Genomic DNA, 55,234 nt, shown 5'->3' on the forward strand with positions numbered 1-55,234 from the left:
CTCGATCGCCGACGCGGGCCTCACATCCCGGATGCTGCTGCAGGTGCACGACGAGCTCGTGCTCGAGGTGGCTGCAGGCGAGAGTGAGCAGCTCGAGGCGCTGGTCCGGGACACGATGGGCAGCGCCGCGGATCTGTCCGTGCCGCTGGAGGTGTCCGTGGGCTACGGCCGCACCTGGGACGAAGCCGCGCACTGAGGCTGTCCGATCTGTGGCAGCATGAAGGCATGCGACGTCGCTCGGGTGAGGTGGGATCCTTGCGATCCGTCCCAGCGGTAACCGCTGGGGGCTCTGCACAGTTACACCCCGCGTCCCACGCCGGACGGTGCGCTCCGCGCACGCATCGGCGCTCCGGGCGATCGTTTCAGGTCACCCGAGCGGCGTTCGCATCCCCGTCATGACGGCCGTCGAGGTCGCTCGGCGCCTGCCGCGCGGAACGCGGTACGCGATCGTTGATCGCGTGGGGTTCTTCCCCGCGGACCTCTGGACGGTCGAGGCCGTCACCGGCGCGATCCGTGGAATCGTGCCCGACGGATTGGCCGAATCGATCGCCCACGTCCTGCTCGCCGGGCACCCGCGGCCGCCGCTCGCCATCGTGGACGACCACGTGATCCGGCCGCCGAAAGCCGCGCTCCTTGCGGCGCTCGACGGGTTCCGCACCGTCGAACTGCTCGATGCGCCGGCGGTGCTCGACGTTCCCGGGCTCGCCCTGCCCGATGTCGCCTCGGTGGCGCGGATGCTCGATCTCACTGCGCCGGAACTGGAATGGTTCGCCGATCACGGGCAGTGGCTGCGGCATTCGGCGGCGCCACTGCGGCACTACCGAGTGCGTCGGATGGACAAGCCCGCCGGAGGGGTCCGCGTGATCGAGGCGCCGAAACCCCGGCTGGCCGAGGCGCAGCGCCGAATCCTGCGCCATGTCGTGAATCCGGCGGGCGCGCATCCGGCGGCGCGGGGCTTCCGGCCCGGCGGGTCCGTCCACGCGTACGCGGCACCGCATGTCGGTGCTCGGTCGGTGGTCCGCCTGGACCTGCGGGACTGCTTCTCGACGGTGGCGGCGCCCCGCGTACGGGCCGTCTTCCGCCGGCTCGGGTACTCGGCACCGGTTGCCCGGGTCCTCGCAGATGTCTGTACGACGGCGACGCCGGGGGACGAGCTCCGCGATCTGGACCCGTGGCAGGCGGCGGTCCTGCGTGCGCGGCACCTGCCGCAGGGCGCACCGACCTCGCCCGCGCTGATGAACCTGGTCCTGCGCCGGTTGGACGCACGCCTGACCGGACTGGCGCGCGCGAACGGCGCCGTGTACACGAGATACGGCGACGATCTCGCCTTCTCGGGCGCCCCGGATCCGATGCTGATCGCCGGGGTCGTGCCGAAGATCGTGGCGGCGGAGGGCTTCTCGGTGAATCCGGCGAAGACACGGGTGATGCGAGCCGGGACGCGGCAGGAGCTCGCGGGGGTGGTGGTCAACAACCGCGCGCAAGTGCCGCGCGCCGAGTACGACGATCTTCGTGCACTCCTGCACAGTGCCGCCCGGTTCGGCGCCGAGAGCCAGAATCGTGAGGCGCGCGCGGACTTCCGGGCCTACGTGTACGGCCGGATCGCGTGGGTGGGGCAGGGGAACGAGCGGAGACGCGAACGTCTCCTCGCCATGGCTGCGGCTGTGCGGTGGTGAGAGGGAGCGCTATGTGTCACGGCCTCGGCCGAGCGGCGCGGAAATCGTCAGTGCCCTGTGCGAGATTGTCCGACATGAACAGCGGAGCGATCACCCTCCTCGGCGTACGGATACCGCGCCTCCCGAGGCCGGACCCGATGCGAGTCGCCTGGTACGCGCAGGTTCCGGTGGCGGCGGTGCTGCTGGCGGGAGCGCTCTCGCCGGTGCGCCTGCCGTTCGTCGCCCTCGGCGTCGGGGTGGCCGCCTGCGTTCTGGGCGCGGGCGCCGTGATCGTCGCGTGGCGCCTCAGGCAGATCTCCGGATTCGCCGTGCGCGCCGCCGTTGGCACGTTCGCTCAGGCGATGCTGAACGGCTGGGTGCTCACTTCGATGGCCCTGCGCGATGGGGGACCCTCACCGGATACCCGGATCCTCTGGGGAGTGCTCGGCGTGATGCTGGTGATCAACAGTGCCATCACCTTGAACACGTGGCGCAGGTAGCGTCAGAGGGCGTGTTCACCATCGGCTTCGACCTCGATCTCACGCTCATCGACTCCCGGCAGCGGATCCTCACGGCGTCGCAGCGCTCGTTCACGGATCTGGGTCACTCCGTGGACGACGCTGCGCTGCTGCCGCACATGGGCGTGCCGATCGACGACGTCGCGCGCGAGGTGGTCCCCGGGATCGACGCGGAGTTGTTCCTGCGTCGCTACCGGCACCACTACGACACCGATGTCACGACGCCGGTGCCGGTCCTGCCCGGTGCGCGCGAGTTGCTAACCGCGATCGGGGCGGCCGGCGGGCGCTCGATCGTGGTCTCCGCCAAGCAGCACGCCGCCGCCGAGCGCGCCGTCGCCGATGCCGGGCTGAAGGTCCACGAGGTGGTGGGCGGACACTTCGGTGCCGCCAAGGGGGAGGCATTACGGCGGTACCCGAACGTTCGCGGATACCTCGGCGATCACGTCGAGGACGCCGCGGCGGCCCGTGTCGCGGGGTGTGCGTTCATCGGCGTCACCACCGGGGAGTTCGACGGTGCCGCCCTCGCTGAAGCCGGGGCGTGGCGCACCGTCGACCACCTCGCTGAGGTGATCGCGCTGCTGCCCGAGCTGGTCGGATCGCCAGAGCCCTAGTTCGTCTCCGCCGTCGGTGGAATCGGGCCGATGCCGCGGTGGTCTTGGTCCAGTGGATGTGGTTCGACCTGCGAGTATTCGCGAGTTAACGTGATGCACAACTTGTAGGGCAGACAATATCTTGTGCATCCACCACCGTGGATCGGGTGAGCGGGCCGGACATCGAGTGGGACACCTATGGTGACTCGTTGGGCCGTCGGCTGAGCACGCTGCGCAAGGCGCGCGGACTGTCCCAGGAGAAGCTCGGCGAGCTCGCTGGGCTGCATCGCAACCAGATCTCCAACATCGAGCGGAACGTCAGCTCCAACGAGCGGTTCTCCGATCCGCACATGTCCACCGTCTACCGGCTCGCGGCGGCGCTGGACGTGCCGCCCGGTTGGCTGTTGCCCGATATCGAGGTCCGTGTGCTGCCGCGTTCCGCTGAGCAGGCGAGCGCCGATGCGGTGTCGGCCGTCGAGAACGCCCTGCTCGCGGCGATCGAGAGCATGTCCTGATCCGTACTTCACTCGGCAGCCGGCCGATGCAGACGCCGACGGCGCCGCCCCCCTCGGGGAGCGGCGCCGTCGGCGTAGGTCGTTACTTCTTGGCCGGAGCCGAGCAGGACGTGTACGCGCTCGAGAGCGCGTTCTGAATGTTCTGCTGCTCCGAGAAGATGCCGAAGCCGGCCGCCGAACCGACGAACGCGGCGCTGGCCAGCTTGAACTGGCGGGTCGCCGGGTCGGACGTGGCGATATCGGCGAACTGCTTCGGGCCGCCGGACGCCTGCTCGAGCTTCGCGCTGAGGCCGGGCGACTGCTTGTCCAGGGCCACCTTCAGCTGGCCGACGGTGCACGAGGTGCCCGGGATGGAGCGCGACAGGTTCGGGTCCCCGGGCTTCGGCGACGGGGTGGGCGCGGCGGCCGCGAGGGGGGCGCCGGCCAGGGCGATCGCGCCGAGAACGGCGGCGGTGGCGGCGGTACGACGGTAGGTCATGCAGGGCCTTTCCATGGCGAACGGGGTGAGGGTCAGTACTGGTCGCAGGTCGCGATGACCTTGGCGATCTTCGCGTCGATGTCGGCGCGGTTCGCCTTGTAGTACGACGCGGCCGCCGGGTTGTTCTTGGACAGCCGGTCGATGATCGCCTGGCGGTCCTCGGGCTTGGCGGTGAGCAGCTCCGTGGCCTGCGCCCGGCCGCCGGGGGTGGCGTCCATGACGGCGATGGCCTCGGGCGCGACCACCTGGGTGGCGCGCTCGACCTGCGCGACGGTGCACTTGGTGCCGGGGACCTTGTCGTTGGGCGCGGCCGAGGCGACGGCGGGAGCGAGGGCGAGAGCGCCCGCGAGGGCTGCGACCGCGGCGGCGAAGCGGATCCGGTTCATGACTTCTCCTGTTCGGGGCGGTGACGACTGCTCAGCGAGACTACCGGTTCGGCATGAACGGCGAAAGGACGGCGCCGGGCAAGAACAACCCGGTGCCGTCCGATCGATACCCGCGTACTAGCTGGTGGTGCAGGTCGCCTTGATCGTCGCGATCTTCTGCTCGACCTGGGCCTTCGTCAGCTTCGGCTTGCCCGTGCCGTGGTCCTTGTCGTGCTGGTGCGCGGGCGGGGTCTGTCCGGGATGTGTCTTCTGCCATTCGGCCTTGCGCGCCTCGCGGGCCTTCTTGGCGGCTGCGCGGTCCGCCGTGCGCTGCGCCTGGGTCTTGACGAGCATCTGCTCGAACCGGTCCTTCGCCTTCGCGTTGGTGCTGACGTGCTGCCAGAACTCCGGCGCGACCTTCGCGGTGGCACGCTCTACCTGACCGACGTTGCACTGGGTGCCGGGAACGGGCGCCGTCGGGGACACGGGCGCGGCGTTCGCGGCGGCGGGGGCGAGCAGAGCCGCGCCGGACAGGGCGGCGACGGCCGCGGTCGCGGCAGCCAGCCGGGTGCGGGTGAATCGGTTCATAGAAATGGTTCTCCTCATGCAGCTGTGCGATCGCGATTCGGACCGCCCGCTCAGAGTGGACCCGATTTCCATGAACGCGGGGCCACGATCAGCTGTGAATCAGCTGGAGACCGGACATCGCGCCACGGACCCGGCTATCCGGGCTTTTCGCAGCAGAAGATCGCGGTGCCCGGGAAGATGGCGCCGCGCAACGGACTCCACTGGCCCCATTCCTGGGTGAATCCCTCCGGCCACTCGGGCTCGAGGACGTCGACCACGCGCAGGCCCGCGCCCACGATCTCGCGGATGCGGTCGCCCATGGTCCGGTGGTGCTCGACGTACGTGGGAGCACCGTCGTCGTCGGTCTCGACGTACGGCGACCGATCGAAGTAGGACAGGGTGGCGACGAGGCCGTCGGGTCCGGGATCGTCCAGGAACATCCACCGCATCGGGTGGTTCACGGAGAACACGAAGCGCCCGCCCGGGCGCAGCACGCGGAAGGCCTCGGCCATGACCCGTGCGGAGTCGGCGACGAAGGGAATGCCGCCGAAGGCCGAGCAGACGATGTCGGCGGCACCGTCGGCGACGGGCAGGTTCTCGGCTCCGGCCTGGACCAGGAGCGGGTTGCCGCCGCGCACGTGGGGGAGCCCGCGGCGCAGCATGCCGGCCGAGATGTCGATGCCCACCACCGCCGCGCCCTGCGCGGCGAGCCACCGGGAGCAGGGTGCGCTGCCGCAGCCGATCTCCACCGCCACGGTCCCGGGCCCGACGGTGCCGAGCAGCCCCGCCTCGGCCTCGCGCAGGCCCTCGGGGCACCAGACAAACTCACCGTCGGCGCTGTCGACGCCCAGGAAGGCGGCGTGCTCGGCGTGATAGGCATCCGCGTCGGCGTCCCACCAGGATCGGTTCGCGGCCTCCGAGCCGGAGCTGTCGCGACGCATGTCGGGTCTGGGGCGGTAGGTCACGGACTTCGAACCTCTCGATGGCGGGCGGTGAGAGGGCGCTGGGAGGGCGGTTTGCCCAGCTTGTACACGGTGGAGTAGCCTTGACCTCGCGTGTGCCCATGCGTGCGCGATCTCGACCACACTACTAGCACCCTGTCCGGAGCAACTTACCCAATGCCCACCACCACCGTTACGTCCCCGCAGGTCGCCGTCAACGACATCGGCACCGCGGAGGATTTCCTCGCAGCGATCGACGCCACGATCAAGTACTTCAACGATGGCGACATCGTCGAGGGCACCATCGTCAAGGTCGACCGTGACGAGGTCCTGCTCGACATCGGTTACAAGACCGAGGGTGTCATCCCCTCCCGCGAGCTGAGCATCAAGCACGACGTCGACCCCTCCGAGGTCGTCAACGTCGGCGATGCCGTCGAGGCTCTCGTCCTCACCAAGGAGGACAAGGAAGGCCGCCTGATCCTGTCCAAGAAGCGTGCGCAGTACGAGCGCGCCTGGGGCACGATCGAGGAGCTCAAGGAGAAGGACGAGGCCGTCAAGGGCACCGTCATCGAGGTGGTCAAGGGTGGTCTCATCCTGGACATCGGCCTCCGCGGCTTCCTCCCGGCCTCGCTGGTCGAGATGCGTCGTGTGCGCGACCTCCAGCCGTACATCGGCAAGGAGATCGAGGCGAAGATCATCGAGCTCGACAAGAACCGCAACAACGTGGTCCTGTCGCGCCGTGCATGGCTCGAGCAGACCCAGTCCGAGGTCCGCAGCGAGTTCCTGCACCAGCTGCAGAAGGGCCAGGTCCGCAAGGGTGTCGTGTCCTCGATCGTCAACTTCGGTGCCTTCGTGGACCTGGGCGGCGTCGACGGCCTCGTGCACGTCTCGGAGCTGTCCTGGAAGCACATCGATCACCCGTCCGAGGTGGTCACCGTGGGCGACGAGGTCACCGTCGAGGTCCTCGACGTCGACCTGGACCGCGAGCGCGTCTCGCTGTCGCTCAAGGCGACGCAGGAGGATCCGTGGCGTCAGTTCGCCCGGACCCACGCCATCGGCCAGATCGTGCCCGGCAAGGTCACCAAGCTCGTCCCGTTCGGCGCGTTCGTCCGCGTCGAGGAGGGCATCGAGGGCCTCGTCCACATCTCGGAGCTGGCCGAGCGCCACGTCGAGGTCCCGGACCAGGTGGTCTCGGTCGGCGACGACGCCATGGTGCGCGTCATCGACATCGACCTCGAGCGTCGTCGTATCTCGCTGAGCCTCAAGCAGGCCAACGAGGACTACACCGAGGAGTTCGACCCGTCGAAGTACGGCATGGCCGACAGCTACGACGAGAACGGCGAGTACATCTTCCCCGAGGGCTTCGATCCCGAGACCAACGAGTGGCTCGAGGGCTTCGAGAAGCAGCGCGAGGAGTGGGAGGGTCGCTACGCCGAGGCGGAGCGTCGCCACAAGATGCACACCGCGCAGATGGAGAAGTTCGCGGCCGACGAGGCCGCCGAGGCCGCTGCCGGTGGTCCGGCCGCGGGTGGCGCGAACTACTCGAGCGAGTCGTCCTCGAACGACCGTGGCGGCAACGACGCCCCGCAGAGCACCGGCGGTTCGCTGGCCAGCGATGCGCAGCTCGCTGCTCTCCGCGAGAAGCTGTCGGGCAACGCCTGATCCGCTTCACCGCACAGACGCGGAACGCCCCGCATCCTTTTTCGAGGATGCGGGGCGTTCCCCGTTTCACGGCCTGGTGAACCCGAACCCGCGGCGCCGATCGACGGCGAACCATTTCTTATCGCACCGAATTGCCGACTGAGAATTTCGTCTCGCATTCTCTGGAATCGGCTGTCGGCGGGGTCTAGCATCTGTTCATTGATCGTGACTGGACGGTCAACCGCGGAATGCTCTGTCCGTGATTCGGTAAGGAGTGCACACATGGTACGACTGTTCACCGCCTCGGGCGCGGTCGTCATCGCGCTCGGTTCGATCGCCGTGGCCGCACCGGTGCAGGCGGCCACGTACGGGGAAGCGAAGGTCTGTGCTCGGGTCACGGGTGGCGCAGACTACCGCTACGAGCAGTACGCCGTGAGCGATTCCGCTCGCGTCGGGCCGTTCAAGAGCATCGACGGTTGCCTGCACTGGCGGCTGCAGACCGGGAAGGATTGGAAGATCACGGCCTCGACTCGGGTGGGGAATCACTTCTGGGCGGGGCGCAGTGTGACCTTCCGTGTTCAGGCGGGAAAGGTGAAGAGTGTGGGTTCCTATCTGGTGAGCGAATCGGTCGCTTAGGGCGCAGTCGCCGGGGTTCCCCATTCGGAGTATGCGAATGTTGTGATACGTCGCTTTGACAATGAATTTGGTCGGCGATGACACTCTGCGTCATGTCTCATTACCTCCGCATGACCGTTCCTGTACTCATCGCCGCATTCGTCGCGGCGGGCTGCTCCGCGTCCACGTCGGGCCCGTCGCCGTCGTCGGCGGCGGCGGGTTCGGACGCCGACGCGCCCGGCGGAGCCACCGAACAACGCCGGGCCGCGCCGCGGCTCGCGATCACCTACGAGGGCGGTGTCGAGATCGTCGACGCCACCTCCCTGCAGAAGGTCGCCGACATCCCCGGCGAGGGCTATCTCCGGGCGAACCCCGCCGGGGACGGGCGGCACGTGTTCCTCTCCGAGGGCACGGAATTCCGGCTCCTCGACCTCGGAGCATGGTCCGTCCCGCACGGCGACCATCAGCACTTCTACACCGCTGCGCCGCGTCGTACGGACATCCGGATCGAGGCGCCCGAACCCGGCCACGTGGTGCGCCACGACGGCCGGACCGTGCTGTTCGCGGACGGCACCGGTGCGGTGACCTCCGTCCTGTCCGGTGCGGTGGCCGACCCGAACGCGCCCCGCGCGACCTACACGGCGCCGAAGCCGCACCACGGCGTCGCCGTGGAACGCGCGGACGGGTCGATGCTGGTCACCGTCGGCGATGAGAAGTCGCGCACGGGTGTCGCGATCCTCGACCACGAGCGGCGGACCGTCGCCCAGAGCGATCAGTGTCCGGGCGTGCACGGCGAGGGCGCGGCCGAGGGCGGTGTCGTGGTCTTCGGCTGCGAGGACGGCGTGCTCGTCGTGCGCGGAAACGAGATCACCAAGACGCCCGCGCCGACGCCGGGATACGCGCGGACCGGCAATGTGGCGGCCACCGAGGCGCACGCCGTGGTCCTGGGCGACTACAAGGTGGACAAGGCGGCGAAACCGGAGCGTCCGACCCGGATCAGCCTCATCGACACCCGCACCGGTGCCGTGAAGCTCGTCGACCTGCCCGCGTCCTACAGCTTCCGCTCCCTCGCGCGCGGTCAGTTCGGTGAGGCACTCGTGCTCGGCACAGACGGGATGCTCCGCATCCTCGACCCCGAGACGGGAACGGTGACACGAGAGGTGAGGGCCACGGCGCCGTGGACCGAGGACGCGAACTGGCAGGAGCCGCGGCCGGCGGTGTTCACGCTGGGGTCCACCGCGTTCGTCACGGAGCCCGCCACCAAGTCGATCGTCGCCATCGACATCCCGTCGGGCACGGAGCGGCGGCGCAACGTGCTCGAGCACACCCCCGACGAGGTGTCGGGCGTCACCGGGGTCGGCGTGACTCACTAGTCTGAGGGGCATGTTGCGGATCGGACTCACGGGTGGCATCGGCGCGGGCAAGTCGACGGTGGCGAAGGAACTCGCCGCCCTCGGCGCCGTGATCGTGGACGGCGACAAGATCGCCCGGGAGGTCGTCGAGCCGGGCACGCCGGGGCTCGCCGCACTCGTCGAGGCCTTCGGGGACGGGATCCTCGCCGAGGACGGCAGCCTCGACCGCCCCGCCCTCGCCGCGATCGCCTTCTCCGACGACGAGTCCCGCGAGAAGCTCAACGCGATCACCCACCCGCTGGTACGTGCTCGCGGGCAGGAGCTGATCGACGCGGCCGACCCCGACGCCGTGATCGTGCAGGACACTCCGCTGCTCGTCGAGATCAAGGTGGCGCCGATGTTCCACCTGGTGATCATCGTCTGGGTCGACGAGGAGGAGCGGGTCCGGCGGCTCGTCGGCTCGCGCGGGATGGACGAGGCCGACGCGCGCGCCCGCATCGCCGCGCAGGCCACCGACGAGCAGCGCCGGGCCGTCGCCGACGTGTGGCTGGAGAACACCGGCACCGAGGAGGAGACCCGCGCCGCGGTCCGCGCACTGTGGGCCGAGCGCATCGCGCCCTTCGCCGCGAACGTCGCGGCGCATCGTCCGGCCGACGGGGCCCCACGGCTCGACGACCCGGCGTACGCCGAGCGGCTCGTCGGGCGGCTGTGGGTCACCCTCGGCGCGGACGCGACCTCCGTCACCGCCGACGGTGCCGCCGCCACCGTGAAGCTCGCCGACGGTGTCGCCGTGGAGGCGGTCGCCGATCGGCTCGCCGACGCCGGCTTCGCTCCGGTCGGTGCGGGCCTGTTCGAGGGCTCCGACCCGGGCCGCGCGGTGACGGTGCGCGTCGAGGCGTAGCTCCCAGCGGGTACGGCCGCGTCCGGCGAAATGTCGGACTCCGCTGAGTCGTCGATGCTCGCGCCCGCGTGTCCGCGGCGATCGTCGCACGGGGTCGTTCGATCGGGTACACACTGAGGAATGCTTCGCATTTCCCGGTGCGAAGCCTTTCGACGAGACGAGGTGCAGATGTCCGAGACGCGATCCAGTGCCGCACCACCACCTCAGCCGGCGGCGATCTCCCGCGAGGACGAGGGCTACAACAAGGGCATCAAGCCGCGCCAGCTGCAGATGATCGCGATCGGCGGCGCGATCGGTACCGGCCTGTTCCTCGGCGCCGGCGGGCGCCTCCGGGACGCCGGGCCCGGACTGTTCCTGGTCTACGCGGTGTGCGGCGTCTTCGTCTTCCTCATCCTCCGCGCCATGGGCGAGCTGGTGCTGCACCGCCCCTCGTCGGGCTCCTTCGTCTCCTACGCACGCGAGTTCTACGGCGAGAAGGCGGCATTCGTCGCCGGGTGGATGTACTTCCTGAACTGGGCGATGACCGCGATCGTCGACACCACGGCGATCGCGACCTACTTCCACTTCTGGAAGGCCTTCGACCCTATTCCGCAGTGGCTGCTGGCGCTGATCGCGCTCGTCATCGTCCTCTCGGTGAACCTGGTGTCCGTCAAGCTGTTCGGTGAGATGGAGTTCTGGGCGGCGCTGATCAAGGTCGTCGCGCTGGTCGCGTTCCTCGTGGTCGGCACCGTCTTCCTCGCCGGCCGCTACGAGATCCAGGGCGCGAGCACCGGACTCGGCATGGTCTCGCATCACGGCGGCTGGTTCCCGACCGGCGTGCTGCCCCTGGTCGTCGTGACCTCGGGCGTGGTCTTCGCATACGCCGCAGTCGAACTCGTGGGCACCGCGGCCGGCGAGACCGAGAACCCCGAGAAGGTCATGCCGCGCGCGATCAACTCGGTGATCGCCCGCATCGCGATCTTCTACGTCGGGTCGATCGTGCTCCTGGCGCTGCTGCTGCCCTACACGGAGTACTCCGGCAAGGAGAGCCCGTTCGTCACCTTCTTCTCGAAGCTCGGCTTCGAGGGGGCCGGCGACCTGATGAACGTCGTGGTGCTCACGGCGGCCTTCTCGAGCCTCAACGCGGGCCTGTACTCGACCGGCCGGATCCTGCGATCGATGGCGATGAACGGCAGCGGCCCGAAGTTCACGGGCGTGATGTCCAAGCACGGCGTGCCCTACGGCGGCATCCTGCTGACCGCGGTGATCTGCCTGTTCGGCGTGGTGCTCAACGCGTTCAACCCCGGACAGGCGTTCGAGATCGTCCTCAACGTCTCGGCACTCGGCATCCTCTCCTCCTGGGCGACCATCGTGCTCTGCCAGATGAAGCTCAAGAGCGAGGCCGATGCCGGGCGCATGACCAGGCCGGCGTTCCGGATGCCCCTGGCGCCGTGGTCGGCGTACCTCACGCTCGCCTTCCTGTTCGCGGTCCTCGTGCTGATGGGCTTCGACCGGCCGATCGGGACGTGGACGGTGGCCAGCCTGGTCGTCATCGTCCCGATGCTCGTCGGCGGCTGGTACCTCGTGCGGGGCCGCGTGATCGAGGAGGCCCGCGCCCGCGAGGGTTACACCGGTGAGTTCCCCGTCGTTGCCAACGTGCCGGTCGACGGGGGCAGCGGAAAGCCGTCGTGGTTGCGTCGCTTCTACGACCGGTACCGCGACGCCTCACGACCGCCGCTGTACGGCATGGTGCTGGTCTTCGCCGGCATGGCCGTGGTCGCGGTCACCGCCTACTACCACCTCGGGTGGTGGTCGATCATCGGCTACGTCGTGGCCGCCGTGATGGCGATCGTCGGATTCGCGTTGGCCTTCCGAGACCTCTCGTAACTCCGGAATTCCTCAGCGCCACGTGATCGGCGCGCCCTCCGCGGCGAGCCACGCGTCCACGTCGTGCCCGTGCGCCGTGACCCCGGCGACGGCGCGAGTGGCGGCGCGGATCGCGCGTTCCGCATCCTGTGCGCTCACAAGGTCGGCGGAGGTCGCGGCCACGAGCTCGTCGACGTCGATCAGTTCGATCGGGCGGCCCGGGTGTTCGACCAGGTCGAGGTACCAGTCCTCGGTGCGCCACAGGTTCCCGTCGCGTCGTACCCGCGCGACGTCGAGGTAGACCCGCTGGTCCCGCTCGTTGCCGGGGGTGAAATGGAAGATGTTGGCCCGCAGGTCGAACGCCGGGAGCAGCCAGGACTCGAGCGCGTCGAACTTCGGATGGTCCGACCGGCGGTACATGTACAGGCCGAAGGTCGTCTCCCGGAACTCCTCGACCTCACGCACGAACCCCTTCGGGTCGGTGTTCGTCATCGCCGGCGGGTCCAACACCTCGCGCTTGGGCGGATGGATCGCGCCGTCGTCCACCGCGGGGTCGGCGGTGAGGCGGAGCACCAGGGTGACCTCGGTCCCGCCCCGCGGCCGGCCGACCACGGCGCCGGAGGGACGGAAGCCGTGGCGCCGCAGCAGTGCCGAGAGCGCCTCGTGGTGCGTGCGGACCAGGATCCCGTCCTGGCCCGTGGCGCGCTCCCGCGCGGCGTCGAGCAGCGCCGGTACCGCGTCCTCCGCGGCGTCGAGCATCGTCAGATCCAGCCACCCGCCGCCGATCGCACCGATCGCCGCGGCGCCGTCGACGGTGAGCTCGAAGGTCTCGTCCGCGTCCATTCGTCCACGATACGACGCCTCGCTAGGATTCCCGGGTGCCTCGCTACGCGCTTCTCCCCGCCCCCGCCGCCAACCGCGTCTACGCCGAGGCGGCTGCCTCCATGGTGCGCGCCGAGCTGACCGTGCTGAGCCGCGCCGCGCTCGACGGGCGGATCGGCACCGTCGGGACCGAGACGCTGGCCGGCGTGGAGTACCTCGCCTTCGAGGCCGACGAACTGACCCAGCAGGACCTGGGATTCCTCGGCCTGACCTCGGCGTTCTACGCGCTCTTCGAGGTCGACGGTGACCGGCTGCGGCCCGTCGCCGTGCCCTCGCCCGACAGGTACCCGTCGGACCTGCTGACCATCCTCAAGTACCAGGGCAAGACGAACGAGCAGTTCACGAGGCTCGTGCTCAACGCGACCGCGGCGTCGACGGCCAGGCCCGAGGGCGTGCTCGACGGGTCGCTGCACGTCCTCGACCCCGTGTGCGGCCGCGGCACCACCCTGAGTCAGGCCGTGATGTACGGGCTGCCGGTGACCGGCGTGGACATCGACACCAAGGACTTCGAGCTCTACAGCTCGTTCTTCACCACCTGGCTCAAGGACCACCGGTTCAAGCACGCCGCCTCGACCACCCCGGTGCGCCGCGAGAAGTCGGTGATCGCCAAGAAGTACGCGGTGGACTTCGCGGCCGACAAGGCCGACTACCTGGCGGGGCAGAAGCAACGCCTGACCTTCTACGCCGCCGACACACTGCTGACCTCCCAACTGGTCAAGCCCGGCACCGTCGACGTGCTGATCGGCGACCTGCCCTACGGCGTGCAGCACGGCAGCCGGGGGCCCCGCGGCCTCGTGCGGAACCCCCTCGAACTGCTGGAGGCCGCGCTCCCGGGGTGGGCGACCCGGTTGCGCACCGGTGGCGCGATGGGGCTGGCCTGGAACACCCGGGTCGCGCCGCGGGACCAGGTGGGCCGGGTGCTGGAGTCCGCCGGCCTGACGGTGCTGGACGGGCCCGGGTACGACGACCTGCGGCACCGCGTGGACCGGGTGATCACCCGCGACGTCATCGTGGCCCGCCGCGACTGATCGCCCCGGTCAGGTGCGCTCCGCACCGATCAGCACGCAGGCCACGACGCACGGTTCCGTGCCGGTGTTCCGCCAGGTGTGCCACGTGCCGCGCTGCACGACCGTGTCTCCGGGGCCCAGGTCGACCTGCCCGTCGTCCGTCTCGAGCGTCACCCGGCCCGAGACGACGTAGGCGTAGTCGACGGTGTCCGACCGGTGCCGCCCGGCGTCGGAGTCGTCCACGGTGTCCGCCAAGCCGACGAAGGTGTCGCCGTCGATCGCGGCGCGGCTCACGGACTGTCTCTCGTCGCTCTCCGGCATGAAGGTGAACAGGTAGAAGCGGTGGCCGCCGGGGCCGGGGAAGAAGGGAACCGTCGTCGATGGTAGGTCGTGATCCGGACCGACCCGATCGATGCCATCGGGTGTGCCCCAGAGGAAGGTGCCGGAGAACAGCACCTCACCGTCCGGCCCGCGGTTGATCGTCTGCTCGACCGTGAGGTCCTCCAGGCGGGACCCGCCCGACTCGGTCACCGAGGTCACGACGACCCGGGTGCGTTCGGGGCTCACAGGTCGTACTCCGGGCCGATGTACTCCTCGATGCTGGTCACCTTGCCGTTCTCGGCACGGATCACGGCGCAGATGTGGACCGTCTTGCCGCGCAGCGGCGCCGAGTACTGGACCACGAACCCGCCGTCCATCAGGGTGAACCGCTCGTTCGACTTGGGCGGGTGACCGCCGTGATCGGCGACGGCGGCGACGGCGGCCTGGAGCCCGATCGTCTTGTCGTCGAAGCTGTGCCAGATCGTGCAGTCCTCCGAGCAGAGCGCGGCGTGCGCCCGACTGTCCGACAGGGTGTCGAACCAGGCCTGGGCGAGCTCGGCGGTGGTGAGGGTGGGCATCATGCGTCCTTTCCGGAACGGGGATGGGCCGGGACGATCACGGCCACCATGACGGCGGGCTCGTTGCCGTGGACGTTCCAGGCGTGCCGCGCCCCGCGGTCGACCATGAGGTCGCCGGGGCCGAGGATCACCTCCTCGGTGTCGAGGGTGAGGCGGACGTGCCCGCTCAGGACGACCGCGAAGTCGACCGTGTCCGTCTGGTGCGTCGGGTGTTCGTCGCCCGGCTGCATCTCCATCAGGATGAACTTCGCGTTGTGCGCGTTCCACAGTTCGATGCTGGGAACGGCGGTGCACGTGTCGTCGGAGCCCTCGTTGCTCGCGACGAGTCCGTCGGTGACCCAGGCGAGGGCGACGGGCGGGTAGGGGAGGGGCAGTGCGTCCATCGTGCTGTCGAAGACGACGCAGGACGCGCCCTCCTCGTTGTGACCGGTGACGACGCGGCGGTTGGTCAGCATCTGTCGGGAATCTCCTTCGGGCTTTCTGGTGTACGGCGCCACGGTATGACTGGCATCACACCGTCGGCGGCGATTCTCGGTGACCGAGAACCTCGGCGGCGACAGAACTTGTCAGTGTCGCGGCATACGCTGGTCTCATGGCATTCGCGGCGGAACAACCGGTGGTGGCGCACTCCGAGCATCGGCCGATCGGGGAGATCGAGCGGTCGGCGGCGGAGTTCACGGTGGTCAGTGAGTACGAGCCGGCGGGGGATCAGCCCACGGCCATCGCGGACCTCGAACGGCGCCTGAAGGCGGGGGAGCGGGACGTGGTGCTGCTGGGTGCCACCGGCACAGGTAAGTCGGCCACCACCGCGTGGCTGATCGAGAAGGTGCAGCGGCCCACGCTCATCATGGCGCCGAACAAGACCCTGGCCGCGCAGCTCGCGAACGAACTGCGGGCGATGCTGCCGCACAACGCGGTCGAGTACTTCGTCTCGTACTACGACTACTACCAGCCCGAGGCGTACATCGCGCAGTCCGATACGTACATCGAGAAGGACTCGTCGATCAACGACGACGTCGAGCGGCTGCGGCACTCGGCCACGTCGTCGCTGCTGTCCCGGCGCGACGTGGTGGTGGTCGCGTCCGTCTCGTGCATCTACGGCCTCGGCACCCCGCAGAGCTATCTGGATCGCTCGGTGCAGCTCGAGGTCGGCATGGAGGTGGATCGGGACGCGCTGCTGCGGCTGCTGGTGGACGTGCAGTACAGCCGCAACGACACGGCGTTCACCCGCGGTTCGTTCCGCGTCCGGGGTGACACGGTCGAGATCATCCCCTCATACGAGGAGCTCGCGATCCGGATCGAGTTCTTCGGGGACGAGATCGAGGCGCTCTACTACCTGCACCCCCTCACGGGCGACATCGTGCGCGAGGTCGAGAACCTGCGGATCTTCCCCGCGACGCACTACGTCGCCGGCCCCGAGCGGATGGCCCGCGCGATCGACGGCATCGAGGCCGAGCTCGAGGAGCGGCTCGCGGAGTTCGAGCGGCAGGGCAAACTGCTCGAGGCACAGCGGCTGCGCATGCGCACCCAGTACGACGTGGAGATGATGCGCCAGGTCGGGTTCTGCTCCGGCATCGAGAACTACAGCCGCCACATCGACGGGCGCGAGGCCGGCTCGGCGCCGGCCACGTTGATCGACTACTTCCCGGAGGACTTCCTCCTGGTGATCGACGAATCGCACGTCACGGTCCCGCAGATCGGTGCGATGTTCGAGGGTGACGCCTCGCGCAAGCGCAATCTCGTGGACTTCGGCTTCCGTCTGCCCTCCGCCGTCGACAACCGGCCGCTCACCTGGGACGAATTCGAGAGTCGCGTCGGGCAAACGGTCTACCTCTCGGCCACACCGGGCCAGTACGAGCTCGGACAGACGGGCGGAGAATTCGTCGAGCAGGTGATCCGGCCCACCGGTTTGGTCGATCCCGAGGTGGTGATCAAGCCGACCAAGGGCCAGATCGACGACCTCATCCACGAGATCCGCGAGCGCACCGAGAAGGACGAGCGGGTACTGGTCACCACCCTCACCAAGAAGATGGCGGAGGATCTCACCGACTACCTGTTGGACGCGGGCATCCGGGTCCGGTACCTGCACAGCGACATCGACACGCTGCGCCGCGTGGAGCTGCTGCGGCAACTGCGGCTCGGCGAGTACGACGTACTCGTGGGCATCAACCTGCTCCGCGAGGGCCTCGATCTGCCCGAAGTGTCCCTGGTGGCGATTCTCGATGCCGACAAGGAGGGCTTCCTGCGCTCCACCACGTCGCTCATCCAGACTATCGGTCGCGCGGCCCGCAACGTGTCGGGCGAGGTGCACATGTACGCCGACAAGGTGACCGACTCGATGCGCGTGGCCATCGAGGAGACGGACCGCCGCCGCGAGAAGCAGATCGCGTACAACACGAAGATGGGCGTCGACCCGAAGCCGCTGCGCAAGAAGATCGCCGACATCCTCGACCAGGTGTACACGGAGGCGGAGGACACCGAGCAGGCCATCGGCGGGTCCGGCCGCAATGCCACCCGCGGGCGGCGCGCCCAGGGGGAGCTGCGGTCGGTGTCGGCGGTGAGCGCCGGGATGTACGAGGGGGAGGACGTGAAGTCGATGCCGCGCGCCGAGCTCGCCGACCTGATCGCCGAACTCACCGATCAGATGATGAATGCCGCGCGGGAACTGCAATTCGAGCTGGCCGGGCGCATTCGCGACGAGATCGCGGATCTGAAGAAGGAACTACGCGGAATGGACGCGGCAGGTTTGCAATGACCTGCGAATCCGGCTACATCGGGCGCTTCGGTGTGTTCCGCGCCGCAAACTGCCTGTTCCCGGGCCGGATGGGGCTATTGTGTCGGAGAAGTATGCCAGGCCATTCCAACCTGGTGGACGTCCGCTAGAGCAATCTAGAGAAAGAGGAGACTCGATGAGTGGCTACAGCACGATCGTCGTCGGTACCGACGGTTCGGAGTCGTCGCTGCGCGCAGTGGAGCGCGCCGCTGCGCTGTCCGCCGGCGCGAAGCTGGTGATCGCCTGCGCATTCCTGCCGAGCGAGGGCGCTGACCCGGCCGCCGCCGACGCCCTGGGCGCTGACGCGTACCAGCTGCAGGGTGCGAACCCCGTCAACGACATGCTGCGCACCGCCGAGGGGCGCGCGCTCAAGGCCGGCGCCGAGAACGTCGAGAAGCGGGCCATCAAGGGCCAGCCGGTCGACGCGCTGCTCGACCTGGTGAAGTCCCTGCCCGAGCCGGCCCTGCTGGTCGTGGGCAACAAGGGGATGAACTCCCTGACCGGTCGTCTGCTGGGCTCGGTGCCCTCCGACGCCGCCCGCAAGACCTCCGTGGACATCCTCATCGTCCACACCACGTAGCAACCCGCTGGGGGCTCAGCCCTCCAGAGCGCGCAGCGCGCGCGGCAGCGACCCGGACGCGACCACGGTCAGCGTCTGGGTCGCTCGCGTCACTGCCACGTACAGATCCCGCAGCCCTCGGTCGAACTCGACATCGGCGGGCTCGCCCACGATCAGTCCAGGCTCCACCACGATCACGTGGTCGAACTCGAGGCCCTTGGCGTCCCGGACCCCCATCACGCGCACGTTCGGCCCCGTCAGGCGGCGCAGGGGCGCCACCAGGTTCGACGGTGCCAGGACCGCCGTGAGCCGGTCGGGATCGTCCGGCAGCTCCGTCCGCACCGTCTCGACGAGCGCCTGCCGGCCGGCGGCACCGTCGACGCGGACGAGCCGCGGCGGCCTGGCACCGGACCGTACCGAGGTCGGCGGGGCCAGCGTCGGGTCGATCTCGGCCAGCACGTCCGCAGCGAGATCCATGATCTCCTTCGGCGTGCGGTAGTTCACGGTGAGTTCGGCGACCTTGAACCGGCCGGGAACGTACGGGTCCAGCGCCTGATTCCAGCTGGTCATTCCGGCGGCGTCGCCGGTCTGCGCGGTGTCGCCCACCAGCGTCATCCACCGGTTCGGGCTGCGCCGCATCAGCATTCGCCACGCCATCGCCGAGAGTTCCTGTGCCTCATCGACGATGATGTGACCGAAGGTCCAGGTGCGGTCGTCGCGGGCCCGATCGGCGGTGGTGTTGAACTCGCGCACCGTCTGTCGCTGCGCGAGCTGCTCGGCGTCGATGAGGTCGTAGGCCATGAGGATTTCGGCGTCGAACTCGTCGTCGAGATCCTGTGGCGCCGAGCCGGTGAGGATGTCGAGCGCCTCCTGCGCCTCCTCGAGGCGTTGCCGCCACTGCCGTTCGGCCTCGTCCGCGTCGACGTCGTCGTCGCCGAGGTACTCCGCGATCTCGTCGAGCAGCGGTGCGTCGGCGGGGGAGAAGGCGGGTTTGCCGCCGGCCCCCGTCGTCAGGTCCCGACGGAGCTCGGCGCGCTCGGCGTCCGTGAGGTCCGGCGCGGCCTCGGCCAGGCGGTCTTCGTCGCGGAGGAGCTCCGTCAACACGCGCTGCGGTGTCAGCGCGGGCCACAGTGCATCGAGTGCGCCGAGCACCTCGCGGTCCTGTGCGAGCTCGTCGCGGATGTCGCTGATGTCGGTGCGGGAGAGCAGCATCGTGTTGTCCACGACCGACGAACCGATGGTCGCCGCGTGCTGGGCGGCCAGCGCATCGAGCGCGGACTGCCGGAAGATCGCGCGAGCGGTGTTGTGCGGACGCCGCGAGCTGCGTGCGCGGCCGCGGGCGCGGGTCGCGATCTTCTTGTCGAGCGTGAGCGGGTACCCGTCGAACTTCAGGACGATCGGCTCCTCGGGCACCGTCTGCCAGCCGCGCACCGCCTGCTTGCAGACCTCCACCATGTCGGTCGAGCCCTTGAGCCGGGCCGCGGCCGCGGTGTCGTCGAGGACGGCGATCACCCCCGGGTACAGGTCGCCGATCGTGCTCAGGAGCACGCCCGTCTCGCCGAGGCTCGGCAGCACCTGGCTGATGTACGTGAGGAAGGTCTCGTTGGGTCCGACGATGAGAACGCCGGTGCGGGAGAGGTTCTGACGGTAGGTGTACAGAAGGTAGGCGGCGCGGTGCAGCGCGACCGCGGTCTTACCGGTGCCGGGCCCGCCCTGCACCACGAGGACACCGCGGTGCTCGGAGCGGATGATCGCGTCCTGCTCGCGCTGGATGGTCTCGACGATGTCGGCCATGTGTCCCGTGCGGGCCCGGTTCAGTGCCTCGACGAGCGCGGATTCTCCGGCGACGTTCGAGCCCAGGCCGTTCTCGGCACCGTCGGGCCCGGTTTCGAGAGGCTCGCCCGTGAGCGTGAGGCGCTCCGCGACGACGCCGGTGAGGTCGCGGCCCCGGGTGCGCACGTGGCGGCGGACGGCGACGCCGTCCGGCTGCGCGGGGGTCGCGAGGTAGAACGGGCGCGCGAGCGGTGCGCGCCAGTCGAGGAGGAGGGTGCTCAGATCCTCGTCGTCGTCGAGGACGCCGATGCGCCCGATGCGCCGGACGGCGTCCACGGAACCGTCCTGGTCGGCCATGTCGAGACGGCCGAAATACAGGTTCTGCTCGGCTGCGTCGTACTTCGCGATGTCGTCGGTGTAGAGCTGGTGGTACGAGTCCCGCTCGGAGATCTCCTGCGGGTTCTCGCCCACCTCCTGCAGGTTGTCGCTCCGCCGACGGTTCGCGGTGTCCCGCATGGCGTCGATCCGGGCGTACACGCGATCGAGGTGGGCCTGCTCCTCGGCGAGCAGGGGGTCGACGGCGTCGGTGGTCACGGCACTCCTCGTAGGCGGCTGCGATGAATCAGACCGTCCATTGTCCACGATCCGTCGCCGTCGTGGGGTGGGCGCCCTCACCGGCCGGGTCGGGGCCGCCTGCCCAGCGCCTGGAGGTGCTCGGCGGATGTCGTGTGCCGGGCGACGCTGCGGCCCAGGAACTCCTCGATCGCCGCGAGTTGCGCGTCGTCGAACCGGGCGAGGGCGGCGTGTGCCTCGGCGACGCGATCACCGAAGAGTTCGGTGATGATCTCGACGCAGTGCGGCGTCGGCGTGACCAGGACCCGCCGGCCGTGCGTGGGGTCCGGCACGCGGTGCACGTACCCCGCCGCGATGAGTCGGTCGGTCATCGTGGTGACGGAGCCCGGCGTGAGCCGCATCAGCCGCGCGAGCTGCCGGACCGGCTGCGGCCCCTGTCGGAACACGATGTCGAGGCAGCGCAGGTCAGTGCGGCCGATGCCCAGGTGATCGGCGAGGGCCTGGTCGTCGGCGTCGATCGACGCCTGCAGGTCCGCCATCGTGCGGCCGATCGATCGTTCGCGTTCCGCACGGTCGTTCTCGACAGGAGGCATCACTCCAGCGTAGTGTTTGATTATCAAACACTCAACAGGAGGATGATCATGACCGAACGTGACGAACGCCCCTCGGCGACGAATACGGCACTCGGCGGACTCGTCGCGTGGATCAGCGGCAAGGATTCGACGAAGCGCGGAACCTCCCCGCTCGACGGTGCCGTCGGAGAGCTGCTGTCCTGGGTCACGGGCAAGGGCGGAAAGAAGACGGGCGACGGTGCCGAGAAGGGTGAGTAGGGCTGCTCACCCCGGGTAGTCGGGGAGGTCGATGCCGTTGATCGCGCGCTCGATGACGGCCGTGTCCCAGTCCTCCGGCGAGGTCGCGGGCTGCTCACCGGGTGCAGGGACCACGCGGCTGGCCGCGTTCCACCGAGCGACCTGCTGGTTCGCATCGACCATCGGCCGGAGGAGGCGCTCGTACGCGGCGAATGCGGGCTCCGGTCGCCACTCCGCGGCGGCGAGCTCGCCGGCCAGGACGTACGCGCCGACCAGGGCGAGGCTGGTTCCCTGGCCCGACATCGGCGAGGAACAGAACGCGGCGTCGCCGAGCAGCGCCACGCGGCCCATGGACCAGGTGTCCATCACCACCTGGGCGACCTCGTCGAGGTAGAAGTCCTCGGCGTCGTCGAGATGCTCGAGGATGCGCGGGGTGAGCCAGCCCATGCCCTGCATCCGCTCGCGGAGCAGCCGTTTCTGCGCGGCGGTATCGCGGCGGTTCGCGTCGGGTTCGGGCTGGGGCTGGGATGAGGCGAAGGAGAAGAGCGCCATGCCGAGCCTCGCGTCGCGGATGGGCCGCAGGCCTGCGGTCCGGCCGGGCGTGATGCAGTCGATGAGCCAGCTGTCGAGGCCGAACTCGTTGGGCACGGTGTAGAAGGCCATCGTGTGCCCGAGGTGCTGGATGTGGTCCTCGTGCGGTCCGAAGGCCAGCGCGCGGAGGGACGAATGCAGGCCGTCCGCGCCGATCACCAGGTCGAACCGATCGCCGGCCCGGTGCTCGAAGGTGACGGCCACGCCGTCGGCGTCCTGGGCGAGGGCGGTGATCCGGTCGCCGAAGACGTACTCGACCCGGGCGTGAGTGGCGTCGTAGAGGACCTTGCTGAGGTCTCCGCGAAGGATCTCGATGTCGGCGATGAAGCCGTCACCGCCGTCGTCCTCCGCGCTGAAGGATTGGACGACGGTCCCGTCCTCGTCCACGAAACGCGCGCCCGCGGTCTCCGTGCGTGCCGCGCGAACGGCCTCGTCGAGCCCCATCCGTCGGATCACCTCGCGGGCCACCCCGCGCGCGTCGACCGCTTGGCCGCCGGGGCGGAGCGCGGGGGCCCGTTCGACGACGGTGACCGCCGCGCCGTAGCGCGCGAGCCAGAGGGCGAGCGCGGGACCGGCGATGCTCGCGCCGGCGATCAGGATCCTGGGTCCGGTCATGGGCACCTCGATCGTTCGCGGGAACAACGGTCTCGATCGTAGTGCCGGAACTCACGGCCGGAGGGAATCCAGCCAGTCTGCGACGAGAGCCGCCACGGCCCGTGGTCGTTCGAGGTGCGGATTGTGTCCGCACTCGTCGAGCACGACGTAGGTCGCACGGGGGTACGCGTCGAGAAGTGCCCGCTGATCTCGCCAACCGACGACAGTGTCCTGCCGGCCGGTGATGATGAGGTGGCGACCGCCGTGGGTGCGCGGCACGCGGGCCGGGCTCGTGGCCTGCCACGCGGCCAGTTCCCCGACGGCCCGCGCGTCGTGGTCCGTCAGGCCGGGCCGGACGTACTCGTCGAAGAGGATCCACTGGCTGCGATCGCGTCGCGCGGTGACTGCTGTGAACGCGGCCCGGTCGCGCTCGGGAATGCCGGCCAGGAACGCGGAGTCGGAGTTCGCCTCGTCGGGGCCCGGTTCCGGCAGGTCGCGCAGGTCACGTGGCAGGAGCGCCGGCGCGAGAAGCGCGGTTCCGAGGATCTGGTCGCCGAGGGCGTCCGCCACGCCGACGGCGACGGCGCCGCCGAACGAGGCACCGATGATGGCGAACGGTGTGGTGCCGACGATCGACTGCAGCCGGTCCGCGACCACGTCCACGATTCCGTCGGTCGTCATCGGAGCGACGGGTTCACTGTGCCCGTGGCCGGGCAGGTCGATGTACAGGCGCCGGAACCGACCCGCCGATGCGATCACCGGATCGAGCGGGAGCATCATGCGGTGATCGATCGACTGGCCGTGGATCAGGACCACCGGTACGCCGTCGCCCACCGTCCGGATCCAGGTCGATCGCGCGGTGCCGTCCTCGGATGTCGGGTCCGGGCTGTGCTCGATGTACTCGACCACGGCACCGCCGCGGTGACGGCGCGTCAGGACCTTGGTGATGATCGGCACACCTCGTTCAACGCAGCGACGGGCGCAGCGATGCTCCTTCGATCATCATGAGTCGTGCCGGGTCACCAGCCGCGCTCGCGCCACTCCGCGAGGTGCGGGCGCTCGGCGCCGAGGGTGGTGCCCTTGCCGTGACCGGGGTGCACGACGGTGTCGTCGTCGAACCGGTCGAAGAGCTTGGTGGTCACGTCGGTGTAGAGGCGGTCGAAGTCCTCGGGCGAGCCGGTCTTGCCGACGCCGCCCGGGAACAGGCTGTCGCCGGTGAACAGGTGGACCGGCGCACCGTCGAACTCGGGGCGGAGCGCCAGCGCGATCGACCCGGGCGTGTGCCCGACCAGCTCGATCACGTCGAACACGAGGTCGCCGACCGTGAGCACCTCGCCGTCGGCGAGGGTGCGGTCAGTGGGGGCGTCGATGCCCTCCGCGTCGTTGACGCCGGCGGCGGCCGGCACGCCGAGCCCCTCCCGGACCTCCTTGAGCGCGTACCAGTGGTCGAGGTGACGGTGCGTGGTGACGACGAGCTCGACGCCGCCCGTCTCCCGCGCGAACTCGAGGATCCGTTCGGCGTCGTTGGCCGCGTCGATGAGCAGCGTGCGGCCGGCGGAATCACTCACCAGGTACACGTTGTTGTCCATACCGCCGACGGAGATCTGATTGATCGTGGTGGTCACGGGCTCACGGTACCGCGCGGCGCAAAACTTGTCGGTGGGCTTCTCTAGCATTGATCCGGGCCCCGTCTGTGGGCCTGCAAGCGCGGACGGAAGGAAAACGGTGGCTGATCGCCTGATCGTGCGCGGGGCGCGCGAACACAACCTGCGGGGTGTCGATGTGGACCTCCCGCGCGACAGCCTGATCGTGTTCACCGGGCTGTCCGGCTCGGGGAAGTCCAGCCTCGCGTTCGACACGATCTTCGCCGAGGGGCAGCGCCGCTACGTGGAATCACTGTCGGCGTACGCGCGGCAGTTCCTCGGCCAGATGGACAAGCCCGATGTCGACTTCATCGAGGGGCTCTCGCCCGCGGTGTCGATCGACCAGAAGTCGACGAACCGCAACCCGCGGTCCACCGTCGGCACCATCACCGAGGTGTACGACTATCTGCGTCTGCTCTACGCGCGCGCGGGAACCCCGCACTGTCCGGAGTGCGGCTCGGTCATCGCGCGGCAGACGCCGCAGCAGATCGTGGACCAGGTGCTGGAGATGGAACAGGGCACCCGGTTCCAGGTGCTGGCCCCGGTGGTCCGCACCCGCAAGGGCGAGTTCGTGGATCTGTTCAACCAGCTGCAGACGCAGGGCTACTCACGTGCCCGGATCGACGGGGTGGTGCACCCGCTCGCCGAGCCGCCCAAGCTGAAGAAGCAGGAGAAGCACGACATCGAGGTCGTGGTGGACCGGCTCGCGGTGAAGTCGTCCGCCAAGCAGCGCCTCACCGACTCGATCGAGACCGCCTTGCGGCTGGCCGACGGCATCGTCGTCCTCGACTTCGTGGACCGCGAGGAGAACGATCCCGAGCGGGAGCGGCGCTTCTCGGAGAAGATGGCCTGCCCCAACGGCCACCCGATCGCGGTCGACGATCTCGAGCCCCGTTCGTTCTCGTTCAACTCGCCGTACGGCGCGTGCCCGGAGTGCGACGGCCTCGGCGTCCGCAAGGAGGTCGACCCGGAGCTCGTCGTCCCCGACCCGTTGCTGTCCTTGGCCGACGGTGCCATCGCCCCCTGGTCGTCCGGGCAGAGCGCGGAGTACTTCCTGCGCCTGCTCTCCGGCCTGGCCGATGCGATGGGTTTCGACCTGGACACCCCGTGGAAGGAGCTGCCGGCGAAGGCGCGCAAGGCCGTCATCGAGGGCTCCGAGCACCAGGTCCACGTGAAGTACCGCAACCGGTACGGCCGCACCCGCTCGTACTACGCCGAGTTCGAGGGCGTCATGCCCTTCCTGCACCGCCGCCTCGAGTCCACGGAGTCGGAGCAGATGAAGGAGCGGTACGAGGGCTACATGCGTGACGTGCCGTGTCCGGCCTGTTCCGGCGCGCGGCTGCGGCCCGAGATCCTCGCGGTCACGCTCGATCACCCGCGGTTCGGCGAGAAGTCGATCGCCGACGTCTCCGCGATGTCGGTGGGGGAGTGCTCGGACTACCTGTCCGACCTGAAGCTCGGCGCGCGCGAGGCCGCGATCGCCGGCCGGGTGCTCAAGGAGGTGCAGGCCCGCATCGCGTTCCTGCTGGACGTTGGCCTGGAGTACCTGTCGCTCTCGCGCGCCGCGGGCTCGCTGTCCGGCGGTGAGGCGCAGCGCATCCGCCTCGCCACGCAGATCGGCTCCGGCCTCGCGGGCGTGCTGTACGTGCTCGACGAGCCGTCGATCGGCCTGCATCAGCGCGACAACCGCCGCCTCATCGACACCCTGGTGCGCCTGCGGGACCTGGGCAACACCCTCATCGTCGTCGAGCACGACGAGGACACGATCCGCATGGCCGACTGGGTGGTCGACATCGGGCCGTACGCGGGTGAGCACGGCGGCAACGTGGTGCACAGCGGCACGTACAAGGCGCTGCTCAAGAACAAGGACTCGCTGACCGGCGCCTACCTGTCCGGGCGGCGCGCGCTGCCCGTGCCCGCGGTCCGGCGCCCGATCGACAAGAAACGCCAGCTCAAGGTCGTCGGCGCGCGCGAGCACAACCTGCAGAACATCGACGTGTCGTTCCCGCTGGGCGTGCTGACCGCGGTCACCGGCGTGTCCGGGTCGGGCAAGTCGACGCTCGTCAACGACATCCTCTCGACCGTGCTGGCCAACAAGCTCAACGGGGCGCGGCAGGTCCCGGGGCGGCACAGCCGGGTCACGGGTCTCGACGATCTCGACAAGCTGGTGCAGGTCGACCAGTCGCCGATCGGTCGCACCCCGCGGTCCAACCCGGCCACCTATACGGGCGTCTTCGACAAGATCCGCACGTTGTTCGCGGCCACCACCGAGGCGAAGGTCCGCGGTTACCAGCCCGGGCGCTTCTCGTTCAACGTCAAGGGCGGCCGGTGTGAGGCGTGCTCGGGCGACGGCACGATCAAGATCGAGATGAACTTTCTCCCGGACGTGTACGTGCCGTGCGAGGTCTGTCACGGCGCGCGGTACAACCGCGAGACGCTCGAAGTGCACTACAAGGGCAAGAACATCGCCGAGGTGCTGGACATGCCGATCGAGGAGGCCGCCGAGTTCTTCGAGGCGGTCACCTCGATCCACCGCTACCTCAAGACGCTGGTCGAGGTCGGCCTCGGCTACGTGCGGCTGGGGCAGCCCGCCACCACGCTGTCCGGCGGCGAGGCGCAGCGCGTCAAGCTCGCCGCCGAACTGCAGAAGCGGTCCAACGGTCGCACCGTCTACATCCTGGACGAGCCCACCACGGGCCTGCACTTCGAGGACATCGCGAAGCTCCTGCAGGTGATCGACGGGCTGGTCGACAAGGGGAACTCGGTCATCGTCATCGAGCACAACCTGGACGTCATCAAGACCGCCGACTGGATCGTCGACATGGGGCCGGAAGGCGGAAGCGGGGGCGGCACCGTCGTCGCGCAGGGGACGCCCGAGGACGTGGCGGCCGCGCCCGATTCGTACACAGGCAAGTTCCTCGCGGAGGTGCTGGCCACGTCGTAGGGCGTGTCGCCCTGGGGACGGAGCTGTGGACGCGTGGTGGAGGATCTGGGGATGCCTGTGAACCGCGATCCACAGCATCTTGTGTAAATTGCACGCGTGTGACACTAGATGTAGTGTTGAAGGCATGAGCAACGTGACCGTCTACACCAAGCCCGCGTGCGTGCAGTGCACGGCGACCTACCGCGCGCTCGACAAGGCCGGTGTCGAGTACACCGCGGTCGACATCAGTGTTGATGAGGAGGCGCGGGAGTACGTCCTCGCGCTCGGTTACCTGCAGGCGCCCGTCGTTGTGATCGACGGTGCCGACCACTGGTCGGGCTTCCGCCCGGACCGGATCAAGGCGCTGCTGGCAGCCTGAGGTCGCCGCGCGCACGGCGCGCGGAACGACGAACGGGCCTTCCGTCGCGGGGATGCGATGGAAGGCCCGTTCGTCTTCCTGGTGGGTCTGCTACTCGCCGCTGTAATCGCTGAAGGTCCAGACGTGGCCCTCGGGATCCGCGCACGAGTACTCGCGCACCCCCGCGAGCGAGGCGTGCACCGGGTTCAGGATCCGGGCGCCTGCGGTTTCCGCCCGCTGAGCATGCGCGTCGAGAGAGTGATCCGGGACCCGGACGCACAGCGCCACCGTCGAGCCTCCCAAGGTGCCCGGGGTTCCCATCCCGTACCGGTCGCCGCCGTGCGCGCGGCCGAGGAACACCAGGTCGTCGCCGACCCGGAGTTGGGCGTGCTCGACACCGTCTCCGGTTTCGACGACGAAGTGCGTCGTGAAACCGAAGGCGGCGTCGAGGAAGGTGATCGCTGTTCCGGGGTCCGCGTACCGCAGGTTGGGGAACACCGACTGCCGCGATTCATCGCCCATGGTCGTCACGTTACGCGCTTTCGGTGATGCCCACGGCGGTGTCGGCTCGCCGTGCGAACGACGAACGGGCCTTCCGTCGCGGGGGATGCGGCGGAAGGCCCGTTCGTGTCCAGTCGGCCGGGTCGGTTCAGCGGTGCGGGTAGCAGCGGCCCGGTTCCCAGTGGCCCGGGACCCAGCGACCCTGCTCGAACCAACCGGGATGCCACTGCGGCTGCACCCAGTAGCCCGGGTGCCAGCCCCACCGGTCGACCCAGCCCGGCCGCCAGTACCCGGCCTGCCACCAGCCCGGGTGCCAGCGGCCCTGGGTCCAGTAGCCGCCGACCCACCGCCCCTGTTCGCACCACCCGTGCCCGGGGTGCGAGACCGCGGGGGTGGGGGCGGCCGACGCTGTCGCAGCGGTGACGCCCCCGAGTGGAGCCAGTACTCCTGCAGCGACCAGTACGCCGGCCGCGAGCGTTCTCATCCGTTTCATACGAGCACCGTACGCCCCGTGTGACCTGGAACACTAGACCTATTTACACAGGTCAGGGTGTTCTTGGGGGATAACCCTGAGGTTTAGCCGTACACCGGTCCCGTGTACTTCTCGCCGGGGCCCTGGCCGGGCTCGTCGGGGTAGGTGCTGTATTCGCGGAAGGCGAGCTGCAAGGATTTGAGGCCGTCCCGGTACGGGCCGGCGTGTGGTCCGAGGTATTCGACGGAAGCCGTGGTCAGGCCGGCGAGCGCGGTGATCAGGCGGCGGGCCTCGTCGAGGTCGAAGTGGGGGCTGTTGCGGGGATCGAAGGTCGCCTGGGCGTCGTGCTCGACGGTGGCTTCGGCGCCGGTGAGCCCCAGCTTCTCCGCCGCGGCGCTCATCAGCAGCATCCAGGCGCTGGAGATGACCTCGATCGACGGTGAGTCTGCGACCAGGCGTTCCAGTGTGTCGGGCTCGGGGGACGAATTCGGATTCTCACTCACGACTGTTACACTGTCATGTGCGACCGCTCCGGCCTTGAGCCGGGGCAGCAAGTGGAGTCCACTCCCACCACGTCGATCTTCGGTCGGCTGGTCCGGTCGCCGCGGTGATGTCCGTCAGGAATATTACGCGCGGTCTCCTCGTTGGAGGAGGGGTTGATCGTCGGTGCATGCTGGCGCGGCCCGAATCGGTCGGTGTGGGCCCCGCCAGGTGTGAATCACCTGGTCGGGGCCTTTTCGCTGTGTGAGAGCAGGGCCTGAAGCTGCGCGGCGGTCTACGAGTGAAGACCGCTCGCACGCGTCGCGAGTACCTATATGAGGAGGCCCCATCAGCACTGAGACACGCACCAACGGTCAGATCCGCGTCCCTGAGGTCCGGCTCGTCGGCCCCGGCGGAGAGCAGGTCGGGATCGTGCGGGTTGAAGATGCGCTCAAGCTGGCGTACGAGGCGGACCTCGACTTGGTCGAGGTGGCACCCAATGCCCGTCCGCCCGTGTGCAAGATCATGGACTACGGCAAGTTCAAGTACGAGGCCGCACAGAAGCTGCGCGAGTCCCGCAAGAACCAGCAGTTGACCGTGATCAAGGAGCAGAAGCTCCGCCCGAAGATCGACGACCACGACTACGAGACCAAGAAGGGGCACGTCGTCCGGTTCCTGGAGCAGGGCTCCAAGGTCAAGGTCACGATCATGTTCCGCGGTCGCGAACAGTCGCGTCCCGAGCTGGGTTTCCGTCTTCTGCAGCGCCTGGGCGCCGACGTGGCCGAGTACGGCTTCGTCGAGACGTCCGCGAAGCAGGACGGCCGCAACATGACCATGGTCCTCGCCCCGCACAAGGGTGCGAAGACCCGCGCCAAGGCGCAACAGGACAAGGAAGCCCCGGTGGCGCGGCCCGCTGCGCCCGAGGCTCCGGCGGGGTAAGCGACTCACGTCGCGAACCAGCTGAAGAATCACAGAAGAAACGAGACGAGACATGCCGAAGAACAAGACCCACAGCGGTACCGCGAAGCGCTTCAAGCTCTCGGGTAGCGGGAAGGTGCTGCGCCAGAAGGCCGGCCGTCGCCACCTCCTCGAGCACAAGAGCTCGCGCGTGACCCGTCGCCTCGACGGTGTGGCCGAGGTGGCCCCTGCCGACGTGCGTCGCGTCAAGAAGCTGCTCGGCAAGTAAGCCGCTCCGCATCACCCGCTAGAACTTTTCACACGTAAGGACGAAGACCTATGGCACGCGTCAAGCGCGCAGTGAACGCTCAGAAGAAGCGTCGTTCCATCCTCGAGGCCTCGAAGGGCTACCGCGGCCAGCGCTCGCGGCTGTACCGCAAGGCCAAGGAGCAGCAGCTCCACTCGCTGACCTACGCGTACCGCGACCGCCGCGCGCGCAAGGGCGACTTCCGCAAGCTGTGGATCACCCGCATCAACGCCGCCGCGCGGGCCAACGACATGACCTACAACCGCCTGATCCAGGGCCTCAACCTGGCCGGCGTCGAGGTGGACCGCAAGAACCTGGCCGAGATCGCCGTGTCCGATCCCGCCGCGTTCGCCGCGATCGTCGAGGTCGCCCGCAAGGCGCTCCCGGCCGACGTGAACGCGCCCGCCGCGTAAGTCTTGACGCACCCCCCGCAGCGACCCGCGGACCAGCTCTTCACGGAGCGGACCCCGCGGGTCGTTGCTGCATCCAAGCTCCTGCGTGCTGCGGGCCGCAGGAAGGCCGGACTCTTCCTCGCTGAGGGCTCCAACGCCGTCACCTCCGCGCTCGAGGCGGGCCTCGTCGTCGAGCTGTACGTCACGGAGGAGGGCGCCGAGCGGTACCCCGGCCTGCTCACCGGCCGCGAGGCGTACGTGACCGACCGCGCCATGCGCGGGCTGTCGGACACCGTCACCCCGCCGGGGATCGTGGCGGTCTGCCGGGCCCTGCCCGATGCCCGCGTGCCCGACGGTGCGCGGCTGGTCGCCGTCCCCGTCGACGTCGCCGAGCCGGGCAACGCCGGCACCGTCATCCGAGTCGCGGACGCCGTCGGCGCCGACGCGGTCCTGCTCGCCGGGGACACCGTCGACCCGATGAACGGGAAGGTCGTGCGGGCGTCCGCGGGCTCCGTCTTCCACCTGCCGGTGGTGCAGGAACGCGACCCCGAGGTCGCGATCGCACACCTCAAGGCCTCCGGCCTGACCGTCCTCGCCACCGCCGCGGACGGCGAGGTCTCGCTCGACGACGCCGATGATCTGCTCGCCGGGCCCACCGCCTGGCTGTTCGGCAACGAGGCGCACGGCCTGTCCCGCGAACTGCAGGCACTCGCCGACCACCGCGTCGCGATCCCCATCCGGGGTCGCGCCGAGTCGCTGAACCTCGCCACCGCCGCGTCGATCTGCCTGTACGCGAGCTCCCGCGTGCAGAATCGGGGGTAGGTCCTCACCGCTTCCGGGTAGGACTACTCATCCGCGAGGCCCCGCGGGCGGGGAGCATGGTGGACATGAGACTGTTGCCCTCCCGCACCGTCGTCGTCGACGGCACGCCGCACACCCGCGACCGCGCCGTCGACGTCGCGCGCATCGTGAGCCTGCTCGTCGTGATGTTCGGCCACTGCGCGCTCCTGCTCGCGACCATCACCCGGTCGGGCGTGTGGGTCGGCAACACCCTCGGCGCGGACCCATCGCTGCAGCCGATCACCTGGATCCTGCAGGTCATGCCGTTGTTCTTCCTCGCCGGCGCAGCCAGTAGCGCCTACGGGGTGAAGCCGGACACGCCGTGGGGCGGGTGGCTGCTGAGTCGCGCGCAGCGGCTCGCGCGACCGGTGTTCTGGTACCTCGCCTTCTGGTCGCTGACGCTGCTCGCCGTGCGCGCGGTCGCGGGCGAGTCCAGCGCGAGCCGGCTCGGCCAGGAAAGCGTCGCGCTGCTCTGGTTCGTCGGCGTGTACCTGCTGGTGCTGGCGTTCGTCCCGCTGCTGATGCGCCTCGGCCGGGCCGGCCTGGCCGTGGTCGCCGTGGGGCTGCTCGTCGCGTCCGCCGGGTTCGACGGTGCGCTGCTCGCCACCGGGGCGATCGAGTGGGGATTCCCGAATTTCCTCGTCGTGTGGCTGATTCCCGTGGTCATCGGCGTTGCGTACGCGCGGAGGATGATCCCGACCCGGGTGGCGCTGGTGGTGGCGGCGCTGGCGTTCGTGGGAGCCGTGGTCGCGGTGGTGGCGGGGCCCTACGACGTACCGCTCGTGGTCACCGGCGCCGAGACCTTCTCTAACACCACGCCGCCGACGCTGCTCCTCGGCCTGCACTGCGTGTGGGTGAGCCTGCTGTTCGTCGTCGCCGCGCCGGCGATCGGGCGCTGGGCGCGGCGCCCGCGCGTCTGGTACCCGGTGGCCGTCGGCAACGGGGGAGCGATGACGCTCTACCTCTGGCACATCCCCGCGATCGCCGTCGCGGCCATCGGCCTGCACTACCTGGGCGTTGACGCGACCGATCCGCACCAGAGCGGATTCTGGGGGCTGATGGCGCTGCGCGCCGCGGTCTTCGCGGTGGTGATGTTCGCGCTGTTCGTGCTGCTCTCGCCGCTGGAGCACCGCCGTCTGCGGTGGTGGGACGACCGGGTAACGGCGCGCGGCCCGCGCGGCGCGGTGGTCGGGGCGCTGGTGTGCGTCGCCGGCGTCGCGGTGCTGCTGATGGCCAAGGAGGGGATCGGCTCGCCGGCGGGGTGGCGGGCCGCGGCCATGTTCGTCGGTGCCCTCGCCGGTGCGCGGGCGACGGCGACTGTGAGTGCGGTCGAAAAGCCACGGATCCCGCAGGAAACCGACCGCACTGATCGGGCGTACCGTCGGGTTCATGGCTAGAGCTGCGCGGGTCGAGGACGTGGCGGCGATCGCGCAGGCGCTGCCGCGGGTCGTCGAGATCGCCGGGTGGGGCGGCAGGCCCGCGTGGCAGGTGAGCAAGAAGGTCTTCTGCGGCAATCGATCACCGCGACCCGACGCAGTCGACGGTGACGGTGCGCGCCTCGACGACGTGATCCTGATCCGCACGCCGGACGAGTCCGACAAGCTCGCGCTGGTTCAGGCCGACGGGCCGTTCTTCACCACGCCGCACTTCGACGGCTACAACGCGGTCCTGATCCGGGCCTCCCGGCTCGGGGAGATCTCGCGCGACGAACTGCGTGAGGTCATCGAGGACGCGTGGTGCGCGTGCGCGCCCAAGACGGTGGTCCGGGCGTGGCTGGCCGAGCACGATCGCTGACGGCGGGCGCGGACCAGCGGTAATGCGTTTCCGGTCCCGAAACACCGTCGACTACGCTGGACGGGTACCGTCCCACCCCCAGCGAGGAGCCCAGAGAAGTGTCGGAAGACCAGCTCACCCCTGTCGATGACCTCAGCGAAGCGGCGCTCGACGCCTTCGCCGACGAGGCCGCGCGGGCGTTCGACGCAGCGTCCGACCTCGAGGCCCTCAACGTCGCTCGGCTCGCGCACCTGGGCGAGAAGTCTCCGCTCGCGCTGAGCAAGCGGGCGCTCGGGTCCATCCCCAAGGAGGACCGCAAGGACGCGGGTAAGCGGGTCAACGTCGCGCAGGGGCGCGCCCGCGCCGCCTACGAGCAGCGCAAGGCCGTCCTCGACGCCGAGCGCGACGCGGCGGTCCTCGTCTCCGAGTCGATCGACGTGACGCTGCCCTCGGCCCGCGCCCCGCAGGGTGCCCGGCACCCCGTCAGCATCATCGCGGACGAGGTCGCCGACTTCTTCGTCGGCATCGGCTGGGAGATCGCCGAGGGGCCCGAGGTCGAGACCGAGCACTTCAACTTCGACGCGCTCAACTTCCTCCCGGACCACCCGGCCCGCTCCATGCAGGACACCTTCTACGTCGCGCCCGAGGGCTCGCGGCAGGTGCTGCGCACCCACACCTCCCCGGTGCAGGTGCGCTCCATGCTCACCCGCGACGTGCCGATCTACGTGGCCTGCCCCGGCCGCACCTTCCGGACCGACGAGTTGGATGCCACCCACACCCCCGTGTTCAGCCAGGTCGAGGGCCTCGCGGTCGACAAGGGCCTGACGATGGCGCACCTGCGCGGCACCCTCGAGGCCTTCGCCAAGGCGATGTTCGGCCCCGAGACCACCACCCGCATGCGGCCGAACTACTTCCCCTTCACGGAACCGTCGGCCGAGGTGGACGTGTGGTTCCCGAACAAGAAGGGCGGCGCGGGCTGGATCGAGTGGGGCGGATGCGGCATGGTCAACCCGAACGTGCTGCGCGCCTGCGGCATCGATCCCGAGGAGTACTCCGGCTTCGCCTTCGGCATGGGCCTCGAGCGCACCCTGCAGTTCCGGACCGGCCTCTCGGACATGCGCGACATCGTCGAGGGCGACGTCCGCTTCACCCTGCCCTTCGGCGTCCGCGGCTAGCGCCGGACCAGCCCCCGCTCACCAGACTCACCCAGGAGAAGGACTTCCACCGTGCGCGTTGCACAGTCATGGCTCACCGAGATCCTCCGCCGCGACACCCCGGACTGGGGCGTCACCGCCGACGAGCTGGACGCGGGGTTCGTCCGCGTCGGCTTCGAGGTCGAGGAGCTCGACTCGCTCGACACCGTGACCGGCCCGCTGAAGATCGGCCGCGTCGTGGCGATCGAGGAGCTCACGAACTTCCGCAAGCCGATCCGGTTCTGCCAGGTCGACGTCGGGGAGGCCGAGCCGCGCGACATCGTCTGCGGCGCCCGCAACTTCGCCGAGGGCGATCTCATCGTCGCGGCGCTGCCCGGCGCCGTGCTGCCCGGCGGCTTCGCGATCGCCACCCGCCAGACGTACGACCACACCTCCGACGGCATGATCTGCTCCGTCTCCGAGCTCGGCCTCGGCACCGACCACTCGGGCATCCTCGTGCTGCCCGCGGGCACTGCACAGCCCGGCGACGACGCCAAGGCCGTGCTCGGCATGGACGACACCGTCATCGAGTTGAACGTGACGCCCGACCGCGGTTACGCCTTCTCCGTCCGCGGCCTCGCGCGCGAGCTGGCCTGCGGCTACGACCTGCCGTTCACCGATATCACCACCCCGTCGGCGAAGGCCGGGAGCGGCAAAGGCGGCGTCGACGTCACCGTCGAGCCCGAGTCCGGCTGTACGCGCTTCACCGCGCTGCGCGTGGAGGGCATCGACCCGAAGGCCGTGAGCCCGTGGTGGCTGCAGCGCCGCCTGCTCACCTCCGGCGTGCGTCCGATCAGCGCCGCGGTCGACGTGACCAACTACCTGATGCTGCTGACCGGCCAGCCGCTGCACGCCTTCGACGCCGACCTCGTCCAGGGCGGTCTGACGGTGCGCGCGTCGCGCCCGGGCGAGACCCTGGAGACCATCGACCACGTGACTCGCAAGCTCGACCCCGAGGACGCGGTCATCGTCGACGATTCCGGGCCCGTGTCGCTCGCCGGCGTCATGGGCGGCGCCACCACCGAGGTCGGCGACGCGACCGTGAACGTCATCCTCGAGGGCGCGATCTGGAACCCCGTCAAGGTGTTCCGCACCGGCAAGCGACACAAGCTCAGCTCGGACGCCGCCAAGCGCTACGAGCGCACCGTCGACCCCGCGATCTCCGTGTGGACGGTCCGCGAGGCGGCCCGCCTGCTCACCGAGATCGCCGGCGGCACCGTCGTGGGCGAGATCACGGACCTGGGCTCCTACGACGAGCGCCCGCAGATCACCATCGCGGCGGACCGTCCGGACCGCGTCGCCGGCATCACCTACGCTCCGGGTACGACGGTGCGCCGCCTGACCCAGATCGGTTGTTCCGTGCAGGGGGAGAGCAGCCTGACGGTGACCCCGCCCACCTGGCGTCCCGACCTGACCATGGTCGCCGACCTGGTCGAGGAGGTGCTGCGGCTCGAGGGGCTGGAGCAGATCCCGCCGGTGCTGCCCGCCGCGCCGGGCGGGCGCGGACTCAACGCGCGCCAGCGCCGCCGCCGCGTCGTGAGCCGCTCGCTCGCGCACACCGGCCACGTCGAGGTGCTGACCAGCCCGTTCCTGCCCGCCGACGTGTTCGACACGTGGGGCCTCGACGCCGACGATCCGCGCCGGAACACGACGAAGGTGCTCAACCCGCTGGAGTCGGACCGTCCGTCGCTTGCGACGACCCTGCTCCCGGGCCTGCTGGAGATCCTGGCCCGCAATGTCTCCCGCGGCCAGCGCGACCTCGCGCTGTACACGATCGCCGAGGTCGTGCTGCCCACCGAGAAGACCGTCGCCGTCGACCCGATCCCCGTCGATCGTCGCCCCACCGCGGAGCAGATCGATGAGCTCAACGCCTCGCTGCCGAGCCAGCCGGAGCACATCGCGCTCGTCTTCTCCGGGCTGCGCGGCACGTCCGGTCCCTGGGGTGCGGCGCGGCCCGCGGACGCCACCGACGCCTTCGAGGCGGTCCGCGAGATCGGCCGTGCGAGCAATGTCGAGCTGACCCTGCGATCGGCGCAGTTCGCGCCCTTCCACCCCGGACGGTGCGCCGAGGTCCTCGTCGGCGACACCGTCGTGGGCCACGCGGGCGAGCTGCACCCGGCCGTTCTCGAGCGCGCCGGGCTCCCGGCCCGCACCTGCGCCGTCGAGTTGGACCTGGACGCGATCCCGCTGGCGGAGAACCTGCCGGCCCCCGTGGTCTCGCCGTTCCCCGCGGTGCTGCAGGACGTTGCCGTCGTCGTGGACCAGGCGGTCCCGGCGGAGGCCGTACGGTCCGCCCTGGCCGACGGTGCCGGGGAGCTCCTCGAGGCGATCTCGCTGTTCGACGTGTTCACCGGCGCGCAGGTGGGTGAGGGTCGCAAGTCCATGGCCTTCTCGTTGCGGTTCCGCGCGGGCGATCGGACCCTCACGGAGGACGAGGCGTCCGCCGCGCGCGACGCCGCGGTCGCGCGCGCGGCCGACGCGGTGGGTGCCGTCCTGCGCTGATCCTCACCCGGACATGGAACCGGCCCCGGCGGTGCACGTGCTACCGCCGGGGCCGGGGTCTATGGGGTGATCAGCTGGTGTGATGGACCTCGGCCAGCCGATACACGGGGGTGTCGATGCCCTCGTAGCGGGCCTTGAGCTGCAGCGCCAGGTACAGCGAGTAGTGCCGCGACTGGTGCAGGTTGCCGCCCATCATCCACAGGCCGGGTACCTGCGTGGGCTTCCACATGTTGCGCTGCTCGCCCTCCCACGGCCCCGGATCCTTGGTGGTGTCGGAGCCCAGGCCCCAGCACTTGCCCAGCGTGTCGGCGGTCTCCTGGCCCATGAGGTCGGCGGCCCAGCCGTTCATCGAGCCGTAGCCGGTCGCGTATACCACGAGGTCGGCGGGCAGCTCTGTGCCGTCCTTCAGGACGACGCTGTTCTCCGTCAGCCGCTCCACGCCGCCCTTGGCGAGCTTGATCGAGCCGTCGATGATGAGGCCGGCGGCGCCGACGTCGATGTAGTAGCCCGAGCCGCGGCGCAGGTACTTCATGAACAGACCCGAGTCGTCGTCGCCGAAGTCCAGCTCGTAGCCCGCGTCCTCGAGTCCACGATAGAAGTCGGCGTCGATCTCGCGGACCTTGTCGTAGATCGGCTTCTGGAACTCGTTCATGATCTTGTAGGGCAGCGAGGCGAAGATCATGTCGGCCTTGTCGGTGGTCACGCCGTTCGCGACCGCGCGCTCGCTGTACAGATCGCCCAGACCGTGCTCCATGAGCGACTCGGACTTGATGATGTGGGTGGAGCTGCGCTGCACCATCGTGACCTCGGCGCCGGCCTCGACGAGGGCCTTGCTGATGTCGAGCGCGGAGTTGTTCGCGCCGATGATCACGACCTTCTTGCCCGCGTAGGCGTCCGGCCCCGGGTGCTTGCTCGAGTGGTGCTGCTCGCCCTGGAAGACGTCCATCCCGGGGAAGTCGGGGATGTTCGGCTTGCCGGACATGCCGGTCGCGAGGACGAGCTGCTTCGGGTGCAGGGTCAGGCGCTCGCCGTCCTTGTTCACCTCGACGGTCCACTCGGCCTTCGCCTCGTCGTACGACGCCGAGAGGGCCTCGGTGCGCGACCAGTACGGCACCTCCATGACGCGGGTGTACATCTCCAACCAGTCGCCGATCTTGTCCTTGGGGGCGAAGACGGGCCAGTTGGCCGGGAAGGGCAGGTAGGGGAGGTGGTCGTACCAGACCGGGTCGTGCAGGCAGAGCGACTTGTACCGGCCGCGCCACTGGTCGCCGGGACGGTCGTACTTGTCGACGACGAGCGCCGGCACGCCGAGCTGGCGCAGGCGGGCGCCGAGGGCGATACCGCCCTGGCCGCCGCCGATGACCAGGGTGTCGGGCTGGACCGTGCGGCCCAGCTCGGCCTCCTCGCGTTCGCGACGCTCGGCCCAGGTGGGTGCCTCCACGTGGGCCCCGTGTACGGCGCCCATCGGGCGGCGTACGCCGAACGACTCCTCGTGGCCCTTGAGCTCGCGCAGCGTGGTCAGGAGGGTCCAGGCGCGGTCGACGCCGTCCTCGCCCTCCCGGATCCGCAGGTGGCCCTTGCCGCGGCCGACGCCGGTCTCGAATTCGATGAACGCTTCCGCGACCTCCTCGCCGCTCGCCGGGTCCGTGGTGGCGAATCCGCCCGGCGCGGTGTCGTCGAGGCGTTCGGTGAGCATCGCGCGGATCTGGTCGCGGCCCTCGCTGGTGTTGAGGTTCCAGGTGAAGGACACCAGGTCGCGCCAGAAGGCGCCGGGCTCGAACAGCTCGGTGACGGCGTCGACGTCGCGCGCCGCGAGCGCGGCGTCGAACTGCTGGAGCCAGGCGTCGATCCGCTGCTGGGGATCGGCGGCGGTGGTCTGTTCGGCATCCGCGATAGCGGTCATGTCTGCTCCTTCGAATCGGGACTGGAGGTCGTGCTGTGGTGTGAATCACACGCCCGACGCAAGGGGTGCGGCAAGGGTTGCGTCCCGTTGCAGATGTGACGACGCGATCGGCGAAAGCGGGGGCACGCCCGTCTCGAAGTGTGAGTTGAGGCACAATCGAGGGGTGGGACAGACGGTCGAGCCCGCGGTGGCTCTCGGCGACGATCCGCGCAGCTATGCGCGGCTGCTCGCCCAGGTCTACGACGCGACGATGTCGGGTGAACGCCCGCCGGCTCGCCCGCGGGAGGTGATCGGCGACTCGTGGGACCGGGTGCGGGCTGCAGGCCTCCGGCCCGACGACGATGCGGGACCGGCGATCCACGCCGCCGACCTGGCCCGATTGCGGCGCGAGTCCGGGCTCGCCGGGATGATCGAGGAGTTCACCAGCGGGCTCGCCCCGCTCACCGAGGCCGGCTCCAGCATCCTCGTGGTGGCCGACGCCGAGGGCACCATCCTGTGGCGCGGCGGACCGTCGAGGGTGCTCCGCCAGGCCGACAACCTCGGGTTCGTCGAGGGTGCCGCGTGGTCGGAGAGCGACGTGGGCACGAATGCGATCGGCACCGCACTCGCGGCGCGCAGCGCCGTCCAGACCTTCTCGGCCGAGCACTTCGCCCGGAGCCAGCACCCCTGGACCTGCTCCGCGGCCCCGATCCGCGACCGGCGCACCGGCAAGCTGCTCGGCGTCGTCGACGTCAGCGGCCCGGCGTCCACCGTTCACCCGACCACCCTGGCCCTGGTGGCCACCGTCGCCCGGCTGGCCGAGTCCCGCCTGCACGAATCCCACCTCGCGGGGCTGGACCAACTGCGCACCGTCGCGGCCCCGCTGCTCGCCGGAATGCCGGGGCCGGGCCTCGTCGTGGATCCGCACGGCTGGGTCGCCGCCGTCGGGCAGCTCTCGCCGCGGGCGCGGGTCACCCTGCCCGACGTGATGGACGGCTCGCACCTGTGGCTGCCGGAGCTGGGGGAGTGCGCCGTCGAACCGCTCCCGGGCGGGTGGCTGCTGCGACCCGTCGACCACACGGGCTCCCTCGAGCGCACCCGGGTCACCGTCGACCTGCGCGCCGATCGCTCGCCCGAGGTCAGCGTCGTGGGTTCCGGTGGGCAGTGGCGGCACCAGCTCACGCCGCGGCACGCGCAGATCCTCGAGCTGCTTGCGGATGGTGCGGGGCACACGGCCTCGCAGCTCGCGTCGTCGATCTTCGGTGACGGCTCGCGGGTGGTGACAGTGCGCGCGGAGATCTCGCGGCTCCGCCGCGTCCTGTCCGGTCTCATCGCCGCGCAGCCCTATCGCTTCGCGGACGGGGTGTCGGTCGAGTTGCTGCGCTGACCGCACGCCCCCGCTACCGTGGGGCCATGGCAGACGCGACCTCGCCCGAGCCGGAAGTGTTCCCCGAGGACTGGTCCACCGCCCTGGTGCTGGTGGCGCACCCGGACGACCCGGAGTACGGGATGGCCGCGGCGGTCGCGCGCTGGACGTCCCAGGGCAAGACGGTGCTGTACGGCCTCGCCACGTCCGGCGAGGCGGGGATCGAGGGCATGTCGCCCGGCACTGCAGGCCCGGTCCGCGAGGAGGAGCAACGACGGTCCGCCGCCGTCGTCGGGGTCGACGAGGTGCGGTTCTGGGGCTACCCGGACTCGCAGCTCCGCAACACCGAGGAACTGCGGACCTCGATCGCGAAGTCGCTGTCCCGGTACTCGCCCGACATCGTGATCACGCTGTGGGGTGGTCCCGACTGGGGCAACGGCGTGCCGAACCAGTCCGACCACATGGAGTTCACCCGGGCGGTGGCGGAATCTGTGGCGGGCACGGGCGTCCGCGCTTTCCAGACGGCGCCGGAGCCCACGCTGATCGTCGACGTGTCCGGTTTCGTGGAGCGGGCGGTGGAGTCGCTCGCCGAGCATCGACAGTACCTGTCCGTGCTCGACCCGACCACGCCCGTCATCGAGCAGGCCCGGGCGCAGGTCGCTTCGGCCACCGAGCCGCGTGGCGGGTTTCGGCACGCGGTGGGCTTCCGGCCGCTGGGCTGAGGCGTCACGCTCTGCCCCTGGCCGCCGCGGCGCGGCGCGGTGGCCGTGACACCGCTGTGCTGTCGACTCATGCGTGCGCTCTCGCACGGGCACGGTAGCCGTAGTCGGCGATGTCGAGGGGTTGCCCGTGAACGCCGCCGAAGTGGTCCACCCACGACCGGCCCAGCCGGTGCGGGCGGGTGGCCGTGGAGTGCGCGTAGGTCTTCATCGCACGCGCGGTGAGGGCGCGGGTGCGCGCGGTCGGCTCGTCGAGCCGGTGCGTGGCGCACAGCTGCGGGCCGTAGATGCTGAACAGGACGGGGTCGGCGTAGCGGGCCGTGCGGCCGGGGAACCAGCGCTCGCGCCAGTCCACGGAGAGCTGGTCGACCAGGGCTCGCCCGCTCTCGGTGTAGGCGTAGCGGCACTCGTAGGCCAGCGCCCAGTCGAGGAACTCGCTGCGGCGCTCGGGCACGTCGAGGCCCATGAGTTCGCCGATGCCGCGCCAGAAGAGGAAGCGGGCCAGGCGTTCGCCCCCGGTGAACAGATGCAGGCCGAGGTTCTCGGCGATGCGGTCGGGTTCGAACGCGAGCGATGCGAGCGTGTAGCGCTTGTCGTCGTCGGTGATGCCGAAGTGGGCGTGGATCGACTCCATGCGGTCGACGGCGGCGCGGCCGGCTGCGGAGCTGTGACCGTTGCGCAGCATCTCGCCGAAGAAGACCAGCGTGTCGTCGTTGCGGCGCCGGACGTCCTTCATCATGTCGCCGGTGCCCCTGCGGTGGACGATGCGTGCGATCGACGGAACCGCCACCTGCCGCGCGAAGGCGACCGTGTACGCGGCGTGCACGAACAGGCCGTCGCCGTACTTGACCTCCAGGCTCAGCCGGGTGAGCTCCTCGTGATCGACGACGGGGTCGAGCGCATCCATCCGGCGGCGGAGCGCTCCCGCGCTGATCAGGGCGTCGTCGTGGACGGTCGATGCGGATGTCATGAGCGTCTCCATGGGTCCTGTTCCTCAAAGTAGAAACGACTGTGTTCCTACAATGACGATGAACTAGGAACGAACTTGTGTCAAGATTGAGTCCATGGACGAGGTGGTGCGACCCTGGCGCGGCGTCAGCGCGGAGGAACGACGGTCCGCGCGGCGCGCGCGGCTACTCGAGGCCTGCCTCGACGAGGTGGGCGAGGGCGGCGTCGAATCCGTCACCGCCGACACCGTCGTCGCGCGGGCCGGCCTGTCCAAGCGGTACTTCTACGAGGCCTTCGCCGATCGCGAGCAGATCCTGCTCGCCGCGCTCGACGGACTGTTGGACGTCATCCGCGAGCGGGTCGCCGAGGCTCTCGACGCCGAGGAGGTCGCGGAGCGGGTGCGGCGCACCGTCGAGACCCTGGCGCGCACGCTCGCGGAGGACCCCCGGCAGGCCCGCCTGTTCGAGGAGGCCTCGCGGTCGGCGGTGCTCGAACGGCGTCGGCACCAGGAGTTCCGCGTGTTCAGCGAGCTGCTCGCCACCGGCGTCTACGCCGACCGGGGCGCCGAGACGGCCGATGTCACAGCATGGTTCGTCGTTGCGGGAACCGTCGAGGTCCTGGCACGGTGGCTCGCGGGTGCCGTTGCGCTGGACGAATCCCGGGTGGTCGACGTCATCACGGACATCGGCGTCCGGCTCAGTGGTGGAACCGCGTTGTGAGAGGCTGCAGCGGCAGTGATGGACGGAGGAGGTTGTCGATGAACGACGATGCAGTGGGCGCAGGTTCGGGACTCGTGTTCGAGCGCGACGAGCGCGGGGTCGCGACGATCGTGCTGCATCGGCCGGACGCCGCGAACGCGCTGAACCAACCCCTCGCCGACGCGCTGGTGACGGTGACCGCGCGGATCGCCGCCGATCCGGGTGTGCGGGTCGTCGTGCTCCGCGCCGAGGGGCGGTTCTTCTGCGCGGGCGGCGATGTCAAGGCGATGGTCGCGGCCGACGACCGCTCCGCGATGCTCGATCACCTGGCGGACACGATCCACCGGTCGCTCGCCGTGTTGGACGGGCTCGCGGTGCCCGTGGTGGTGGCGATCCAGGGACCCGTCGCGGGCGGCGGACTGGGGCTGGTGCTCGCCGCCGACATCGCGATCGCGGCCGATACGGCGCACTTCTCGACCGCGTACACCGGCGTCGGGCTCAGCCCGGACTGCGGGGTCTCGGCGCTGCTGCCGAAGGCGGTCGGGTTCCGGCGGGCGATGCGGATGCTCCTGCACGGCGACCGGATCGACGCCGCGACCGCGGCGGACTGGGGTCTGATCGACCTGGCCGTGCCGGCGGGCGAGCTGGAGGCTGCGGTGACCGCGGAAGTGGAGCGGATGCTCGCCGGCCCGCATCCCGGGCTCGGCGAGGCGCGGCGCCTGGTCCGGGCGTCGTACGCCCGCGGCTACGTCGAGCAGCTCGACGACGAGCGGCGGACCATCGCGCGGATGGGCGGCACCGCCGCTGCGGCCGCCCGCCTCGCGCGCTTCGCCTGAGCGGAGAACGTCGGAGCCGAGTGGGGCCGTGGGTCGGGGTCAGCCGAGGTGGAAGGCCTGCGTGATGTGATTGCCGCGCCGGTGGTCGCCCACCAGGCTGGGGCGGCCGCGCCCCATCTTCACGAGCATGGTGCGGTTCTCCACGCGCGGCGCGAAGCTGTCGAGGACGCGGTTGACGGTGCCGCGCACGCCGCCCTGGTGGCGCGGCAGGGACAGCGGCTGCGTCATGGCGGTGGGGTCGTTCCGGTGATCGTTGCGCATGTGAGGTCCTTCGGGTCGGCGATGCGGTTCGTTACTGCTCCCGAGGATGCCGACGATGCCTGTCCCCGGGCTGGCCGGATCCTGTGGGAGCGCCAAGGAAAGCGCGGCGCGTCAGCGGCCGCTCGGCAGGAGCGCCAGCCGGGCCGCGGACGTGAGGGCCTCGTTCTTCGACGTGGCACCCAGCTTCCGGTAGAGCGATCGCAGCTGGGTCTTCACCGTGTTGGTCGACACGCCGAGCGCCGCGGCCATATCGGCGCGGTTGTCGTGGTCGATCAGTGCGCGGAGTACCTGGTACTCGCGCGGGGTCAGCCGCGGCCGCGGGGTCGGCGGTGCGCCGAGCGGCAGGCCGTCGATCCGCGCAGTGAAGCTCGCCCGCGCGGACTCCGGGAGCCGGTCGAGGACCGCGTCGATCACGGTGGCCGGCACGCCGGTGAACGCGCGCCGGTTGCCGGGGCTCGCGGCGAGGTCGGCCGTGCGGTGCGCCAGCTCGTCGGAGACCTCTCCCGCGAGGCTCTCCCGCCACGCCGCCAGCAGGGTGACCTCGGCCCACTGGGCGGGGCTGAGCTCGGCGGCGGTCAGTGCGACCTGGCGGGCGTGGGCCCGGATCGGGTCGGCCTCGTGCAGGGCCAGGCGGATCTCCGCCACCCTGGTCAGCGTGCCGTGCACCGTCGCCGTCTCGAGCGCTCGCCGGGCGGCGTTCACCTCGCCCAGCGCGAGGTGCGCCGTGATCCGCAGCGCGCTCGCCGCGTCGGACGCGAACGTGCCCGCCCGGACGTCGTGGCTCACGGTGCTCATCGCGATCGCGTCGAGGGCGTCGCCCGCGCGTCCGTCCGCCAGAGCGTGAGACGCCCGCGCGTACATCACGAACGGCCACACCACGTCGGCGGTGTCGAGCGCTTCCAGCAGTGCGACGGAGCGGTCCCGCTCCGGCCGCATGCGCGCGATGTCGATGAGCGCGGCCGCCGTCCGCTCCGTTCCCAGCGCGGCGTCCGCGTACGCCGGGCCGGGATGCGGGAGTGCCGTGGCGGTGTCCAGGGCGCGCTGCGCATCGTCGACGGCGCCCCGGACCGCATGGGTGAGAGCGGCTCGCCCGGCGGCCGATCGGACGGCGTCGGCGGATCCGATGACCTCGCCGATCTGGCGCGCCGTCCCGAACTCGCGCAGGGCCGCCACCGTCTGGCCGGCCATGAGGTGCGTCGTGCCGATCTGATGGCGGAAGAACCACGACGGATCGTCGGCGGCGGGAACGTCGAAGGGGCCCTCGGTCCGCAGGCGGGCGACCAGCTGGTGTGCGTAGCCGAGCGCGGTACCGATGTCTCCGCTCATCCGGCTGCCGATCATCTGCATCGTCAGGACGAGCGACTCCTCGTAGCCCGCGCGCCGGTACCGGTTCAGGGCGTGCACGGTGAAGGGCCTGGTCGACCTCGCGAACACCGGCGCCAGCGGGTGGACCAGCTGCAGGACGGGGTACCGGCCGATCGTCGCGCCGGGCAGCGGCGAGATCGCGGCGAGCAGCGCGGCGTGCGCGGTGTTGAAGAGCGGCCAGATGTGCTGGGTCGCGACCGCCGCGATGCGCTCCGGGTCACCCGAGCGCACGGCCTCCGCGAGGAGTTCCGACGGTCCGCCGCTGTCCTGCTCGACCTTCATCGCCCCCCTCGTCGTCGCCGCACGGGGCGGATCGGAGTTCACGATAACGCAACCCCGCGGCTCTATCGGGCGGCCGACCCGACATCCACCGGAGGGTGAAACCGAGGGTGATATCACCGGTGAAGCGGGGCACGTGCGATGCCGGGCGCCGTCATACTTCTGTTCGACCACAGGAGGATTCCTCGCCATGAGCCAGCCGCTCGCCTTCACGAACGCAACACTCATCACGGGTGACCGGGACGGGACGATCCTTCACGATCGCACAGTCGTCGTCGGCGCCGACGGTCGGATCGTCACCGTCGGGCCCGCCGCCGAGACGTCCGTGCCCGACGGTGCCCGCGTCGTCGACGCGCGCGGCCGATTCGTGATGCCGGGACTGATCAACGCCCACGCGCACCTGTTCTCGGACGGTCGGCCGATCCCGAAGATCCTCACCAGCGAGCGCGCCGAGAAGCTCGTCGCCCTGTTCGCGCACAGTCCCTTCGGGCACCGGTGGCTCGACGGGCGCACCAAGCGCGCCGTGCTGACCCAGATGAACACCGGCGTCACCACGATCCGCAGCCTCGGCGAACCCGGGTACGAGGTGGTGCGCACCGCGGCCGCGATCGAGCGTGGTGACTACCTCGGTCCGCGGCTGATCCCGTCGGGGCCGCTGCTGGCGATCCCCGAGGGGCACGGCGCCCCGCAGATCGCTCTGATCTGCTCCGATGCCGACGCCACGCGGCGCAACACGCGCCAGAACCTCGACAACGGGGTTCGCGCGATGAAAATCTCGGCGACGGGCGGAGTGACCGACGCCAAGGCGATCGGTCACGCCGGGACACCCGAGATGTCCGAGACGAACATGCGCATCGTCTGCGAGGAGGCGCACGCGGCGGGGATCCTGGTCGCCGCGCACGCGCAGAGCGAGGACGGCATCCTGGCGGCGCTGCGCGCCGGTGTCGACACGATCGAGCACGGTGCGGCGATGAGCGACGAGGTGATCGCGTTGTTCAAGGACAACCCGAACTCGCTGCGCGGCCACTCGTCCCTGATCCCGACGCTCATGGCGTGCCTGCCCCTGGTCAAGCTCGAGCCGTCGGTGACGGGCGCCAACGAGGTCAGCCGGGCCAACGCCGTGATGGTGCTCGACGAGATGCTCGCGGGTATCCGGGTCGCGTTGGAGCACGATATCGAGCTGGGCATGGGGACCGACTCGGCGCTGACCTTCGTGACCCACTACAACACCTGGCGCGAGATCGATTTCGTGATCCGGTACGGTGGCGTCCCGGCCGCGCGGGCGCTGCACGCGGCGACGGGGGCCAACGCCCGCATCCTCGGCATCGACGGCGAGACCGGCTCGATCGATCCCGGCAAGTCCGCGGACCTCCTCGTCACCGCCGCCAACCCCCTCGACGACGTCCGGACCCTGGCGAGCCCCGTCGCCGTCGTGGTGCGCGGCGAGCTGATCGACGCGCCGTCGGTGACGACCTTCCCCGAGATCGACGCCCTCCTCGACGAGTTCTGATGTGGACCGCACTGGGTGACTCGCTCCCGCTCGCCACGGGACTCGCACTGAGCCCGTTCGCCGTGGTCACGGCGGTGGTCCTGCTGCTGGGACGCCGCGGGGTCGTCAAGACGGCCGCCTTCGGGCTGGGGTGGTTCGTCGCGATCCTCGTCATCGCGACCGTCGCGCTCCTCGTCGTCGAGGCGGCCGACGAGGCCGACCACGATGCCACCGAGACGGGCGTCGACCTCGTCCAACTCGCCTTCGCCGCGCTGTTCCTCGGCCTGGCGGTCCTCGCGTGGCGCAAGCGCCCCGCGCCGGGGGAGACGGTGCCGCGGAACGCGACGCTCGCCCGGCTCGACGGGATCGGGGTGCCCGGCGCCCTCGGCCTGGGCCTGGCGCAGGGCCTCGTGGTGATCAAGAACATCCCGCTCGCGGTCGGCGCGGGTGTCCGGTTCGGCGTCGCGGGCCTGCACGGCGGCGCCGCGGTCGGTGCGATCGTGGTGTTCGCCGTGGTCGCGAGCGCGGGAATCGTCGCGCCGCTGACCGTCGCGGTGGTGGGCGGGTCGCGCCTCGCGGAGCCGCTGGCCCGGACGCGGGACTGGCTCGAGACGAACCTCAGCGCCATCACGGTGACGGTCCTGGTGCTGCTCGGCTCCTATTTCCTCGGCCAGGGTCTCGGCGTCCTCGGATGAGTCCGATGGCGATCACGGCCACGATCCTGCTGGTCGCGGTCGTGTCCTTCGTGTGGAACGTCGTGCCGGCCGCGATCACCGCGCTCGGCGTCGCGCTGGCGCTGTTCCTCACCGGTACGGTCACGTTCGCGCAGGCGATCGCGGGCTTCGGCGATCCGATCGTCCTCTACCTGGCCGGGTTGTTCGTGGTCAGCGAGGCGCTCGACGCCACCGGCCTGACCGCGTGGATCGGACAGCTGATCGGGGCGCGGGTCGGCGGTAGCCGCACGTCGATCGTCGTGGCCCTGATGCTGCTCTCGGCCGTGCTCACCGCCCTGATCAGTGTGAACGGCGCGATCGCGGCGCTCGTGCCGGTCGCGGTGATCATGGCGACGCGGGCGCGGATCGCACCGTCGCAGATACTGCTGCCGCTCGCCTTCGCCGCGCACGCGGGCTCCATGCTGACCATGCTGGGCACGCCGATCAACGTCCTGGTGTCCGAGCTCGCCGTCGACGCGGGGGCGCGCCCGTTCGGGTTCCTCGAGTTCGCGTTGGTCGGCGCGCCCCTCGTGATCGGCGTCGTCGCGCTCGCCGTCTTCCTCGGGCCGCGCGTCCTCCCGGAGCGCACGGCCGACGGTGCCCCGCGCGACTTCAGCGCGCACGCCGCGACGCTGGCGCGGGAGTACGCGATCGACGAGTCGGCGACGGCGCTGGGTGCCGCCGACGGGGTCACCGAGTTCGTGATCCCGCCGCGATCGCCGTTCCTCGGCGACCACGTGTACCCGGGCATGCTCACCGACGACGGGGAGCTGATCGTCGTGGCGGTCCGGCGGGCCGACCGCCCCGTCGAGCACGCGGACCTGCGCGTCGGCGATGTCATCCTGCTGCGCGGTACCTGGGACGCCCTCGCGCGGCGGGCCGGCGCCGGCGTCCTCCCCGTCGACGATCCGGACCGGGTGCGTCGGCAGCCAGCCCGTCCCGGTCCGCGCGCCGTCGCCGCGGGAGCGGTGCTCGTGCTGATGTGCGCGGCGCTCGCGCTCGACCTGCAGCCGCCCGCGATCGTGGTGCTCGTCGCGGCGGCGGTGCTCGTCGCGCTGCGGGTGATCACGATGGCGCAGGCGGAGCGCTCCATCTCGCTGCCGACGCTGCTCGTGGTGGCGGGCATGCTGCCGATGTCGACCGCGATCCAGTCGAGCGGTATCGCCGACGCCGTGTCCCGGACGCTGGTCGAGCGGCTCGGTGGCGGCTCACCGGTGCTCCTGCTGGCGGGGATCGTGGTCACCGTGCTCGCGATGGGGCAGTTCATCAGCAATCTCGCGACGGTGCTGATCGTCGCGCCGATCGCGGCATCGGTGGCCGAGACCGCGCACGTCTCGCCGCTGCCGATGCTGATGGCGATCACCGTGGCGGGCGCGGCTGCCTTCCTCACGCCGGTGGCCACGACCGGCAACCTCATGGTCCAGGACCCGGGCGCCTACCGGTTCGGCGACTTCTGGCGCCTGGGCCTGCCGTGCATGATGCTGTTCGCCGCCGTCGCGATCGGGCTCGTTCCGGTGATCTGGCCGTTCTGACGCGGGCGTGAGCGGGCGCCGTGCGGCGGATCCACCCGGTTCTATGAATAGGCTTGCATGATGGTGCATAATCATCGCATGACTGTTTCCGTCGCGATCGCGGGCGCCAGCGGCTACGCCGGGGGAGAGATCCTCCGGCTGCTGCTGAACCACCCGCAGTACCTCTCCGGTGAGCTCACGATCGGCGCGCTCACCGCCGGCGGCAACGCCGGCAGCACGCTCTTCGAGCACCACCCGCACCTGCTGCCCCTCGCGGACCGCGTCCTGCAGGAGACCACCCCGGAGACGCTGCGCGGCCACGACGTGGTCTTCCTCGGCCTGCCGCACGGCAAGTCGGCCGAGATCGCCGAGGCGCTGCCCCCGTCGACCCTCATCATCGACTGCGGCGCCGACTACCGGCTCAAGGACGCCGCCGAGTGGGAGCGCTACTACGGCAGCGCCCACGCCGGGACCTGGCCCTACGGGCTGCCCGAACTGCCCGGCAACCGTGAGGTCCTGGCGGGCGCGTCGCGCATCGCCGTCCCGGGCTGCTACCCGACGGTATCCACCCTCGCCTTCCTGCCCGCCGTCGCGGCCGGCATCGTGGCGCCCGAGGTCACCGTCGTCGCCGTGAGCGGCACGTCCGGCGCCGGCAAGTCGTTGCGGACCGACCTCCTCGCCTCCGAGGCGATCGGCTCCGCGCGGGCCTACGGCGTGACCACGCACCGGCACACCCCGGAGATCACCCAGAACCTCTCGGCGGCCGCGAATTCGCCGCTGACGGTGTCGTTCACGCCGGTCCTCGTGCCCATGGCGCGGGGCATCCTCGCCACCGTCTCCGCCCCGACGACGGTGACCGCCGCGCAGGCCCGGGCGGTCTACGAAAAGGCGTACGCCGACGAGCCCTTCGTCCACCTGCTCCCCGAAGGGGCGCAGCCGCAGACGAAGTCGGTGCTCGGCAGCAACGCCGTGCAGGTGCAGGTGGCCGTCGACGAGCGCGCCGGACGGCTCGTCGCCACCGCCGCGATCGACAACCTCACCAAGGGCACCGGCGGCGCCGCCGTCCAGTCCATGAACCTCGCGCTCGGTTTCCCCGAGACCGCGGGCCTGAGCATCGTAGGAGTCGCGCCGTGACCGCTGGGAGCTTCAAACTCGTTCGGAACCAGGGCGTGACGGCGCCGCTGGGGTTCAAGGCCGCGGGCATCGCGGCCGGGATCAAGGCCTCCGGCAAGCCGGATCTGGCACTCGTTTTCAACGAGGGGCCGCACTACGCGGCGGCGGGCGTCTTCACGCGCAACAAGGTCCGGGCCGCGCCCGTGCTGTGGAGCGAGCAGGTGCTGAAGGACGGTCACCTGCGGGCCGTGATCCTCAACTCCGGCGGCGCCAACGCGTGCACCGGCCCCGGGGGTTTCCAGGACACGCACGCCACGGCGGAGAAGGTCGCGGAGGTGTTGAGCCACTGGGGGACCGAGACCGGTGCTGGTGAGGTGGCGGTCTGCTCGACCGGCCTCATCGGCGACCGGCTGCCCATGGACAAGGTGCTCGCCGGCGTCACCGAGATCGTGCACGAGATGGGTGGTGGCCTCACCGGTGGCACCGACGCGGCGCACGCGATCATGACCACGGACACCGTGCCCAAGGAGACGGCGCTGCACCACTCCGGCGGCTGGAACGTCGGCGGCATGGCGAAGGGGGCGGGCATGATGGCCCCGTCGCTCGCGACCATGCTGGTGGTGCTCACCACCGACGTGCACGCCACGCCGGAGCAGCTCGACGAGGCCCTGCGGTACGCCACGGGCTACACCTTCGACCGGCTCGACGTGGACGGTGCCACCTCCACCAACGACACGGTCCTGCTGCTCAGCAGCGGGGCGAGCGAGAAGACCTGCACCCAGGACGAACTCAACGCCGCGGTGCGCGAGGTCTGCGACGACCTCGCCGCGCAGCTGCAGGGCGACGCCGAGGGCGTGACCAAGCGGATCCTCATCACCGTGACCGGCGCCGTCTCCGAGGAGGAGGCCCTGATCGGCGCCCGGGCCATCGCCCGGGACAGCCTGGTCAAGACCGCGCTGTTCGGCAGCGATCCGAACTGGGGCCGCGTCATGGCCGCGATCGGCATCGCCCCGATCGAGCTGATCCACGACCGGCTGACGGTCTCGTTCAACGGGCAGCCCATCGCCGAGAAGGGCTGCGGCGTACCGGGTGCGCGTGAGGTTGACCTCTCCGGGCCGGAGATCGACGTCACCGTCGACCTGGGGCTCGGACGCGGCACCGCGACGATCCGCACCACCGACCTCTCGCACGCGTACGTCGAAGAGAACTCGGCCTACTCCTCATGAGCGCACCGGATCTCACCCCGCTGGACAAGGCGGGCGTGCTCGCCGAGGCGCTGCCCTGGCTACTCGACTTCCACGGCAAGACGGTGGTGGTCAAGTACGGCGGCAACGCCATGGTCGATGACGACCTCAAGCGCAGCTTCGCCCAGGACATGGTGTTCCTGCGTACCTGCGGCCTGCACCCGGTGGTGGTGCACGGCGGCGGGCCGCAGATCAACGCGATGCTGAAGCGGCTCGGCATGGAGGGCGAGTTCCGGGGCGGCTTCCGGGTCACCACACCCGAGGTGATGGACGTCGTGCGGATGGTGCTCTTCGGCCAGGTCGGCCGCGAGCTCGTCGGGCTCATCAACTCCCACGGACCCTTCGCCGTGGGCATGTCCGGCGAGGACGCCCACCTGTTCACGGCCACCCGCCGGGAGGTCGTGGTCGACGGTGCCCCCACCGACATCGGGCTCGTGGGCGATGTCACGGAGGTCAACCCCGAGGCGGTGAACGACCTCATCGCCGCCGGCCGCATCCCCGTGATCTCAACGATCGCGCCGGACGCGGACGGGGTGGTGCACAACATCAACGCCGATACGGCCGCGGCCGCCGTGGCCGAGGCGCTGGGCGCGCAGAAGCTGGTGGTACTCACCGATGTCGAGGGTCTCTACACGAACTGGCCCGACCGGTCCTCGCTGACCTCGGAGATCGACACCGACGCGCTGACCGCCCTGTTGCCGAGCCTCGACTCCGGGATGGTGCCGAAGATGGAGGCGTGCCTGCGAGCCGTGCACGGGGGCGTTCCCACCGCGCACGTCATCGACGGGCGGGTGCCGCACTCCGTGCTTCTCGAACTGTTCACGACCAAGGGCATCGGCACGATGGTGACCGCCCCGAATCACACTGAGAAGACCTGGATCTGACACACATGACGAACCAAACGATGCAGCAGCGGTGGAACGCCGCGCTGATGAACACCTACGGCACCCCGCCCGTCGCGCTGGTGTCCGGCAGCGGCGCCGCGGTGGTCGACGCCGACGGCAAGGAGTACGTCGACCTGCTCGGCGGCATCGCCGTCAACGCGCTCGGCCACGCGCACCCGAAGATCATCGAGGCGGTGACGCAGCAGGTCTCGACCCTCGGTCACGTCTCGAACCTGTACATCAGCGAGCCCGTCGTCCGCCTCGCCGAGCGGCTCACCGAGGCGGTGGGCGTCCCCGGAACCCGGGTGTTCTTCAGCAACTCGGGCGCGGAGGCCAACGAGGCCGCCATCAAGATCGGCCGGCGCACGGGCCGGACGCGGATGATCGCCGCCGAGGGGGCCTTCCACGGCCGGACCATGGGTTCGCTGGCACTGACCGGGCAGCCCGGCAAGCGGGAGCCCTTCGAACCGCTCATCGCGTCGGTGACGCACGTGCCCTACGGCGACGCCGCCGCACTGCGCGCGGCCACCGCTCCGGAGGCCGGCGAGGTGGCCGCGATCTTCCTCGAGCCGATCATGGGGGAGTACGGCGTCGTCGTCCCGCCCGAGGGTTACCTCGCGCAGGCCCGCGCCGCCGCGACCGATGCCGGCGCGCTCCTCGTGCTCGACGAGGTGCAGACCGGGATCGCCCGTACCGGAACGCTGTTCGCGTATCAGCGGGCAGGCGTGACCCCGGACGTCTTCACGCTCGCCAAGGGGCTCGGCGGCGGCCTGCCCATCGGGGCGACGGTGGCCGTCGGCGCCGCGGGCGAGTTGCTCACCCCGGGCCAGCACGGCACCACCTTCGGCGGCAACCCCGTCGCCGCGGCCGCCGCGAACGCCGTCCTCGACGTGATCGAGTCCGAGGGACTCGCAGAGCGCGCGGACGCGCTCGGCAAGCACATCGCCGCCACCGTCGAGGGACTGGGCCATCCGCTCGTCACCGGCGTGCGGGGTTCGGGCCTGCTACTGGGGATCACGCTCGCGCAGCCCGTCGCGAAGGCGGTCGAGACCGGCGCCCGCGACGCCGGATTCCTGCTCAACGCCGCCCAGCCCGATGTCGTCCGCCTGGCCCCGCCCCTCGTCCTCACCGACGAGCAGGCCGACCGCTTCCTCAGCGCACTCCCGTCCCTCCTCGATTCAGCCCAGGAGACTTCATGACCCGCCACTTCCTCCGCGACGACGACCTCACCCCCGCCGAGCAGCGCGAGGTGCTCGCCCTGGCCGCCGAGCTGAAGGCGGCGCCGTTCTCGCGGCGCCCGCTGGCGGGCCCGAAAGGCGTGGCGGTGCTGTTCGACAAGAACTCCACCCGCACCCGGTTCAGCTTCGACGTGGGCGTCGCGCAGCTCGGCGGCCACGCGGTGGTCGTCGATACCAAGTCCACGCAGATGGGCCGCGACGAATCCCTCCCGGACACCGCCCGAGTCCTGTCCCGGTTCGTCGACGCCATCGTCTGGCGCACCTACGCGCAGGAGGGCCTCGAGGAGCTGGCCCGGTATGCGACGGTGCCCGTCGTCAACGCCCTCTCCGACGACTTCCACCCCTGCCAGATCCTCGCGGACCTGCAGACGATCGCCGAGCGCAAGGGCGCCGAGGGCACCGGGTCGGTCGCCGGACTCAAGCTGACCTACCTCGGCGACGGTGCGAACAACATGGCGCACAGTTACATGCTCGGGTGCGTGACGGCCGGGATGGACGTGACCATCAGCGCACCGTCGGGCTTCCAGCCGGACGAGCGCTTCGTCGAGGCCGCCCGGGCCCGGGCGAAGGAGACGGGGGCCGAGGTCAGCGTCATCTCCGATCCGGTGCTCGCGGTGGCCGGCGTCGACGTGGTCGTCACCGACACCTGGGTGTCGATGGGGCAGGAGGACGACGGCATCGACCGCAACGCACCCTTCCGGCCGTACCAGATCAACGCCGAGCTGCTCGCGCACGCCGACCCCGATGCGATCGTGCTGCACTGCCTGCCCGCGCACCGCGGCGACGAGATCACCGACGAGGTGATCGACGGCCCGCAATCCGCAGTCTTCGACGAGGCCGAGAACCGACTGCACGCCCAGAAGGCGCTGCTCACCTGGCTGCTGGAGCACTCGTGACCGGCGCCGCGGCATGACTGATCAGCCGCTGGCCACGCGCGCGGGCCGGCAGGCGGCCATCGTCGAGATCCTCGCCAACCATCAGGTCCGCAGCCAGGCCGAGCTGCAGGCGCTTCTCGTCCGGGGCGGCTACGAGGCCACGCAGGCCACCATCTCGCGCGACCTCGACGAGCTCGGCGCCGTGAAGCTGCGCGGCGCCGACGGCGGTGCGGGCGTGTACGTGGTCCCCGAGGACGGCTCGCCCGTGCGCGGCGTGTCCGGCGGCACCGAGCGGCTCTCCCGCCTCCTGGGGGAACTGCTGGTCTCCACCGATCACAGCGGCAACATCTGCGTCCTGCGCACCCCGCCGGGCGCGGCGAACTTCCTCGCCAGTGCTCTCGACCGGTCGTCGCTGCCGGAGGTCGTGGGCACCGTCGCCGGCGACGACACCGTGCTCGTGGTCGCCCGCGAGCCCCTGACAGGCAAGGATCTCGCCGAGCGCCTCGTGGCGCTCGCCTGAACCCGCACACCTCACCACCAGATAGGCTTACCGACCATGTCCAAGGTCCTCAACACCCTGCCCGTCGGCGAGCGCGTCGGCATCGCCTTCTCCGGCGGCCTCGACACCTCCGTGGCCGTCGCCTGGATGCGCGACAAGGGCGCCGTGCCCTGCACGTACACCGCGAACATCGGCCAGCCCGACGAGCCGGACATCGACGCCGTGCCGGACCGCGCGAAGGAGTACGGCGCCGAGATCGCACGCCTGGTCGACGTGCAGCCGCTGCTGGTGCAGGAGGGCATCGCCGCCCTGCAGACCGGCGCGTTCCACATCCGCTCGGGCGGCAAGACCTACTTCAACACCACCCCGATCGGCCGCGTCGTGACCGGCACCATGCTGGTGCGCGCAATGAAGGAGGACGGCGTCGACATCTGGGGCGACGGCTCCACCTACAAGGGCAACGACATCGAGCGGTTCTACCGCTACGGCCTCATGGCGAACCCCGCGCTGCGGATCTACAAGCCCTGGCTCGACTCGCAGTTCGTCACCGAGCTCGGCGGCCGCAAGGAGATGAGCGAGTGGCTCGTCGCGCA

58 protein-coding genes (2 of these 58 running past the window's edge) are annotated in these 55,234 nt (G+C 70.3%); 38 read left to right on the forward strand and 20 right to left on the reverse strand.

The annotated features are described in order from the left end of the window. The 5 genes from polA to ABZX10_RS11715 form a co-directional block, all read left to right on the forward strand. A protein-coding gene (gene polA, locus ABZX10_RS11695; protein WP_355539114.1) for a DNA polymerase I crosses the window boundary here: on the forward strand, positions 1–196 show its 3' portion. It extends 2,555 nt beyond the left edge of the window; 196 of the gene's 2,751 nt are visible here — the last part of the coding sequence; its start codon lies off the left edge, out of view; its stop codon occupies positions 194–196. A 199-nt stretch (positions 197–395) separates the two neighbouring features. Next, positions 396–1,673 carry a reverse transcriptase family protein gene (locus ABZX10_RS11700; protein ID WP_355539117.1) on the forward strand — a complete coding sequence of 426 codons (1,278 nt, stop codon included), beginning with the start codon at positions 396–398 and terminating at the stop codon, positions 1,671–1,673. 74 nt (positions 1,674–1,747) lie between these two features. Further along, on the forward strand, positions 1,748–2,152 hold the full coding sequence (locus tag ABZX10_RS11705) for a hypothetical protein (protein WP_355539120.1): 405 nt from the start codon (positions 1,748–1,750) through the stop codon (positions 2,150–2,152). Further along, a complete protein-coding gene (locus ABZX10_RS11710) occupies positions 2,140–2,781 on the forward strand; it encodes an HAD hydrolase-like protein (RefSeq protein WP_355539123.1) in 642 nt (213 codons plus the stop codon). The genes ABZX10_RS11705 and ABZX10_RS11710 overlap by 13 nt, the downstream gene beginning before the upstream one ends. A gap of 146 nt (positions 2,782–2,927) precedes the next feature. Next, positions 2,928–3,275: a helix-turn-helix transcriptional regulator gene (locus tag ABZX10_RS11715; protein ID WP_355539126.1), complete on the forward strand. Its 348-nt coding sequence runs from the start codon at positions 2,928–2,930 to the stop codon at positions 3,273–3,275. An 82-nt stretch (positions 3,276–3,357) separates the two neighbouring features. On the opposite strand, the gene ABZX10_RS11720 is transcribed toward ABZX10_RS11715, so the two are convergent. The 4 genes from ABZX10_RS11720 to ABZX10_RS11735 all read right to left on the reverse strand — a co-directional run bounded on the left by ABZX10_RS11720 (position 3,358) and on the right by ABZX10_RS11735 (position 5,626). Next, positions 3,358–3,753, reverse strand: coding sequence for a hemophore-related protein (locus ABZX10_RS11720; RefSeq protein ID WP_355539129.1), 396 nt, complete (start codon positions 3,751–3,753; stop codon positions 3,358–3,360). Positions 3,754–3,785: 32 nt separating this feature from the next. After that, positions 3,786–4,139, reverse strand: coding sequence for a hemophore-related protein (locus ABZX10_RS11725; protein ID WP_355539132.1), 354 nt, complete (start codon positions 4,137–4,139; stop codon positions 3,786–3,788). Between the two features lie 117 nt (positions 4,140–4,256). Beyond that, on the reverse strand, positions 4,257–4,706 hold the full coding sequence (locus ABZX10_RS11730) for a hypothetical protein (protein WP_355539135.1): 450 nt from the start codon (positions 4,704–4,706) through the stop codon (positions 4,257–4,259). 134 nt (positions 4,707–4,840) lie between these two features. Beyond that, the gene (locus ABZX10_RS11735; RefSeq protein ID WP_355539328.1) at positions 4,841–5,626 is read right to left on the reverse strand and encodes a class I SAM-dependent methyltransferase; all 786 of its coding nucleotides are present in this window, start codon (positions 5,624–5,626) and stop codon (positions 4,841–4,843) included. A gap of 177 nt (positions 5,627–5,803) precedes the next feature. Between ABZX10_RS11735 and rpsA the strand changes: the two genes are divergently transcribed. From rpsA to ABZX10_RS11760, 5 genes are all read left to right on the forward strand, one after another. Continuing rightward, complete coding sequence (rpsA, locus tag ABZX10_RS11740) at positions 5,804–7,288, forward strand: 30S ribosomal protein S1 (protein ID WP_355539138.1); 1,485 nt, start codon at positions 5,804–5,806, stop codon at positions 7,286–7,288. Between the two features lie 261 nt (positions 7,289–7,549). Continuing rightward, on the forward strand, positions 7,550–7,903 hold the full coding sequence (locus tag ABZX10_RS11745) for a hypothetical protein (RefSeq protein WP_355539141.1): 354 nt from the start codon (positions 7,550–7,552) through the stop codon (positions 7,901–7,903). Between the two features lie 92 nt (positions 7,904–7,995). Further along, complete coding sequence (locus ABZX10_RS11750; RefSeq protein WP_355539144.1) at positions 7,996–9,255, forward strand: hypothetical protein; 1,260 nt, start codon at positions 7,996–7,998, stop codon at positions 9,253–9,255. 10 nt (positions 9,256–9,265) lie between these two features. Further along, positions 9,266–10,135, forward strand: a complete 870-nt coding sequence (gene coaE / locus ABZX10_RS11755) for a dephospho-CoA kinase (protein ID WP_355539146.1) — start codon at positions 9,266–9,268, stop codon at positions 10,133–10,135. Positions 10,136–10,303: 168 nt separating this feature from the next. After that, positions 10,304–12,001, forward strand: a complete 1,698-nt coding sequence (locus tag ABZX10_RS11760; RefSeq protein ID WP_355539149.1) for an amino acid permease — start codon at positions 10,304–10,306, stop codon at positions 11,999–12,001. Between the two features lie 12 nt (positions 12,002–12,013). Here ABZX10_RS11760 and ABZX10_RS11765 read toward each other — a convergent pair whose 3' ends face one another. Beyond that, positions 12,014–12,823, reverse strand: coding sequence for a DUF402 domain-containing protein (locus ABZX10_RS11765; protein ID WP_355539152.1), 810 nt, complete (start codon positions 12,821–12,823; stop codon positions 12,014–12,016). 35 nt (positions 12,824–12,858) lie between these two features. On the opposite strand from ABZX10_RS11765, the gene ABZX10_RS11770 reads away from it, so the two are divergent. Further along, positions 12,859–13,890: an SAM-dependent methyltransferase gene (locus ABZX10_RS11770; RefSeq protein WP_355539155.1), complete on the forward strand. Its 1,032-nt coding sequence runs from the start codon at positions 12,859–12,861 to the stop codon at positions 13,888–13,890. 9 nt (positions 13,891–13,899) lie between these two features. On the opposite strand, the gene ABZX10_RS11775 is transcribed toward ABZX10_RS11770, so the two are convergent. From ABZX10_RS11775 to ABZX10_RS11785, 3 genes are read right to left on the reverse strand one after another with little or no spacing between them, the layout of a single operon-like run. After that, entirely contained in the window at positions 13,900–14,436 is a 537-nt protein-coding gene (locus ABZX10_RS11775; protein WP_355539158.1) for a cupin domain-containing protein, read from the reverse strand. Further along, positions 14,433–14,768, reverse strand: a complete 336-nt coding sequence (locus ABZX10_RS11780) for a hypothetical protein (RefSeq protein WP_355539161.1) — start codon at positions 14,766–14,768, stop codon at positions 14,433–14,435. The genes ABZX10_RS11775 and ABZX10_RS11780 overlap by 4 nt, the downstream gene beginning before the upstream one ends. Beyond that, the gene (locus tag ABZX10_RS11785; RefSeq protein ID WP_355539164.1) at positions 14,768–15,223 is read right to left on the reverse strand and encodes a cupin domain-containing protein; all 456 of its coding nucleotides are present in this window, start codon (positions 15,221–15,223) and stop codon (positions 14,768–14,770) included. The genes ABZX10_RS11780 and ABZX10_RS11785 overlap by 1 nt, the downstream gene beginning before the upstream one ends. A 137-nt stretch (positions 15,224–15,360) precedes the next feature. Here ABZX10_RS11785 and uvrB point away from each other — a divergent pair, with 137 nt between their 5' ends. Together uvrB and ABZX10_RS11795 are read left to right on the forward strand one after the other, a co-directional pair. Next, positions 15,361–17,523, forward strand: a complete 2,163-nt coding sequence (gene uvrB / locus ABZX10_RS11790) for an excinuclease ABC subunit UvrB (protein ID WP_355539167.1) — start codon at positions 15,361–15,363, stop codon at positions 17,521–17,523. A 154-nt stretch (positions 17,524–17,677) separates the two neighbouring features. After that, positions 17,678–18,121: a universal stress protein gene (locus tag ABZX10_RS11795; RefSeq protein WP_355539170.1), complete on the forward strand. Its 444-nt coding sequence runs from the start codon at positions 17,678–17,680 to the stop codon at positions 18,119–18,121. A 15-nt stretch (positions 18,122–18,136) separates the two neighbouring features. Here the strand turns inward: ABZX10_RS11795 and ABZX10_RS11800 are convergent, their stop codons facing one another. After that, entirely contained in the window at positions 18,137–20,467 is a 2,331-nt protein-coding gene (locus ABZX10_RS11800; protein WP_355539173.1) for an ATP-binding domain-containing protein, read from the reverse strand. A 77-nt stretch (positions 20,468–20,544) separates the two neighbouring features. Next, positions 20,545–21,039: a MarR family transcriptional regulator gene (locus tag ABZX10_RS11805; RefSeq protein ID WP_355539176.1), complete on the reverse strand. Its 495-nt coding sequence runs from the start codon at positions 21,037–21,039 to the stop codon at positions 20,545–20,547. Positions 21,040–21,087: 48 nt separating this feature from the next. Between ABZX10_RS11805 and ABZX10_RS11810 the strand changes: the two genes are divergently transcribed. Beyond that, positions 21,088–21,276: a hypothetical protein gene (locus tag ABZX10_RS11810; RefSeq protein WP_355539179.1), complete on the forward strand. Its 189-nt coding sequence runs from the start codon at positions 21,088–21,090 to the stop codon at positions 21,274–21,276. A gap of 6 nt (positions 21,277–21,282) precedes the next feature. Here the strand turns inward: ABZX10_RS11810 and ABZX10_RS11815 are convergent, their stop codons facing one another. From ABZX10_RS11815 to ABZX10_RS11825, 3 genes are all read right to left on the reverse strand, one after another. After that, positions 21,283–22,461: an FAD-dependent monooxygenase gene (locus ABZX10_RS11815; RefSeq protein ID WP_355539182.1), complete on the reverse strand. Its 1,179-nt coding sequence runs from the start codon at positions 22,459–22,461 to the stop codon at positions 21,283–21,285. Positions 22,462–22,512: 51 nt separating this feature from the next. Next, positions 22,513–23,397: an alpha/beta hydrolase gene (locus ABZX10_RS11820; RefSeq protein ID WP_355539185.1), complete on the reverse strand. Its 885-nt coding sequence runs from the start codon at positions 23,395–23,397 to the stop codon at positions 22,513–22,515. A 62-nt stretch (positions 23,398–23,459) separates the two neighbouring features. Continuing rightward, on the reverse strand, positions 23,460–24,029 hold the full coding sequence (locus ABZX10_RS11825) for an MBL fold metallo-hydrolase (RefSeq protein WP_355539331.1): 570 nt from the start codon (positions 24,027–24,029) through the stop codon (positions 23,460–23,462). A gap of 136 nt (positions 24,030–24,165) precedes the next feature. Here ABZX10_RS11825 and uvrA point away from each other — a divergent pair, with 136 nt between their 5' ends. Further along, entirely contained in the window at positions 24,166–27,027 is a 2,862-nt protein-coding gene (gene uvrA, locus ABZX10_RS11830) for an excinuclease ABC subunit UvrA (protein WP_355539188.1), read from the forward strand. Between the two features lie 124 nt (positions 27,028–27,151). Next, positions 27,152–27,385: a glutaredoxin-like protein NrdH gene (nrdH, locus tag ABZX10_RS11835; protein ID WP_355539191.1), complete on the forward strand. Its 234-nt coding sequence runs from the start codon at positions 27,152–27,154 to the stop codon at positions 27,383–27,385. A gap of 90 nt (positions 27,386–27,475) precedes the next feature. On the opposite strand, the gene ABZX10_RS11840 is transcribed toward nrdH, so the two are convergent. From ABZX10_RS11840 to ABZX10_RS11850, 3 genes are all read right to left on the reverse strand, one after another. Further along, entirely contained in the window at positions 27,476–27,886 is a 411-nt protein-coding gene (locus ABZX10_RS11840; RefSeq protein ID WP_355539194.1) for a VOC family protein, read from the reverse strand. Positions 27,887–28,013: 127 nt separating this feature from the next. Further along, positions 28,014–28,358, reverse strand: coding sequence for a hypothetical protein (locus ABZX10_RS11845; protein ID WP_355539197.1), 345 nt, complete (start codon positions 28,356–28,358; stop codon positions 28,014–28,016). 83 nt (positions 28,359–28,441) lie between these two features. Beyond that, positions 28,442–28,840 carry a recombinase RecA gene (locus ABZX10_RS11850; protein ID WP_355539200.1) on the reverse strand — a complete coding sequence of 133 codons (399 nt, stop codon included), beginning with the start codon at positions 28,838–28,840 and terminating at the stop codon, positions 28,442–28,444. Positions 28,841–29,165: 325 nt separating this feature from the next. Between ABZX10_RS11850 and infC the strand changes: the two genes are divergently transcribed. The 8 genes from infC to pheT all read left to right on the forward strand — a co-directional run bounded on the left by infC (position 29,166) and on the right by pheT (position 36,721). After that, on the forward strand, positions 29,166–29,756 hold the full coding sequence (gene infC, locus ABZX10_RS11855) for a translation initiation factor IF-3 (protein WP_082777814.1): 591 nt from the start codon (positions 29,166–29,168) through the stop codon (positions 29,754–29,756). A 52-nt stretch (positions 29,757–29,808) separates the two neighbouring features. Beyond that, the gene (gene rpmI, locus ABZX10_RS11860) at positions 29,809–30,003 is read left to right on the forward strand and encodes a 50S ribosomal protein L35 (RefSeq protein WP_355539203.1); all 195 of its coding nucleotides are present in this window, start codon (positions 29,809–29,811) and stop codon (positions 30,001–30,003) included. 50 nt (positions 30,004–30,053) lie between these two features. Continuing rightward, positions 30,054–30,434 (forward strand): 50S ribosomal protein L20, encoded by a 381-nt coding sequence (gene rplT / locus ABZX10_RS11865; protein WP_355539206.1) that lies wholly within the window; start codon positions 30,054–30,056, stop codon positions 30,432–30,434. A 3-nt stretch (positions 30,435–30,437) separates the two neighbouring features. Further along, entirely contained in the window at positions 30,438–31,235 is a 798-nt protein-coding gene (locus ABZX10_RS11870; RefSeq protein ID WP_355539209.1) for an RNA methyltransferase, read from the forward strand. Between the two features lie 56 nt (positions 31,236–31,291). Further along, positions 31,292–32,650 (forward strand): acyltransferase, encoded by a 1,359-nt coding sequence (locus ABZX10_RS11875; protein ID WP_355539212.1) that lies wholly within the window; start codon positions 31,292–31,294, stop codon positions 32,648–32,650. After that, entirely contained in the window at positions 32,643–33,047 is a 405-nt protein-coding gene (locus ABZX10_RS11880) for an MmcQ/YjbR family DNA-binding protein (RefSeq protein ID WP_355539215.1), read from the forward strand. Before ABZX10_RS11875 ends, ABZX10_RS11880 begins: the two co-directional genes overlap by 8 nt. A 98-nt stretch (positions 33,048–33,145) precedes the next feature. Then, complete coding sequence (gene pheS / locus ABZX10_RS11885) at positions 33,146–34,201, forward strand: phenylalanine--tRNA ligase subunit alpha (protein WP_355539218.1); 1,056 nt, start codon at positions 33,146–33,148, stop codon at positions 34,199–34,201. 51 nt (positions 34,202–34,252) lie between these two features. Further along, positions 34,253–36,721 (forward strand): phenylalanine--tRNA ligase subunit beta, encoded by a 2,469-nt coding sequence (gene pheT / locus ABZX10_RS11890; RefSeq protein WP_355539221.1) that lies wholly within the window; start codon positions 34,253–34,255, stop codon positions 36,719–36,721. Between the two features lie 70 nt (positions 36,722–36,791). Here the strand turns inward: pheT and ABZX10_RS11895 are convergent, their stop codons facing one another. Next, entirely contained in the window at positions 36,792–38,624 is a 1,833-nt protein-coding gene (locus tag ABZX10_RS11895; RefSeq protein WP_355539224.1) for an NAD(P)/FAD-dependent oxidoreductase, read from the reverse strand. Between the two features lie 163 nt (positions 38,625–38,787). Here ABZX10_RS11895 and ABZX10_RS11900 point away from each other — a divergent pair, with 163 nt between their 5' ends. Continuing rightward, complete coding sequence (locus tag ABZX10_RS11900; RefSeq protein ID WP_355539227.1) at positions 38,788–39,990, forward strand: GAF domain-containing protein; 1,203 nt, start codon at positions 38,788–38,790, stop codon at positions 39,988–39,990. Positions 39,991–40,016: 26 nt separating this feature from the next. After that, the gene (locus ABZX10_RS11905; protein ID WP_355539230.1) at positions 40,017–40,691 is read left to right on the forward strand and encodes a PIG-L family deacetylase; all 675 of its coding nucleotides are present in this window, start codon (positions 40,017–40,019) and stop codon (positions 40,689–40,691) included. A gap of 67 nt (positions 40,692–40,758) precedes the next feature. Here ABZX10_RS11905 and ABZX10_RS11910 read toward each other — a convergent pair whose 3' ends face one another. Next, a complete protein-coding gene (locus ABZX10_RS11910; protein WP_355539233.1) occupies positions 40,759–41,658 on the reverse strand; it encodes a DUF2236 domain-containing protein in 900 nt (299 codons plus the stop codon). Positions 41,659–41,752: 94 nt separating this feature from the next. Here ABZX10_RS11910 and ABZX10_RS11915 point away from each other — a divergent pair, with 94 nt between their 5' ends. Both ABZX10_RS11915 and ABZX10_RS11920 read left to right on the forward strand, forming a co-directional pair. Beyond that, positions 41,753–42,355, forward strand: coding sequence for a TetR/AcrR family transcriptional regulator (locus ABZX10_RS11915; RefSeq protein WP_355539236.1), 603 nt, complete (start codon positions 41,753–41,755; stop codon positions 42,353–42,355). Between the two features lie 38 nt (positions 42,356–42,393). Continuing rightward, positions 42,394–43,170, forward strand: coding sequence for an enoyl-CoA hydratase-related protein (locus ABZX10_RS11920; RefSeq protein ID WP_355539239.1), 777 nt, complete (start codon positions 42,394–42,396; stop codon positions 43,168–43,170). A gap of 39 nt (positions 43,171–43,209) precedes the next feature. Here the strand turns inward: ABZX10_RS11920 and ABZX10_RS11925 are convergent, their stop codons facing one another. Both ABZX10_RS11925 and ABZX10_RS11930 read right to left on the reverse strand, forming a co-directional pair. Further along, the gene (locus ABZX10_RS11925) at positions 43,210–43,431 is read right to left on the reverse strand and encodes a hypothetical protein (RefSeq protein ID WP_355539242.1); all 222 of its coding nucleotides are present in this window, start codon (positions 43,429–43,431) and stop codon (positions 43,210–43,212) included. A gap of 111 nt (positions 43,432–43,542) precedes the next feature. Continuing rightward, positions 43,543–45,078 carry a LuxR C-terminal-related transcriptional regulator gene (locus ABZX10_RS11930; protein WP_355539245.1) on the reverse strand — a complete coding sequence of 512 codons (1,536 nt, stop codon included), beginning with the start codon at positions 45,076–45,078 and terminating at the stop codon, positions 43,543–43,545. 187 nt (positions 45,079–45,265) lie between these two features. Here ABZX10_RS11930 and ABZX10_RS11935 point away from each other — a divergent pair, with 187 nt between their 5' ends. The 10 genes from ABZX10_RS11935 to argG all read left to right on the forward strand — a co-directional run. Continuing rightward, positions 45,266–46,585 carry an amidohydrolase family protein gene (locus ABZX10_RS11935; protein ID WP_355539248.1) on the forward strand — a complete coding sequence of 440 codons (1,320 nt, stop codon included), beginning with the start codon at positions 45,266–45,268 and terminating at the stop codon, positions 46,583–46,585. Next, positions 46,585–47,259, forward strand: a complete 675-nt coding sequence (locus ABZX10_RS11940) for a GAP family protein (RefSeq protein ID WP_355539251.1) — start codon at positions 46,585–46,587, stop codon at positions 47,257–47,259. The genes ABZX10_RS11935 and ABZX10_RS11940 overlap by 1 nt, the downstream gene beginning before the upstream one ends. A 5-nt stretch (positions 47,260–47,264) precedes the next feature. After that, a complete protein-coding gene (locus ABZX10_RS11945) occupies positions 47,265–48,809 on the forward strand; it encodes an SLC13 family permease (RefSeq protein WP_355539254.1) in 1,545 nt (514 codons plus the stop codon). Between the two features lie 78 nt (positions 48,810–48,887). Further along, entirely contained in the window at positions 48,888–49,922 is a 1,035-nt protein-coding gene (gene argC / locus ABZX10_RS11950; protein ID WP_355539257.1) for an N-acetyl-gamma-glutamyl-phosphate reductase, read from the forward strand. After that, positions 49,919–51,127, forward strand: coding sequence for a bifunctional glutamate N-acetyltransferase/amino-acid acetyltransferase ArgJ (gene argJ / locus ABZX10_RS11955; RefSeq protein WP_355539260.1), 1,209 nt, complete (start codon positions 49,919–49,921; stop codon positions 51,125–51,127). The genes argC and argJ overlap by 4 nt, the downstream gene beginning before the upstream one ends. Beyond that, a complete protein-coding gene (gene argB / locus ABZX10_RS11960; protein ID WP_355539263.1) occupies positions 51,124–52,029 on the forward strand; it encodes an acetylglutamate kinase in 906 nt (301 codons plus the stop codon). Before argJ ends, argB begins: the two co-directional genes overlap by 4 nt. A 5-nt stretch (positions 52,030–52,034) precedes the next feature. Beyond that, positions 52,035–53,228, forward strand: a complete 1,194-nt coding sequence (locus tag ABZX10_RS11965; protein ID WP_355539266.1) for an acetylornithine transaminase — start codon at positions 52,035–52,037, stop codon at positions 53,226–53,228. Then, positions 53,225–54,163 (forward strand): ornithine carbamoyltransferase, encoded by a 939-nt coding sequence (gene argF, locus ABZX10_RS11970; RefSeq protein ID WP_355539269.1) that lies wholly within the window; start codon positions 53,225–53,227, stop codon positions 54,161–54,163. The genes ABZX10_RS11965 and argF overlap by 4 nt, the downstream gene beginning before the upstream one ends. A 13-nt stretch (positions 54,164–54,176) precedes the next feature. Continuing rightward, positions 54,177–54,662 (forward strand): arginine repressor, encoded by a 486-nt coding sequence (locus ABZX10_RS11975; RefSeq protein ID WP_146437321.1) that lies wholly within the window; start codon positions 54,177–54,179, stop codon positions 54,660–54,662. A gap of 36 nt (positions 54,663–54,698) precedes the next feature. Continuing rightward, a protein-coding gene (argG, locus tag ABZX10_RS11980) for an argininosuccinate synthase (protein ID WP_355539274.1) crosses the window boundary here: on the forward strand, positions 54,699–55,234 show its 5' portion. 886 nt of this gene lie beyond the right edge of the window; the window shows 536 of its 1,422 coding nt (coding positions 1–536); it begins with the start codon at positions 54,699–54,701; its stop codon lies beyond the right edge, outside the window.

Origin of the sequence: Tsukamurella sp. NPDC003166 (assembly GCF_040611135.1) — a bacterium.
Classification (GTDB): Bacteria; Actinomycetota; Actinomycetes; order Mycobacteriales; family Mycobacteriaceae; genus Tsukamurella.

What these genes read in the sequence shown, in the direction of transcription:
- ABZX10_RS11940 (WP_355539251.1), top strand. Translation starts at nt 46,585, where the DNA reads ATGTGGACCGCACTGGGTGACTCGCTCCCGCTCGCCACGGGACTCGCA.
- ABZX10_RS11815 (WP_355539182.1), bottom strand. Translation starts at nt 22,461, where the DNA reads ATGACCGGACCCAGGATCCTGATCGCCGGCGCGAGCATCGCCGGTCCC.
- argC (WP_355539257.1), top strand. Translation starts at nt 48,888, where the DNA reads ATGACTGTTTCCGTCGCGATCGCGGGCGCCAGCGGCTACGCCGGGGGA.
- ABZX10_RS11920 (WP_355539239.1), top strand. Translation starts at nt 42,394, where the DNA reads ATGAACGACGATGCAGTGGGCGCAGGTTCGGGACTCGTGTTCGAGCGC.
- ABZX10_RS11935 (WP_355539248.1), top strand. Translation starts at nt 45,266, where the DNA reads ATGAGCCAGCCGCTCGCCTTCACGAACGCAACACTCATCACGGGTGAC.
- ABZX10_RS11845 (WP_355539197.1), bottom strand. Translation starts at nt 28,358, where the DNA reads ATGAAACGGATGAGAACGCTCGCGGCCGGCGTACTGGTCGCTGCAGGA.
- ABZX10_RS11840 (WP_355539194.1), bottom strand. Translation starts at nt 27,886, where the DNA reads ATGGGCGATGAATCGCGGCAGTCGGTGTTCCCCAACCTGCGGTACGCG.
- ABZX10_RS11965 (WP_355539266.1), top strand. Translation starts at nt 52,035, where the DNA reads ATGACGAACCAAACGATGCAGCAGCGGTGGAACGCCGCGCTGATGAAC.
- ABZX10_RS11750 (WP_355539144.1), top strand. Translation starts at nt 7,996, where the DNA reads ATGTCTCATTACCTCCGCATGACCGTTCCTGTACTCATCGCCGCATTC.
- rpsA (WP_355539138.1), top strand. Translation starts at nt 5,804, where the DNA reads ATGCCCACCACCACCGTTACGTCCCCGCAGGTCGCCGTCAACGACATC.
- ABZX10_RS11915 (WP_355539236.1), top strand. Translation starts at nt 41,753, where the DNA reads ATGGACGAGGTGGTGCGACCCTGGCGCGGCGTCAGCGCGGAGGAACGA.
- ABZX10_RS11895 (WP_355539224.1), bottom strand. Translation starts at nt 38,624, where the DNA reads ATGACCGCTATCGCGGATGCCGAACAGACCACCGCCGCCGATCCCCAG.
- ABZX10_RS11730 (WP_355539135.1), bottom strand. Translation starts at nt 4,706, where the DNA reads ATGAACCGATTCACCCGCACCCGGCTGGCTGCCGCGACCGCGGCCGTC.
- argB (WP_355539263.1), top strand. Translation starts at nt 51,124, where the DNA reads ATGAGCGCACCGGATCTCACCCCGCTGGACAAGGCGGGCGTGCTCGCC.
- coaE (WP_355539146.1), top strand. Translation starts at nt 9,266, where the DNA reads ATGTTGCGGATCGGACTCACGGGTGGCATCGGCGCGGGCAAGTCGACG.
- ABZX10_RS11810 (WP_355539179.1), top strand. Translation starts at nt 21,088, where the DNA reads ATGACCGAACGTGACGAACGCCCCTCGGCGACGAATACGGCACTCGGC.
- ABZX10_RS11875 (WP_355539212.1), top strand. Translation starts at nt 31,292, where the DNA reads ATGGTGGACATGAGACTGTTGCCCTCCCGCACCGTCGTCGTCGACGGC.
- ABZX10_RS11735 (WP_355539328.1), bottom strand. Translation starts at nt 5,626, where the DNA reads ATGCGTCGCGACAGCTCCGGCTCGGAGGCCGCGAACCGATCCTGGTGG.
- ABZX10_RS11805 (WP_355539176.1), bottom strand. Translation starts at nt 21,039, where the DNA reads ATGCCTCCTGTCGAGAACGACCGTGCGGAACGCGAACGATCGATCGGC.
- ABZX10_RS11725 (WP_355539132.1), bottom strand. Translation starts at nt 4,139, where the DNA reads ATGAACCGGATCCGCTTCGCCGCCGCGGTCGCAGCCCTCGCGGGCGCT.
- ABZX10_RS11765 (WP_355539152.1), bottom strand. Translation starts at nt 12,823, where the DNA reads ATGGACGCGGACGAGACCTTCGAGCTCACCGTCGACGGCGCCGCGGCG.
- nrdH (WP_355539191.1), top strand. Translation starts at nt 27,152, where the DNA reads ATGAGCAACGTGACCGTCTACACCAAGCCCGCGTGCGTGCAGTGCACG.
- ABZX10_RS11910 (WP_355539233.1), bottom strand. Translation starts at nt 41,658, where the DNA reads ATGACATCCGCATCGACCGTCCACGACGACGCCCTGATCAGCGCGGGA.
- ABZX10_RS11905 (WP_355539230.1), top strand. Translation starts at nt 40,017, where the DNA reads ATGGCAGACGCGACCTCGCCCGAGCCGGAAGTGTTCCCCGAGGACTGG.
- uvrB (WP_355539167.1), top strand. Translation starts at nt 15,361, where the DNA reads ATGGCATTCGCGGCGGAACAACCGGTGGTGGCGCACTCCGAGCATCGG.
- ABZX10_RS11720 (WP_355539129.1), bottom strand. Translation starts at nt 3,753, where the DNA reads ATGACCTACCGTCGTACCGCCGCCACCGCCGCCGTTCTCGGCGCGATC.
- ABZX10_RS11780 (WP_355539161.1), bottom strand. Translation starts at nt 14,768, where the DNA reads ATGCCCACCCTCACCACCGCCGAGCTCGCCCAGGCCTGGTTCGACACC.
- rpmI (WP_355539203.1), top strand. Translation starts at nt 29,809, where the DNA reads ATGCCGAAGAACAAGACCCACAGCGGTACCGCGAAGCGCTTCAAGCTC.
- ABZX10_RS11795 (WP_355539170.1), top strand. Translation starts at nt 17,678, where the DNA reads ATGAGTGGCTACAGCACGATCGTCGTCGGTACCGACGGTTCGGAGTCG.
- ABZX10_RS11825 (WP_355539331.1), bottom strand. Translation starts at nt 24,029, where the DNA reads ATGGACAACAACGTGTACCTGGTGAGTGATTCCGCCGGCCGCACGCTG.
- ABZX10_RS11700 (WP_355539117.1), top strand. Translation starts at nt 396, where the DNA reads ATGACGGCCGTCGAGGTCGCTCGGCGCCTGCCGCGCGGAACGCGGTAC.
- argF (WP_355539269.1), top strand. Translation starts at nt 53,225, where the DNA reads ATGACCCGCCACTTCCTCCGCGACGACGACCTCACCCCCGCCGAGCAG.
- ABZX10_RS11880 (WP_355539215.1), top strand. Translation starts at nt 32,643, where the DNA reads ATGGCTAGAGCTGCGCGGGTCGAGGACGTGGCGGCGATCGCGCAGGCG.
- ABZX10_RS11785 (WP_355539164.1), bottom strand. Translation starts at nt 15,223, where the DNA reads ATGCTGACCAACCGCCGCGTCGTCACCGGTCACAACGAGGAGGGCGCG.
- rplT (WP_355539206.1), top strand. Translation starts at nt 30,054, where the DNA reads ATGGCACGCGTCAAGCGCGCAGTGAACGCTCAGAAGAAGCGTCGTTCC.
- ABZX10_RS11705 (WP_355539120.1), top strand. Translation starts at nt 1,748, where the DNA reads ATGAACAGCGGAGCGATCACCCTCCTCGGCGTACGGATACCGCGCCTC.
- ABZX10_RS11925 (WP_355539242.1), bottom strand. Translation starts at nt 43,431, where the DNA reads ATGCGCAACGATCACCGGAACGACCCCACCGCCATGACGCAGCCGCTG.
- ABZX10_RS11760 (WP_355539149.1), top strand. Translation starts at nt 10,304, where the DNA reads ATGTCCGAGACGCGATCCAGTGCCGCACCACCACCTCAGCCGGCGGCG.
- ABZX10_RS11975 (WP_146437321.1), top strand. Translation starts at nt 54,177, where the DNA reads ATGACTGATCAGCCGCTGGCCACGCGCGCGGGCCGGCAGGCGGCCATC.
- ABZX10_RS11930 (WP_355539245.1), bottom strand. Translation starts at nt 45,078, where the DNA reads ATGAAGGTCGAGCAGGACAGCGGCGGACCGTCGGAACTCCTCGCGGAG.
- ABZX10_RS11745 (WP_355539141.1), top strand. Translation starts at nt 7,550, where the DNA reads ATGGTACGACTGTTCACCGCCTCGGGCGCGGTCGTCATCGCGCTCGGT.
- ABZX10_RS11945 (WP_355539254.1), top strand. Translation starts at nt 47,265, where the DNA reads ATGGCGATCACGGCCACGATCCTGCTGGTCGCGGTCGTGTCCTTCGTG.